Genomic DNA, 57,671 nt, shown 5'->3' on the forward strand with positions numbered 1-57,671 from the left:
ATAATACCATATTTTACCGTTTTTTCAAGCTCTATTTTCTATTCTTGACGATAACATCAAAGCACTTTGCGCTTTAACTTGCGCTTTATCATAAGCATCAACTTCATATAACTTTAAGCTTCTCATATTCCACCTAAACATAAAACAGGGACAAGAAACCTTGTCCCTGCTGTTAACTCGCTCACTTATAAGGCTGTGCATCACCTATACTTAACTAGAGTATACATCAATGATCTTATCTTTCAAGTAGCAAAATCACAAACTCAACTGATTTTACAAAAAATTCACATCAACGTATTCATCATCATCGTATATTGACTGTGTCTTTATGGTCATATTAAATATCTCCATGTAAAGAAAAACCCCAGAAACACAAGGTTTCCGGGGTTTGTGAATTCTTTTCGATTCTCCGAAGATTATCTCTTTGAGAACTGTGGGTATGGAGAAAAGCTTGAAATTTCGCCATTTGGGGAAGCATTTGCTTATTACCTGTTTCTTACCGGGAGCGACCCAGGGCTCCCGGTGACGACAGGATTGTTATCTGTTTCATTAAATCCTGCTTGTTATTCTTAATATGTTGAAGGAATCCTCATCATATCTTAACTGCATGTCTTTTTCTGTATTCTTCATTATCCTTCCTTGAGAGCTCTGCATCTACCTGTTTTAGCTCTTTTTCAATTTTATCTCTCCGGGATTCATCAGCAGTACGTAATTCCTGCTCTAGGCTGGTTTTTTTAGCTTTCAGCTTTTCTATCTCCCTGTCTACCTTATCTGTACTTAAAGTTGTAGTCTCGCTGGTTTCTGTTTCTTTCGGTGCCTCTGGTGTTTTTCCCGACTTTGGAGATCCAGATTTATGGTTTTCTGGCAAATCTGCCTTCTTATCATCCCCATTTTCCTTATCGGGTTTCATTGCATTTTTTGCATAATCCGATGGAATATACTCATCATAATTCTTAGGATATTCCGCACCTGTAACTGGTTTATCCGGCTTTTCGTCATCTTTCTGATTTTCAGGTTTCACATCATCGGCCTTTTGTGCCTTGATATATCTCTCCTGTTCAGGTAGCGTGTTCATACCAACTGCATTAACCTTCATAGCATTCACACCTCTCTTTCAAGTTTCTGTGATATTCTCATCCATTTTCAACTTATCGAATATTTGTACTTAAAACTCTCATAGAATATTTGATACTTTAGGTCTCAATACTTACATCGGATTAATGATTACGCTAATAACCCTTATGTAACGAAAGGTCAATTCTATGTATCAGAAGGACACCTTTTCTTAAGCATAACAGTTATCTTAAATATTTCTCCATCCTCCGTTATTCTCATAGTTCCATCATACCGCTCAGCTATATCAGCCACATTCTTAAGTCCTATTCCATGCCAAAAATCATCCGCGTCTCTTTCTGTATGTGTCGATTTATCAAAGCCGTTTTCACAAACTATAAGGACAACATTTTCCTTATCCACAGTTTTTATACTAACATATTTTGAATCATCTGCTGATTCTTCTGCAGCTTTTAAAGCATTATCCAAAATATTGGATAACACTATGGATAAATCGTAGACCGCTATTCCCCAGGACTCATCAAAGGAAAAAACTGATGAAAACAAAATCCCTTTTTCCTTTGCCTTCCTGTATTTATCGTTTATGACAACATCTGTAACAGGATTTCCTGTAAAATATCTCATTTCCACAGATTGAATGGTATCATCTATTTCCGAGATATATTGTTTCATATCTAAAATAAGTCCTTGTTCAGCAAGTCCCCTGATTGTGGTCAAATGATTGGCCATTTCATGGCGTGCCTTCCTGACTTGCTCGTAATATCGTTCGGTATCCTCCAACCTCCTTTGTATTGACTCCCTTTCGACGTTTCCGGCAAACACCATTTCACTCTTTTGTCGGTACTGGTTATATTTTTTCCAAATAATTACCGCACACAATTCCCCAAGGTACAAAAACAGTGCAATTGCCGGCAAAAGATACACCAGATAAGGATACATATCCAGCAATACAATGTCTCCTTCAGTAGTTTTAAATACTGCAATGCCGAGCATTATCCTTGTCAATATTATTCCGGCAATGTTCATTACGGACAGATAACAAAGCTCTGTAAAGCTCATTTTTTCATATTGCTGTATACTTTTTATGAAAGGCAATATTTCCCCAAAAAGCACAAGACAATATAATGCTTCTGCCACAAAGAAAAGAACCCCTATTGTTGATATAGGGCTAATATTTGAACCTCTTCCCGGTCCAGCACTCGTCATCACTCTTTTTATTAACTCATTCATAAATGAATTAACAAAAAACCATGAAAGATATCGTAGGTTGAGATACAAAACAAGTGTAAATATAGTTTCTTTTATATATTCTCTCTTGTACACAAACATAAAGGATAATGATATGCCTGATAAAATAATGATTTCAAAAGGCCATCCGTCCTCATTCATAAACCAGCGAGCTATTTCAATAAAGGAAATCAAAATAAAAAGCTTAATAGGTGTATTCAGATTATTAAATCTCGCTTTTAAAGAATTTGCATTATTTCCACAATCATTTTTATATTGCAAAGTTTTTAAAGGTATATTCCCTGCAAAGGAGGGTTTTATCAACGGTTCTGTACGAAAAGTTCCTATACGGATACTATCGGAACACAATGGTACAAATGTATTCCAAATCATAACAAAAAAGAACGCCCTGCATATAATTCCAGTGATTTGTGACGCTGCATACAATAGATTTACTTTGACATCCGCACTCAGCATATTTCACGCTCCAAAAAGTCTGCATAACCGTCCACAAAATGTCTGCACTTGTATTTGGACAAAGGAATGAGGTCACCGCTGATCATTCTGATATCTTTCCTTGTATAATCAGAAATGTATCTCATATTAACAATAAAGCTTCTATGCACCAATATAAAGGTCTCATCAAGCTTACCCTTGACATCCTCAAATTTTCCATATATCTCAACAACAGTGTTTACTAAATGAATGCTTAGTTTTCTTCCTATGCTTTCTATATAGACAATATCCGTTAAGTTAATTGTCTTCTTTGTACCGCTTGAATTCACTGTCAGAAATTTAAATTTCCGTTTTTCCACTGTTTGTGAAACAGCTTTCTGTACCTGCGCAAACACAAACTTAAATTGCTTTTCTTCTATTGGTTTAACAATGAATTGGAATGCTCTCACGCCAAACGCTTCCGGCATACGCTCAGGTAATCCAGTAACAAATATAATAAATGGTGTCTCAGAAGCTCCTCTGCCTTCTTCTATATGCTTTTTCTTCAGCTCTTCCGCTACTTTCATTCCATCAGGCGAGCATCTTAAATCTATATCTAAGTATAAAACATCCAGATTTCCGCCCTGCCTATAATATCCGAGAACTTCTTCACCGGTCTGAAAATGATTTATGATGCTATACTCATCGTCAGTCCTTATATATTGTTCGATAAGATCTCTTGTATTCTTTTCATCATCACATATTCCTATAACCATAGTTTTGTACCGATATTCGCCTAAACTGTTACGAAGTACTTATTGTAAAATGATTGGTCACCTTCACATTTCTTATATCGGCATAACAGTAAAGAAATTAAGGTGACCTCTGGTAGGTTTTATATTAAAGCTTACATATTTAAAAACCGCAGCCACCTGAATTAACAGATTACCGCGGTTCTATAATCGATATCATTTTTAAATATTCAATACTTCGTCAATTGATTTAAGTGGCCATGTCTAACATCCCAGATATTTTCAAACTTGGGTCTGAATCAACAACTCTTTCCAATTTTCAGGAAATCCCATTGTTCTCACATCCACTTTTTCATATTTATTTATTAAATCCTCTATTTTATTTACATAAAGATTCCAATGTGTATCTTTCTTTAATATATGTTTCATACAAAGCAAGACACCAAACATTCTATTATTTCTTATACCGGCTTGCGAATACTCTTTGTATAAAATAGGTGTCTTCGACAATTTTGCATTGTATAGCCTTCCATAATGCGCACATATATTGCGCACATAAGAAATGCTCTCCAACCAACTTTCCAAATATGTATATCCAACCCCAAAACTCTTAGCCACCGCTTTCTTATCGGGATTTTTCATATTCTTATAGAACTTTGAAAGTGTACCAAAACTAAACACCTCAACAAGCGCATATATAGGCAACTCGGCACCTTCATAATTTTCAATGAAATTCCTCACAAACGGAGCTTTTGAATTTCTGCCAATTTCCCCTTCTATATCATCAATAAAAGTTCTATGATATTCCGCATCTACAAAATTCGAAGGCTCTTTATAACCAAGAACACCATATTCACCTGCAAAATAGTTTGCCACTCTGCATCTAACATTTACTTCGATTTTTTCTATTTCCGCAAAAGTAATTTGTCTAAAATTTGCATTAAATAGATATAACTCAACAATCTGTTTAAATGTTACGCCTTCAAGATAATTCCCATTCTTGGGTTTTAAACCTAAGCTATAGGCCTTTATCAGCCTAAAGTATGATATATCATTTAATATACTTTTGGCGTACTCTTCATCATCAATTATCAAACCAAGTGATTTTAGGTTTTCAATTTGTTCATCTATCGTCATTGGCGGTTGATGCTGCTTAAGTTCACTCATTATTTTTCTCCCAAAAATTAAAAGACCCAACGTGGTCCGCATCGTTGAGAGGCGTGTTGGGTTCTGTCACTATCAGTATATTCCAAAGCTTATAAAATTACAATGAGAATCTCATCAAACGCAAATAATTAAGAATTAAGAATTAAGTTGTTAATAAAATAAATCAGATTTGAAGCAAATACGAATTTTGCTTCTTACCTGCTTATTACTTGCTTATTACCGTCTAATATTTCTTGATTTTCATACCATCCCACAGCGTTTCTGAGTAAAGAAAAACCCCAGAAACACAAGGTTTCCGGGGTTTGTGAATTCTTTTCGATTCTTCGAAGATTATCTCTTTGAGAACTGAGGAGCACGACGTGCGGACTTGAGACCGTACTTCTTTCTCTCTTTCATTCTCGGATCTCTTGTAAGAAGTCCTGCCTTCTTGAGAACTGGTCTGTACTCAGCATCCATCTCGCAAAGTGCTCTTGAGATACCGTGACGGATAGCACCAGCCTGACCTGTAGTACCACCACCACATACATTAACAAGGATGTCAAGCTTGCCTACGTTCTGTGTAAGAACGAGTGGCTGGTTAACGATGAGCTTCAGTGTATCAAGACCGAAATACTCATCAAGGCTTCTCTTGTTGATTGTGATCTTTCCTGTACCAGGCATGATATAAACTCTTGCAACAGAAGACTTTCTTCTACCTGTTCCGTAATTTCTGTTTGTTGCCATCTTGATATCCTCCCTTAGAATGTAAGCTCAACAGGCTTCTGTGCCTGGTGCTTGTGATCTGCGCCAGCGTATACGAAAAGCTTCTTATACATCTGTCTGCCTAATGGTCCGTGAGGGAGCATACCCTTAACTGCATACTCGATAACCTTCTCAGGCTTCTTAGCCTTGAGATCACGAAGAGATGTCTCACGCATTGAACCAACATACTTTGAATGTGTGCGATAAATCTTCTGCTCAAGCTTCTTACCTGTTACGGTGATCTTGTCAGCATTAACGATGATTACGTAATCTCCGCAATCAAGGAACGGTGTGTAGATTGGCTTGTTCTTTCCGCGAAGAACCTTAGCAACCTCTGATGCAAGACGTCCAAGTGTCTTACCCTCTGCATCTACTACATACCACTTTCTGTCCTGTGCAATAGTAGAAGCTGTAGCTACGTATGAATTCATAACAACCTCCTGTTATAAGGCTACTTACTCTGGTCTCTGTCCAAAACAGAACTTCTGTCGGCCGCCGCATCGGGTTAAATGCGAGGTTTCTTCTTAATTTAAGAAGACCTTCTTTCGGCGCAAGTGGTCCACTCTGAGACTGATTTCAGTATTTAATGTAGCCCGGGCCGATGCTTTCGACCCTGCTGTGAATAGTTAACTGCTCATCTTCGGGCGCAATACGCCTGTAAACAAACAGCAATACGTATTATATTTGCAATCTTTCGGACTGTCAATATAGTTGACAGCTTTTTGAATTATAAAATTAATATAAAACTGATTTTTAGTCCTTTTCCATAATTTCTATGATTTCTGCCAATGTCTCCGGCTCTTCATCAAGCAATTCCCTGACATCATCAAGGTCGCTCATGTCTTTGATTCCGAAAACCTTGCAGCCTGCGTCATATCCTGCATGGATGCCATTGGGAGCATCTTCCACTACGATGCACTCCTCCGGCTTAAGTCCGATTCTTTCGGCGCACTGAAGGTAGATGTCCGGTGCAGGTTTTCCGTGGGTTATCATTTCCCCGGAACAGATGTAGTCGAACTTTTCTGTGTAGCCGGTTTTATCAAGATAATGCATAACCACGGGCTTTAGTGAAGATGAGCCTAATGCTATTCTGTAGCCCTTCTGCATTAGCCAGTCAAACAGTTCGTCCAGACCGGGCTTCTTGGGGATATCATTATCGATAAAATACTGGTCGATGTACTTCTTTCTGTAGCCTCTTTCCTCCCAGTAGTCAAAGTCGGGATTAACTTCATTGAACATCTTTCCGATGTTCTCCATGGAGGCTCCGCGCATTTTGTTGATCATCTCGTCGGTCATTGTGTAGCCTCGCTCCTTTGATGCTACTTTCCAGAAATGGTGATATACCTTTTCCGTGTCGAACATGGTGCCATCCATGTCGAATATAAAGCCTTTGATGTTATCATATTTCATAGCTTTCCCCTTTTCAAACAAATGTCAGCCTTTTTCATGAGACTACACACATAGTTCTCATTAGAACGACAGTGAATGCAATTTATAAATCTCTACATCAATACTTGAGTTCTACCAGACACAATCCCTTGGCCGGCACCGTCGGGCCCGCCTTGGTTCTGTCTTTGGCTTCGAGAATGTTCATGATGTCCTCAGGTTCTCTCTTGCCGTTTCCCACTTGTAGCAGAGTGCCAACGATTATTCGTATCATATGATAGAGAAAACCGTTTCCTCTTATCCTAAAGGTGATAAGACTCGCATCTTCTTCCCGGACTTTTCTCGATGCATTAGACGAATTTACAGCTTCCTGAACACTTCCCGATGCATTGGCTGAGTTCTTGTCTTCATACGCCCCGCCTGGTGCATTGACTGAATTTATGTCTTCATGAACCTCGCTTGGCATATTGACTGAATTCGTATCTTCCAAGCTTTTTCTTCCCCTATCAGAAAAGATTTCAATGCTGTAAATCTCTCTTACCGCATCTCCTCCATGCTCAAAGACCTGGCTGTCGGGATTCACGAAGCTTGTAAAATCATGAACTCCAACAAGATATGTTGCGGCCTGACGCATTTTTTCGATGTTTAAGGCATAAGTGAAGTTATAGGCATAGAGTCTTCCTAAAGGGGAAGGTATAGGTGAGTTATCTACCTTATATTCGTAAACCTTTTCGTGAGGTTCAAATCTCGGATTAAACTCCGCCGGCACTTCCTCGGCTTTAACCACTCTTATATCTTCAGGCAGGAAACTGTTTATAGCTGAGGGGAAGTTCTCTGTCGGGATGGTGGAGTCTGTGTCAAATACGGCAACATTACCCATAGCATGCACTCCGCTGTCTGTGCGGCTTGCGCCTATAAGCTGAATGCTGTCGTCCTTCAGTGAATCTCCATCCCCTTGGGAATGCTTATCGGAGGCGAGAGAAGTGTCTGTGCCTGAACTCCGCTTCAGCAAATTGCTGATCCCCAAAGTGAGCATCCCCTGAATTGTTGGCTTGTCACCTTCCGGCTTTTCCTTCGTAGGATTCTGGATCTGCCAGCCTTTGTAGCCCGTCCCGTCATATGAAATTGTTAATTTGATACGTCGTTTCATGCTCTATTGAAAACCCACTCATACTAAACAAAAAGCCAATCCTTTCAAAGAGGATGCATCTTACTTATTCAGATACCGGTTATGATTAAACCAACTATCCCAGTCGTAGTCAAATAAACGGCAACATTTATTATCATACAAGCGGAACAAATCTCGAACCGACTGCTCCCGCAAAATACAAAAACATCAGGAAATATGCGATTCCGTCTCTTGCTTCATATTTCAAAGGTTTCATCTTGGTTCTGCCCTCGCCGCCGCGGTAGCATCTGGCTTCCATGGCCATGGCGAGATCATTGGCCCTTCTGAAGGCGCCGATGAAAAGCGGTACCAAAATTGGAACCATGGCTTTTGCACGCTGGATGATGTTTCCGGATTCAAAATCTGCGCCTCTTGCCTGCTGGGCTTTCATAATCTTATCGGTTTCTTCTATAAGAATAGGTATGAATCTGAGTGCAATGGACATCATCATTGAAATCTCATGCACCGGCACTCCGATTTTCTTGAAGGCTCTCAGTCCTTTCTCCATTCCGTCTGTCAGCTGGTTCGGGGTTGTTGTAAGGGTCATAAGTGATGAACCCATAACAAGAAGAATCAGTCTAATTCCCATTTTAAGGGCGATGGTCAGACCTTCCTTTGATATCTTCAGTATTCCAAGTTGGAAGATCGGTTCACCCGGTGTCAAAAACAGGTTGAAGCTCACCGAAATCAGAAGCAGGATCAGGATGTTCTTGAGTCCCTTTGTCATAAACTTTAAGGGAACATTGCTCAGCTTAATGAGAATGCCCAGAACAACAGCTGCCACCCCATACATCGTCCAGCTGTCCACCACAAATAGTGCAACCAGGAATACCAGCGTTCCCAGCAGCTTTACGCGGGGATCCAGTCTGTGGATTACAGAGTCAACAGGATAGTACTGTCCTAAAGTTATTTCTCTAATCATCAGTTTGCCTCCTTTCCGGAAGCATCGATTTTATTCGATTTAACCGATTTATTATATCGTTTCCACAAATCAATGATACAGTCCGCCATTTCCGACACTGTATCCGGGCGATCTTCAAAGCGAATGCCTACGTCCTTTAAGTCATGAATAAGATATGTCATCTGCGGAGCGCCCAGGCCCATGCTTTCCAGTTCTTGATATCTCTTAAATATTTCCTCAGGCGTTCCTGTCATCTTAAGCACACCGTGATCAAGAACGATAACCTGGTCTGTGTATCTCGCCACATCATCCATAGAGTGGGATACCAGAATTATGGTCATGCCAACCTTATCGTGAAGCTCCCTGATCTGCTTGAAAAGATCGTCTCTTCCGGCAGGATCAAGTCCCGCTGTGGGCTCATCCAGTATCAGCACTTCCGGATGCATGGCAAGAACTCCCGCTATGGCAACTCTTCTCTTCTGGCCGCCACTCAGTTCAAAGGGAGATTTTTTCCAGAATTTGCTGTCCAAACCTACCATTTTGAGGGCCTCTTCAGCTCTCTTTCTTGCTTCATCCTCGCTGAGGCCCTGGTTTTTCGGTCCGAACATAACATCTGTTATTACATCAACCTCAAAAAGCTGATACTCGGGGTACTGAAATACCAGACCGATCTTGAAGCGGAGCTGCTTCATATTGAAGTTGGTGTCATAGATGTTGATAAATCCTGTACCCTGGCCTGATTCAATCGAGTCATTGAGGGCGGTTCCCTTTAGGGTGTCAGCATTAGCCCCATCCTTCTCACCTTCATAACCGGAGTTTTTGTGGTTGTTTTTCACATTGGAATTAGACCCAGAGCCTTTATATACATTTTTAGAATTTTTTCCGGTTTTGATCAGATCAGCATTATCCCTGAAGTTTACCTCTATCACGCCCTCTGTGGCTTTCAAAAGCCCGTTTAAGTGCTGTGTTAATGTCGACTTGCCGGAACCTGTGTGGCCGATAAATCCAACTATTGATCCCCTCTGAACGTCAAATGACACGTCCTTCAGGGCATAGCTCTCCATGGCAGTTCCCTTCTGGTACACATGATCCAGGTGGCGAACTCTGATCACCGGGTCTGTTATATCAATATGAAGCGGCTTACGTTTTACGAAATTTGGCTCAAAATCCACCTGCTTGGGGAGGCATTTCTGTAAGCATTCAACCAGCTCTTCCCTGGTGAGGATCGAATCCGGCACCGGCATTCCTGCCTTCTGCAATTTCCAGGCAAGCTCGGTGACCTCAGGCACGTCCATGCGGATTGCCTTGAGCTCTTCAACGTTTTTAAACACTTCTTTCGGAGTGCCATCCATTACGATTTTGCCCTGATCCATCACGATGATTCTGTCGGCGTCCACCGTTTCTTCCATATAGTGGGTTATAAGTATGATGGTTACTCCCTGGGTTTTATTGAGTTCCTTGATGGTTCTGATGACTTCCGCGCGTCCCGTGGGGTCAAGCATGGCTGTAGGCTCATCAAGAACTATGGTTTTCGGAATCATTGCCATGGTGCCGGCAATTGCCACTCTTTGCTTTTGACCGCCGCTGAGTCTGTTGGGTGATTTCTTTCGATACGCAGTCATTCCCACCGCTTCGAGAGCAGTATTTACTCTGTTCCAGATTTCCTCTGTGGGAATTCCTATATTTTCAGGCCCGAATCCAACATCCTCTTCAACCACTGATGCAATTATCTGGTTGTCAGGATTCTGGAAAACCATTCCGGTTTCTTTTCTTATGTCCCAAAGATCCTGTTCGTTTCTGGTGTCTTTTGAGCTGACCAGAACAGTCCCCTCAGACGGCAGATTAAGTCCATTGATGAGTTTTGCCAATGTTGACTTGCCTGAACCGTTATGGCCGAGAACACACACAAAATCACCCGACTCGATGGAGACATTAACTCCGTCCAGGGCTCTGGTGCTTTCCACAACCTTGTCATTTTCGTCGGTTCGTATGTAGTTATAAACAAGATTAAGCGCTTCGATAATCTTCAATTTATTCACCTAAATTTGTCGACTGAAATCAGTCAACCATTTCTAAAATTATAGTTTTCAGCGAGTTTAGTATATTAAAAATAGGAATAAAATACAATGGCAGACCGTAAATGGCCTGCCATTAATACATCAGTTGATTTAAGTTAATCATTCTGGTTTTTAGTGAATCCAATGTCCGTCATCGGCTAACTGATAGCTTCCAAGTACGGTTGTGGCTCTTGCCATCTGGCCGTAGTCATTGTCCGAAGCATTTTTCTGAGGGTAGAAATAGTAGTACTGGTCGTTCTCGTATCCATCCTTTATCATTACCCAACCGGTTACCATCTTACCTTCTGCATCAAAGAAATAACTCTTTTCGCCTATGGTTACAAGATTGTTTCTGTACATCAGTCCATAATTCTCTCCTGTCTGAGGATTGAAGTAGTACCAGTTATTATTTATCTTTACCCAGCCGGTCTTCATGTCCCCGTTTTTAGAGAGATAATAGGTTCTGTAATCATCTTTATTGTAGAAGCCGGTAACCATCCTGCCTTCCGAATCAAACCGGTAGTAGGCATTCTTCCAGATAAGCCAGTCGTTGGCAACAAGCGTTCCCTGAGAGGTTTTGAAATACCAGTAATTTCCGTCTTTATACCAGCTTCCCGTTGTATATGTGCTGCCTGTTGCAGAATTGTATGAAGTACCACCGTTATTGATAGCTTCTGCGCTGTGTCCGGGTAATGTTGTCGTCTGGCCTGTTGATGAATCATATACAGTAAATACAGTACCGGAATTGTTATAATCATAAGCACCATTTTGTGCAGATGTCGAAAGATTACCAATTGATGTGCTGTATCCTGCCACTCCGGTATTTGCGTAATTATAATTAGATCCGGCGCTGGAATTTATTATGTAAGTTGAATCCGGATACTGACCTGTTCCGTCTGATACCTGATCCTGGAAAATGTTAATGAAATCCGATACTACCTTATCAGACTCTTTTCCACTGCTTTGCTGCACATTAGTATATGGAACTGTAGATACTTCAAAATAATATGCTGTAGCCTTAGTCATATACGGATAAAGATTGATACTGGTCTGATCAGTTATTATTGAAGCTATCTTTGTACTATCCCTGTACAGACTTACTTTATAATAACCCGAGGAAACAGATGGCGGTGTCCAGCTTGCTTTCCCCAATACATAGGAGCTCCATACCGGTGAAGTTGGAGCATCAAAGGTTCCCTTGATTCCGTTAAGGGAGAATATAACTCTGAGACCATAGTTTCCTTCCAGTCTTGCTGAAACAAATGATCCTCCATTGATATGTACGTTTGAACTATCATACATACCACTAAAGTAATAGTAAGTATAATTATCGTTTGTACGTTCTTTTTCGTTGGCAGTAAGATATATCTCAACATAAGGAGTCATGGAAACGCCATAGCTGCTGTCTCCGTACCATGAAACACTTTCTATATCATACTCACCATTCTCAGGTACTGAAAAATCACTTTCTGAGATTGATGGCAAACCTGCAGAAGAATTCTCATATTCGTAATGTCTGAGATAGTCCTCTACTTTTATTCTCACATTCGAAATTCTCTCATTACGATCCTTTGCAGATATCAAAAAAGCATAATTCATGATAAATATGGCTGCGATCAAGACCGCACATAAACTCTTCTTTACCATACTTTTATATTTCATACCCACTCCACTTAAATAGTAATTAACATTTTCTTTTCACACAATTACCTATACTAAGTATATCATCTAAATAAAGTCTAACTTATTACGTTTATTTAACAAAAAAAGGAACCGCCTTGTGGCGATTCCTTTTGGATTAATCAATCAGATTATACGAGCTCAAGGAGAACTTCCATAGCTGCGTCACCCTTTCTGAGACCAACCTTAACGATACGAGTATAACCACCGTTACGTGTAGCATACTTTGCACCGTACTCATCGAAAAGCTTTGCAGCAAGATCAACCTTCTTTGTGTTCTTCTTCTGTCCAGCCTTCTCCTTTGGAACCTCAGTTACAGGGTAAAGATAAGCAAGCATCTGACGACGAGCAGCAAGTCTTGAAGCCTTATCCTTCTTGATTGTCTTCTCTACTTCGTCATAAACTGTAACCTTCTTACCGTCTACAACTTCCTTAACGCGCTTTCCGTCAGCATCCTTACGAGCTACCTTAGCCTTAACAGTAACTTCCTCGAAGTTGTCCTTCTCCTTTACTGCAAGAGCGATAAGCTTCTCTGCCTGCTTACGTACTTCCTTGGCACGTGCCTCAGTTGTGAAAATTCTTCCATTATAGATAAGAGATGTTGTAAGAGCACGAAGCATAGCCTGTCTCTGTCTTGACTCTCTACCTAACTTTCTATATTTTGCCATTTTTAATTTCCTCCACCGTGCTTTTTAGTCTTACCGGTAAATTCATCTTAGCATCTGTGGCCTTTCACAGAATTCATACAATAAGAGAAGATCACTCTTCTCTTATTGTAAGACTAAGATTTAATTCCTTAAGTTTTTGCAATACTTCCTCAAGAGACTTACGACCAAGGTTTCTAACCTTCATCATATCCTCAGGAGTTTTTGAACAAAGCTCCTGAACAGTATTGATTCCTGCTCTCTTAAGGCAGTTATAGGAACGAACCGAAAGCTCAAGTTCGTCAATATTCATCTCGAGCACTTTTTCCTTCTCATCATCAGGCTTCTCAACCATAACCTCAGCTGTCTGAGCATCCTGAGAAAGCTCTACGAAGAATGATAAATGCTCTGAAAGGAACTTAGCTGCATCAGATACAGCATCGTCCGGACTCATTGTTCCGTTGGTAAATACGTCAAGTGTAAGCTTGTCGTAATCGGTCATATTGCCGACACGGGTATTGTTGATTGACATATTCACACGCTCAACAGGTGTATAGATAGCATCAACATCGATCACTCCTGTCGGAAGATCATTTGTCTTTGTTCTATCAGCACCTACATAGCCTCTGCCCGAAGTAACTGTAATTTCCATCTCAAAATTCGCAGTACCATCTGTGGTTGCAATCTTCTGATCCGGATTGAGAATCTCGATATCTTCAGCAAGCTTGATGTCAGATGCAGTAGCTACACCTTCACCATCAAAGTTAAGATATAAGATCTTCGGGTCATCGGAGGACGATGTGTTCTTAATTTCAAGACTCTTAAGGTTCATGATAACCTCAGTCAGGGTATCCTTGACACCGGGGATAGTATCACTTTCCTTATCGGCACCAATGATTTTAACCTGAGATACCGCAGTACCAGGTAATGCTGAAAGCATAATTCGTTTCAAAGCATTGCCCAGAGTTGTTCCGTAACCTCTTTCCAAAGGTTCGCAAACAAATCTGCCGTACTTCTTATCATCTGAAATCTCAACAATCTCAATGTTTGGTTTCTCAAAATCGAACATGCAATGCCTCCTTTATTGCAGGCTAATTATTTTGAATACAACTCGACGATAAGCATCTCGTTTACAGGAACATCGATTTCCTCTCTTGAAGGAAGCTGCTTAACAGTAGCCTTAAGATTTTCCTGATCTGCATCAAGCCAAGCCGGTACTAAACGACCGTTTGTAACCTCAAGGATGTCCTTGAATCTCTGAAGAGACTTCTTGTTCTCCTTAACAGCTACAACATCGCCTGCTGATACAAGGTATGAAGGTATATTTACAACCTTGCCATTAACAGTGATAAGTCTGTGTCCAACAACCTGACGTGCCTCACGACGAGTACGTGCAAGACCCATTCTGAAGATTACGTTATCAAGACGAGACTCAAGGAGAACCATAAGGTTTGTACCTGTCTGTCCCTTCATCTTGTTTGCCTTAGCATAGTAATTTCTGAAAGGCTTCTCAAGAACGCCATAGATGAACTTAGCCTTCTGCTTCTCACGGAGCTGAGTGCCATACTCTGACATCTTACGACGAGCATTTCTAAGCTGTCTGTTAGACTTCTTATCAATTCCTAAAAATACAGGGTCAAGTCCAAGTGACCTGCATCTTTTAAGTACGGGAGTTTTATCAACTGCCATAATTCTTTCTCCTTATTAATATCATGATAAATTACGTGATACGTCCTTTACATCCGTAGACTTCTTCGGACAGATCTGCCGCTATTTTATACATACTGCGGCCTATGTCTTTTAAGTTTTGCCTTAAGATAATCCAAAAAAAGATTATACTCTTCTGCGCTTTGGTGGACGGCATCCGTTGTGTGGAACCGGTGTTACATCCTTGATAGATGTTACCTCAAGACCATTAGCCTGAAGTGCACGAATAGCTGCCTCACGTCCTGATCCTGGTCCCTTTACGCTAACATCCACATACTTTAAGCCGTGTACTAAAGCTGCCTTAACAGCAGTTTCAGCAGCCATCTGAGCTGCATATGGAGTAGATTTTCTTGAACCTTTGAATCCAAGACCACCGGCACTTGCCCATGAAAGAGCGTTACCTTCTGCATCTGTCAGTGTAACGATAGTGTTGTTGAAAGATGCCTGAATATGTGCCTGTCCGCGTTCAACGTTTTTCTTTACGCGCTTCTTTGTTACTCTCTTACCTGAAGCCATATTAAAACTAACCTACTTTCCTTTACTAGTCTTCCTGTATTTAAAACATGAAGATCACAATAGTTACTTCTGATTTTCATCAGATTTGGATCATTTATGATCCGGACTTGCTTTTACCTACAAGCTGAAGTTAAATTACTTCTTCTTGTTAGCTACAGTCTTACGTGGTCCCTTACGTGTTCTGGCATTGGTCTTTGTCTTCTGACCTCTAACCGGAAGTCCCTTTCTGTGACGGATTCCGCGGAAGCAGCCAATCTCCTGAAGTCTCTTGATGTCAAGAGCAACTGCTCTTCTGAGATCACCTTCCACTGTCTGGTTCTCTGCAATATAGTTTGCGAGTACCTTTACTTCATCGTCAGTGAGATCCTTAACACGTGTGTCAGGGTTAACGCCTGTTGCCTTGAGAATCTTATCAGCTGAAGACTGTCCGATACCATAAATATATGTCAGACCAATCTCGATACGCTTCTCTCTAGGTAAATCGACACCTGCAATACGAGCCATTTTTGTTTCCTCCTGTTAAAATTAACCTTGTCTCTGCTTGTGCTTAGGGTTTTCGCAGATAATTCTGATAGAGCCTTTACGCTTAATGACTTTGCATTTCTCGCAGATAGGCTTTACTGATGATCTTACCTTCATAGTAATTCCCCTTTCTAATAACGAATTCGAACAAAGTTGCCGTATTATTCTAACAAAAGCCTCTTTAATTGTAAAGTGCTTTTTAAATTTAATTGTAAGAATTACTTATACAGCTTTATTTGTCTCTCCAGATGATCCTGCCCTTTGAAAGGTCATACGGTGATAACTCTATGGTTACCTTGTCACCCGGAAGAATTCTAATGTAATTCATACGAAGCTTTCCGGAAATATGTGCAAGTACCTGATGACCATTCTCAAGTTCAACCTGGAACATTGCATTCGGAAGTTTTTCAATTACTTTACCAGTAATCTCAATTACATCTGATTTTGACATTCAGTTCTCCTCTTCATTATTTAATAATTTCTTCTTATCAATTAACCAGACTTAGGATCTCAGGTCCATTCTCTGTAATAAGAATCGTATTTTCATAGTGGCATGAAAGGCTTCCGTCATCCGGAATAACCGACCAGCCATTCGGGCCTGTATGAACTTCCGGTGAACCCAGTGTGATCATGGGCTCTACTGCAAGTACCATACCTGCACATAACTTTGGTCCTTTTCTATGGAGATCATAGTTGGGAACCTCGGGATCCATATGTATCTCACTTCCGATGCCATGTCCGCAATAATCTGTAATGACTCCACACCCCTGTGATTCAACATAATTACCGATGGTGGAACAGATATCATTTAAATGATTTCCTTCCACCGCCTGCTCTGCACCCTTCCAGAATGCATCGTAGCAGACCTTCATAATTTTCTTCGCATCGTCGGAAACATTACCCACTGCCCAGGTTCTGGTTGCATCTGAATTGTAACCGTGAAAGCTTGTGCAGGTATCAATGGAAACAATGTCGCCTTCCTTAAGGATACGACGTCTGTCCGGAATGCCGTGAATTACTTCTTCATTAACGGAAATGCAGCAGCAGCCCGGGAAATCATAGAGACCCTTCATGCTTGGAAAGCCGCCTAATTTACGCATGATCTTTTCTGCATATTCATCAAGCTCTCCGGTGCTTATGCCGGGCTTTATCTTCTCTCCGACTCTGTTATGCATTTCGCCGAGAATCTTTCCGGCTTCTCTCATCAATTCTATTTCTCGTTTTGATTTGATTTCTATCATTTAATACTTCTTTCCGACTCAAACTTAGAAACTTATGATCTATAAAAAACATTATTTGTTCTCAAGAACCTTAACTACATCGTTAAATACTTCCTGAAGCTCTTTAGTACCGTCAACCTCACAGAAAACGCCTTCATTCTTATAATAAGAAATAAGTGGCTCAGTCTGCTTGTGGTAAACATTTAAACGATCCTGAACTGTCTCAGGTTTATCATCTGACCGGATGATAAGTTCGCTTCCGCACTTATCGCAAATGTTTTCCTTCTGAGGAGCTGCATATACTATATGATAGGTTGCGCCGCATTTCGGGCATGCTCTTCTTCCTGACATACGTGTGAGAATTGCTTCATCAGGTACATTTATATCCAGAGCAAAATCGATCTTGTCTCCCTTATCGGCAAGTGCCTTTGTAAGACTTTCTGCCTGAGGGATGGTACGTGGGAAGCCATCAAGTACATAGCCATCCTTGCAATCATCCTCGGCAATTCTGTCTAAAAGCATACCGATGGTTACTTCATCAGGAACCAGCTGTCCCTTATCCATATATGACTTAGCTTTCATACCGAGTTCAGTTCCGCCTTTAATGTTGGCTCTGAAAATGTCTCCGGTTGAAATATGAGGAATACCATACTTATCTGCGATTTTAATTGCCTGTGTGCCTTTGCCCGCACCGGGTGCTCCTAACATAACGATCTTCATATGAGGCCTCCATATAATGTTTTTCAATTTAAACACTTTTAGCCTCCCCGGAAAATAGTCCTGAGGAGGCTTTTGTTATGATCAGTCGTTTAAAAATCCCTTGTAATTTCTTACAACCATCTGTGATTCAATAGCCTTAAGTGTCTCAAGCACAACTCCGATTATGATGATAAGCGAAGTTCCCGCGAAAGATATACGACCTACATTGAATACTCCCGATACAAATATCGGAACTATAGCAACGATTGCAAGGCCGGTTGCACCGATAAAAATGATATATTTAAGAATATTATCAAGATAATCGCTTGTAGGCTTACCAGGACGAATTCCCGGAATAAAGCCTCCCTGCTTCTTCATATTATTTGCTACTTCCAAAGGATTGAAAGAAATGGAAGTGTAGAAATATGCGAAGAAATACAGAAGTGCAATATAAACTACCAAACCAATGCTGTAGATAGGCGCATCAGGATTACACCATGAACCGGAGTTAAGTCCCATAAGGATCTTGCCCCAGACTGTGCCGTAATCTACCTTTAATACCTGTCCTATAACAACAGGCATGGTCATAAGTGAACTTGCAAAGATAACCGGCATAACGCTGGCCGTATTTACCTTGAGAGGAATTGATGAAGACTGACCTCCCACAAGACCTCTGCCCTGTACTCTACGGCTGTACTGAACCGGAATCTTACGTTCAGCATCAGTCAAAACGACTGTAAAAGCTACAAGAGCAATGATGCATGCAGCAATAATGATAGCTGCTACAACCATTGTTGCAACATTTTTTCCCTGTATGAATCTAACATACAAAGTCTGAAAATCAGTAGGAATAGATGAAAGAATATTGAAAAGGAGAACCAGAGAGATACCATTACCGATTCCCTTGTCTGTTATCTGTTCACCAATCCACATGAGAAGTGCAGATCCTGTTGTCATTGTAATAACCGCAATTACAACGTCTGCAATCTTTCTCATCATGCTCGCATCAGCGTAACCGATGAGAAGCCCCTGTCCACCGAATCCTACAGCCATCGCAGTTGACTCAATAAGAGCAAGTCCGATAGTCACATATCTGGTGTACTCTGTGAGCTTCTTTCTTCCCTCTTCACCATCCTTCTGTAACTCCTCAAGTGCAGGAATTGCAACTGTAAGGAGCTGGATGATGATGGATGAAGTAATATACGGTGTGATTGACAATGCGAAGACTGACAGCTGCTCGAAAGAGCCACCAGTCATCGTATTAAACCAACCAAATGCATCATTATCAGCCATGCTTTTAAAAAGCTCGGCAAAATATCCTGAGTTTACACCCGGAATAGGAAGATTCGATCCAAACCTAATTACTACGAGCATAAGGAAAACGAATATAAGTCTATCTCTTAAATCCTTAACCTTAAATGCATTTAGTATTGATTTGAACATCAGATTACCTCACAGGTTCCGCCTAAAGCTTCGATCTTTTCCTTTGCTGATGCAGAGAAAGCTGTTAACTTAACATTGAGCTTCTTTGTAAGTTCACCATTTCCAAGAACCTTAACGCCATCGTTAACCTTCTTGATGATTCCCTTGTTAAGAAGAGCCTCAATTGTAACTTCCTCACCATCGTTGAACTTTGTCTCAAGAACAGAAAGGTTGATTCCTGTGATAACCTTAGAGTTAGGATCCTTGAATCCTCTCTTAGGAATACGTCTGAATAAAGGCATCTGACCACCTTCGAATCCTGGTCTTGGTGCTCCTGATCTTGCCTTCTGACCCTTATGGCCCTTACCGGCTGTCTTGCCATTTCCTGAACCATGGCCACGGCCACGTCTGAAGTTCTTTGACTGCTTAGCGCCGTCAGCCGGCTTTAAATTAGCTAACTCCATTGTATGCCTCCTTAGATTTCTTCAACTTTTACAAGATGGTTAACTCTCTGAATCATACCTCTTGTAGCGCCATTGTCCTGAAGCTCTACTGTCTGACGAATCTTACGAAGACCAAGAGCCTGAACGGTTGCTCTCTGCTTAGGGATAGCACCGATTGGAGACTTTACAAGTGTAATCTTTAACTTCTTATCTGCCATTACTTTACCCTCCCTGATCAACCTGTGATCTCAGCTACAGTTTTACCGCGAAGTGCAGCAAACTCCTCAGGTGTCTTCATTGAAGTAAGACCTGTGATTGTAGCAAGAACGACATTTGTCTTATTGTTTGAACCTAAAGACTTTGTACGGATATTTCTGATTCCAGCAAGCTCAAGAACTGAACGTGCAGGACCACCAGCGATGATACCGGTTCCTTCAGGTGCCTTCTTAAGAAGTACTGTTGCACTTCCAAACTTACCTACATAATCGTGTGGTACAGACTTCTCTTCTGTTACAGGAATTGTAACGATAGACTTGCAAGCAGCCTCACGTGCCTTACGGATAGCCTCAGGAACCTCAACTGCCTTACCGATACCACAACCTACATGGCCATTGCCATCACCAACTACTACGAGAGCTGAGAATCTAACGGTACGACCACCCTTTACAGTTTTCGCAACACGCTTGATGGCAACGACGTTGTCGTTTAATTCTAACTGATTTACATCAATTCTTTCACGCTTCATCTTGCTTGTTCTCCTCTCGATTAGAATTCAAGGCCGGCTTCTCTGGCAGCATCTGCAAGAGCCTGAACCTTACCGTGATAAAGGAAACCACCTCTGTCAAATACAACAGTCTTAATTCCCTTAGCCATAGCCTTCTCAGCAATTGCCTTACCAACATACTGAGCAGCCTCAATGTTATTTGTAATCTCTAACTTTGCATCCTTATCAAGTGTTGAAGCAGCGCAAAGAGTGTTGCCTGCAACATCATCGATAACCTGTGCATACATGTGCTTGTCAGATCTGAATACAGAAAGACGTGGTCTCTCTGGAGTACCAGATAAACGGTTTCTAAGTCTCTGGTGCTTCTTCTGGCGAAGTTCAGCCTTATTTCTCTTACTTACCATTTCACTTTCCTCCTAATTATTTCTTACCAGTCTTACCAACCTTACGTCTGATAACCTCATCAGCATACTTGATACCCTTGCCCTTATATGGCTCCGGTCCTCTCTTGCTGCGGATCTCAGCTGCGTACTGACCAACTTTCTCCTTGTCAATACCCTTTACGAAGATTGTGTTTGTACCCTCGAGAACTGTCTCAACGCCCTCAGGATCTTCCATAGTTACAGGATGAGAATAACCAAGTGTAAGTGTAAGTGTCTTACCCTGCTTAGCTGCTCTGTAACCAACACCGTTGATCTCGAGCTTCTTCTCAAATCCGTTAGTAACACCATCTACCATGTTCTGGAGAAGTGCTCTTGTAAGTCCGTGAAGGGACTTCTCTTTCTTATTATCATTAGGTCTCTTAACAACAACTTCACCGTCGTTCTTCTCAAGAGTAAGCTCTGTAGCGAATGCCTTCTCAAGAGTTCCCTTAGGTCCCTTAACAGTTACGAGGTTGTTGTCCTTGATCTCAACAGTAACGCCTGCTGGGATAACTACCGGTAATTTTCCGATACGTGACATACTATGTCTCCTCTCTCTTAAATTCTCTGTTATTAAACAGTTTTCAGATGTTTACAGTTACTTGCTTTGATGTTTTTGCTGTCAATATGGTTAATTACCATACGAATGCAAGAACTTCTCCGCCAACGCCCTTTGCTCTTGCTTCACGATCAGTCATGATGCCCTGATTTGTAGAAACAATTGCAATACCAAGTCCGCCAAGAACAGATGGCATATTCTCCTTGCCAGCGTATACACGAAGACCTGGCTTGGAAATTCTGCGAATGCCGCTGATGATCTTTTCGTTCTTTGTAGCGCCGTACTTAAGAGTTACCTTGATGTCCTTAAACTTACCGCCATCAACCAGCTCATACTTCTTGATGTAACCTTCATTTACAAGGATGTCAGCAATAGCTACTTTCATCTTTGATGATGGGATGGTTACTGTGTCATGCTTTGCAGTATTTGCGTTACGAATTCTTGTAAGCATATCTGCGATTGGATCACTCATACTCATTTTTACGGATATCCTTTCTCAAATAGTATAAAAATAATATTGTTATATATCCGGAATAAATCCGGACAAAGCAAATGCCACGTCTCCAGGTTGTTCTCACTCGGTCAGTCCATCCTATCATAAAGATATGATGCTTAACCAAATGGTACTGCATAAACAGTACTTCCTGTGGCGCAACATTTACATTATAACCATTTCTTTCCGGGTTTCAACCCGGTCTGGCGTATCTTTAAGAAATATTTTTGTATTTCTTTTAATACAATCCAGAAATTATCACCTTTGACAACATTTTGGAATCATCCAAAACATTGCCATCGGCTCTAAATTGAAGTTAAGGACTTACCAAGAAGCCTTCTTAACTCCTGGAATCTCACCCTTGTATGCTAACTCACGGAAGCAGATACGGCAGATGCCATACTTCTTGAGTACACTGTGTGGTCTTCCGCAGATCTTGCATCTTGTGTAAGCTCTTGTTGAGAACTTAGGTGCCTTCTGCTGCTTTAACTTCATTGATAACTTAGCCATATTTCCCTCCGATTACTTTGCGAACGGCATGTTGAAAAGTCTGAGAAGTTCTCTTGCCTCTTCGTCAGTCTTAGCTGTAGTTACGAAGATAACATCCATACCTCTAACCTTGTCAACCTTATCGAACTCGATCTCAGGGAAAATGAGCTGCTCCTTGAGTCCAAGTGCATAGTTTCCTCTGCCATCAAATGCATTAGGATTTACGCCTCTGAAGTCTCTAACTCGAGGAAGCGCAAGATTGATAAGTCTGTCAGCAAACTCATACATCTTCTCACCACGAAGAGTAACCTTGCATCCGATAGCCTGGCCCTCTCTGATCTTGAAGTTTGCAACTGACTTCTTTGCCTTAGTTGTTACAGCGTGCTGTCCTGTAATGATCTCAAGATCACGAACTGCGCTGTCGAGAACCTTGGAATTTTCCTTAGCTTCTCCAACTCCCATGTTGATAACGATCTTATCAAGCTTAGGAATCTCGTTTACATTCTTGTAACCGAACTTCTTAGCCATAGCATCCTTGATCTCGCTATTGTAAAGATCCTTTAATCTAGCCATTTTGAAATTCCTCCTTTCTCTTAGTCGATAACCTTACCAGTTTTCTTAGCAACTCTTACCTTCTTGCCGTCCTTGATCTCGAAGCCAACACGTGTAGGCTGTCCATCAACTACAAGCATAACATTAGAAGCGTCGATAGCTGCTTCCTTGTGAAGGATACCACCCTGAGGATTTCCCTGAGATGGCTTCTGGTGCTTGGTTACCATATTGCAGCCTTCAACGACTACCTTGTTGGTTGCGGGGTCGAAAGAAAGTACCTTGCCCTGCTTGCCATTGTCCTTACCGGCAATGATCTGTACCATATCGTCTTTCTTAATTCTACGCATCTGGTAACCTCCTTACAGTACTTCCGGAGCGAGTGAAACGATCTTCATGTAACCATGATCACGAAGCTCTCTAGCTACCGGTCCAAAAATACGAGTTCCCTTTGGTGTTCCATCGTCCTTGAGAATAACAGCTGCATTCTCATCAAACTTGATGTAGCTACCATCTTTACGGCGAATGTCATCTACTGTTCTAACAACAACAGCCTTAACAACATCACCCTTCTTTACCTGTCCGCCAGGGATTGCATCCTTAACAGATGCTACGATTATATCTCCGACTGCAGCATATCTTCTGGTTGAGCCACCCATAACGCGGATGCAAAGGAGTTCTCTTGCACCTGTGTTATCAGCAACTCTAAGTCTTGTTTCCTGCTGAATCATATAATGCTCCTTCCTTGCTCCTGATTACTTAGCCTTCTCGATGATCTCTGTCAGTCTCCATCTCTTGGTCTTTGACAGTGGTCTTGTAGCCATAACCTTAACTGTATCGCCTACACCAGCCTCGTTGTTCTCGTCATGAGCGTAGATCTTAACAGTTCTCTTAACGATCTTTCCGATTACCGGGTGCTTAACGTGATCTTCGATAGCGATAACGATGGTCTTGTCCATCTTTGCACTAACGACCTTACCGGTACGTGTCTTTCTAAGATTTCTCTCCATTGTTGTGCTCTCCTTTCTCACGCTTTAGCTTTCTCTGTGATAACTGTCTGAATACGCGCGATGTTCTTACGAACCTCTGTTATTCTTGCTGTATTATCAAGCTGATTTGTAGCGTTCTGGAATCTCAGGTTAAAGAGTTCCTTCTTGGCTGAAACAAGGTCAGCATTAAGCTGCTCTGTTGACTTTGCCTTTAACTCATCTAAGTAGGTTTTCTTCTTCATTAGTTATCACCGCCTTCCAGTTCGGCCTTGGAAACGATCTTGCAATTGCAAGGAAGCTTGTGTGACGCAAGTCTAAGAGCCTCTCTTGCAGTCTCCTCAGGTACGCCAGCGATTTCGAACATTACTCTACCTGGCTTAACTACTGCTACCCAATATTCTACAGCACCCTTTCCGGAACCCATTCTGACTCCGAGAGGCTTAGCTGTGATTGGCTTGTCAGGGAAGATCTTGATCCAAACCTGACCACCACGCTTAATGTATCTTGTAAGAGCAACTCTGGCTGCCTCGATCTGGTTTGATCTGATCCAGCAAGGCTCAGTAGCGATGATACCATACTCACCATAAGCAATCTTGTTGCCTCTGGTTGCTTTGCCCTTCATGTTTCCACGAATCTGCTTACGATACTTCGTTCTCTTTGGCATTAACATAATTACTTATCGCTCCCTTCCTTGTTTTTCTTGGCAGGAAGAACCTCTCCCTTGTAAACCCAAACCTTAACACCGAGCTTACCATAAGTTGTGTCTGCCTCTGCAAAACCATAGTCGATGTCAGCTCTTAAAGTCTGAAGAGGAATAGTTCCCTCAGAATAGAACTCACGACGAGCGATATCAGCACCGCCAAGACGTCCACCAACTGATGCCTTGATACCAAGAACACCAGACTTCATGGTTCTCTGCATAGCCTGCTTCATAGCTCTTCTGAAAGATACACGGTTCTCAAGTGACTGAGCGATGTTCTCTGCTACAAGCTGAGCATCACGGTCAGGTCTCTTGATCTCCTTGATATCGATGTTTACGTTCTTTGATGTAAGCTTCTGTACATCTTTTCTAACCTTCTCGATCTCTGCGCCGCCCTTACCGATTACGAATCCAGGCTTTGCTGTAAAGATAACTACACGAACCTTGTCGTTTGCAGCTCTCTCGATCTCGATCTTTGAAACACCTGCAGAATAAAGTCTCTTCTTCAGGAATTTTCTGATATTGTAGTCCTCAACAAGTGTATCGCCAAAGTTCTTCTTGTCAGCATACCACTTGGAATCCCAATCTTTAATAACGCCGACTCTTATGCCGTGCGGATTGACTTTCTGTCCCATTTATATGCCTCCTTTTACTTTCTCTCGTCCAAAACTACTGTAATGTGTGAGTTTCTCTTTAAAATTCTGTAAGCTCTGCCCTGTGCTCTTGGATGAATTCTCTTCATTGTAGGAGCTGCACCTGCATAGCACTCAGCAACATAAAGATTGTCTCTGTTCATGTTGTTGTTGTTCTCTGCATTAGCTGCAGCAGACTCAAGAAGCTTCTTTACTAATGTAGAAGCATATCTAGGGTTGTATGAAACAATACCGAGTGCTTCTTCAAGATTCTTGCCTCTGATGGCATCAAGAACGAAGCATGCCTTCTGAACTGATACTCTTGCATATGAAAGAGTAGCTGAAGGTCTCTTTACAGTATTTGCATTTCTCTCTCTCTTAATCTGAGATCTATGACCTTTTGACATTGTTGAAATGTCCTCCTTTCAAATATGCGTAAGTTTAAGCTCTCTTCTCGTTACCGCTGTGGCCGTGGAAAGTTCTTGTTACAACGAACTCACCAAGCTTGTGGCCAACCATGTCCTCTGTAACATATACAGGAACGTGCTTTCTTCCATCATGTACCGCAATCGTGTGACCAACAAAAGATGGGAAGATTGTGGAACGACGAGACCAAGTCTTGATAACTGACTTGTTTCCGGAAGCGTTCATTGCATCAACTGCCTTCTTAAGTGAAGCATCGATGAATGGTCCTTTTTTAATTGAACGTGCCATATTTTTCTCTCCTCCTCAATTATTTGATGGCTCTACCATCGCGTCTTCTGATAATAAGCTTATTAGAAGCCTTCTTCTTGTTACGTGTCTTAAGTCCAAGTGCTGGCTTGCCCCAAGGAGTGCAAGGACCCGGTCTTCCGACTGGAGCTCTTCCTTCTCCACCACCGTGCGGGTGATCGTTAGGGTTCATAACAGAACCACGAACTGTTGGACGCCATCCCATGTGTCTCTTTCTACCGGCCTTACCGATATTGATGAGGTTGTGATCTCCGTTACCTACAACACCGATTGTTGCACGGCACTCGATAGGAACCATTCTCATCTCGCCTGAAGGAAGTCTAAGTGTTGCATACTTTCCTTCTCTTGCCATAAGCTGTGCAGCATTTCCTGCTGAACGAACCATACGTGCGCCCTTACCAGGAAGGAGCTCGATAGCATGTACGTTTGTACCTACAGGGATCTTTGAAAGAGGAAGGCAGTTACCTACTCTTGCTTCAGCCTCAGGACCGCTCATAACCTTCATGCCGTCTGTAAGACCGTTAGGAGCAAGGATATATGCCTTTGTTCCATCAGCATAAGCGATAAGAGCGATGTTTGCTGTTCTGTTAGGATCATACTCGATTCCGATTACCTTAGCAGGGATACCATCCTTGCTGTTTCTCTTGAAATCGATGATTCTGTATTTCTGTCTGTTTCCGCCACCCTGATGACGAACAGTGATTTTACCCTGATTGTTTCTGCCGGCGTTCTCCTTAACCTTTGAAAGAAGTGATCTCTCAGGAGTCTTCTTTGTGATCTCGGAAAAGTCTGAACCGGTCATGTTTCTTCTCGAAGGTGTATAAGGTTTATATGTCTTTATACCCATGACTTGTTTTCTCCTTTTTTAATGTCACGTATAATAGAGAATTTTTCACGTGACTGTGTCTAATTGTTAATCCTTATCAAAGGCCCTTAAAAATCTCGATATCCTTTGAATCTTCTGTAAGTGTAACGATAGCCTTCTTTGTCTTGGCTGTCTTTCCGAACTTGAGGCCTCTTCTCTTTGTCTTGCCGTCAGCGTTCATTGTGTTAACAGCCTTAACCTTTGTTCCTTCGAACATCTTCTCAACGGCTTCCTTAACCTGAGTCTTTGTTACAAGTGGATTAACAAGGAATGTATACTTCTTGGATGCCATCTCACCCATTGACTTCTCAGTGATAACCGGGCGAAGAATAACGTCATAATACTTAATGTCTGCCATTATGCGTATACCTCCTGAATCTTCTCAACAGCTGCCTTTGTAGCAACTACTGTCTGGTACTTAAGAACGTCATAAACATTGAGCTCGTTTACGCCGGCTGTCTTAACGTCCTGGATATTTCTTGCTGAAAGAATAACATTCTTGTCATTTGAATCAAGAAGAACGAATGCCTTGTTTACCTTGAAGGCATCAAGCATAGCCTGGAAGTTCTTTGTCTTGATCTCTGCAAGCTTGATATCGTCAACAATGATAAGCTTGTTCTCAGCTACTGCGTTAGAAAGTGCAGACTTAAGAGCTGCTCTCTTTTCCTTCTTGTTCATTGTTGTTGTATAATCACGTGGTGTAGGTGCGAATACTACTCCGCCGCCCTTCCACTGCGGTGCTCTGATAGAACCCTGTCTTGCATGTCCTGTGCCCTTCTGTCTCCAAGGCTTTCTTCCGCCTCCTGAAACTTCAGAACGAGTTAATGCTTTCTGTGTACCCTGACGCTTGTTAGCAAGCTGAGCAACAACTGCGAGGTGAAGAAGGTGCTCGTTAACCTCAACTCCGAAAACGGAATCATTGAGATCCATCTTGCCAACTTCCTTACCCTGCATATCAAATACTGATACGTTAGCCATCTATATGTTCCTCCTTTCTTTCGTCTCAGGCCTTTACTGCTTCTTTAACAGTAATAAGTGCCTTCTTAGGTCCCGGTACAGCTCCCTTGATAAGAAGCAGGTTGTTCTCTACATCAACCTTAACGATTGTAAGGTTCTGTGTTGTAACCTTTACAGCGCCCATGTGTGAAGGCATTGCCTTACCAGGAAGTACTCTTGAAGGTGTTGCAGATGTACCGTTAGAACCCTGGTGACGGTGGAACTTGGAACCGTGACCCATAGGTCCTCTGTGCTGACCATACTTTCTGATAGCTGACTCGAATCCCTTACCCTTTGAAATAGCGGTAACGTCTACCTTGTCACCCTCAGCAAAGATGTCTGCCTTAATCTCATCTTTTACATTGTAGTTCTCAGCATCCTCAAATCTGAACTCTCTGAGGAATCTCTTGCAGGAAACGCCAGCCTTATCGAACTGACCCTTCTGAGGCTTGTTAACAAGCTTCTCTCTCTTGTCCTGGAAGCCTACCTGTACTGCTGCGTAACCGTCATTCTCTACTGTCTTAACCTGTGTTACAACACAAGGACCAGCCTGAAGTACAGTTACTGGAATCAACACGCCATCTTCGTTCCAGATCTGTGTCATTCCTACTTTTGTCGCTAAAATAGCTTTCTTCATTGTTTCTCCTTTCTACAGCGGAGTCCGATATCTCAGACTCATTCTAGAATCATTACTTGTTCTTCATTTTGATATCAACGTAAACGCCTGCAGGCATCTCGAGTCTCTGAAGAGCATCCATTGTCTTCTGGTTAGGACTGATTACGTCGATAAGTCTCTTGTGAGTTCTCTGCTCGAACTGCTCACGTGAATCCTTGTACTTATGTACAGCACGAAGGATAGTAACAACTTCCTTCTTTGTTGGAAGTGGTACCGGTCCGGAAACCTGTGAACCTGTCTTCTTGCAGTTCTCCACAATCTTTGCAGCTGATTCGTCCACAAGTGTGTGGTCGTAAGCCTTGAGTGTGATTCTCATTACTTGACTTGCCATAAAAAAAGTCGCCTCCTATCGGTTATTTGACGATAAGTCGGTGACTGTACATTAACTGCATGCGAAACAATCGTGAGATGAAAGTTTCCCTGCATCAAAATCCATTTGCTGTGTAATGGATTAAATTGTAGTACAGTGACCTGCCGTCAGTTTCTAAACTAGACATTCGCTCCATGAAGTTCTCTTATATGCCTTATACTTGGTTGCCGTATCAGCTCTCAGGCGGAACCCGCAGGTTCACTGGATCTTTTCAGATAATGCTGTACGGATCTTGGCTTTCGTCCATATAAGCAATCTTCATTTCATCGCTATCATGTCACAGCGAATACTAAGATAACACACGCTTTTCTATAATTCAAGCGGTAATTTCGAAAAAATGTATAAATTTTAATACATTTTCCACTGAGCCGTGCGTATCCCTATTAATGTACCGCCGGCAGGTTCACACCCTGCCGTGCGTGTCATATATTAACACCGGTGTTCTTTATTTGCAACAACTTTTTTAATCGAGTATGGAAAATACGCCCTACCCGATTCCGCGTGACGGTCTTATCACCAAAAAAGAAACCCGGCAGTGTAACCGGGTTTCTTCTTAAATAAACATTATCTTAATCTATGTCATCAATGTCAGGTGAAGTTGCTTCCAATACTGCAAAGCTTCCTTCGATGTTTTCCTTCAGTGTTCCGTCAGAATTTGTTGAAACCTTGTTGCCGTCTGAATCCTTAAGGTTCTTCTTGTTCTTCTGAACTGCACCGCTGGTTGAAACAACATAATCTTTTCCTTCAACGTTGCATACCATAAACTTGCTGTCGGACTCTGCGCACTGAAGCTTACCATTATAATAGAGGTAACCATCCTTTACGCCTGTAAATCCTCTTCCGTTTGTCTGAGCATAGAATGTTATGCGATCGCCATCAGCTTCTGTCATTGAGAATCTTCCTGTCTTTACAGAGCAGTCAGACTTACTTGAGCCACAGTAATAATAGTGTGTAGTATTATCTGTCTCAGTGCATCCAAGCTGCATTCCGTATACCGGATTTCCTTTTTCGTTGAACAGATACTTTTTGCCGTTTACTGAACATACCTGATATGCATTGCCATTGCCTGCTGCCACATATCCCGAATTCTTGAAATAGAAATATTCAACATCTCCGGTAGCCAGATCCTTATCAAAAGATCCTGAGCCTGATGTCTCAAGTGGACCAACCGTTGTGTACCAGGTTCCTGCAATCTGCTGTCCCTGCTTGAAGTTTCCGTCTGTCTTCTCTGCAAAGTACATATAACCGGCTATCTCAGGTGATGTATCCTTAACCTTGGCCCAGCCGAGCTGCATAACACCGTTCTCATCAAAGCCATACTTAACGCCGTTTATGGTCTTTACAGTTACATCTTCACTCTCAGCAAAATACTTCTGGGAATTACTTGTATTAAAGAAAAACCATGCATAGGATCCTGCAGAATAGTTTACATTATCCGAATAGGAAGATGCAAAATCATCCGGGATAGGAAGATACTTCCATCCTGTCACTGCGGCACCTGAGTTGGGATCGCAATAATACTTATATTCATCGATCCATCCGGTCTGCATAACACCGTTCTCATCAAAGTAATACTTATAACCGTTTACAGTCTGCCAGTTATCCTTACGTAAGGTTCCGTCCTGAGTAGCGTAATACCATATAACAGAGCCGCCATCATTGGCCTTTATCCAGGAATTTGTGACAACTGCTCCTGTATCCTGAACATATACCTGCTCGCCTTTTGAGTTTGTCGTCCATCCTGCTGCCATGACGTTAATGGCAGAAATCGCTGCCAATGCGCCTGTCATTAATGCAAGTTTTGCAATTTTTCTTCTTAACATATAACACCCTCCTGATGATTCTCCAAAAGCTGTCTCTTTAGGAGTCATCAATCTCCAAAAACTTGTCTACTTCACAAGTTATCTTTCCATGATTTAATAATAGCTTTCAGGGATGTTAATTGCAATTTCTATTCCATTAACAATCGGCGTGATTTAATTACGATTATCTTACATCAACAGGTTCCGGGAAGCGCATTTTTCAATGATTATTTCGTATTTCTGACCCACCTTCCGGAGCAGCCGCAGGGAAGTACCAGTCCGTTTTCAGTCACAGGAAGTCCTACTTCCTCCGAATGGATCTCTCCACCGAACCTGTTTTTGATTATAACTCCCAGCATATAACTCATGACCGCCGGCTGAAGTCCGGTGGTGTAGGAATTAATAAGGAAGAAAAGACTCTTATCGGTAAGGAGTTTTGAAGACAGCTCTATGAGCTGATATACTGCATCCTCTATCTTCCATATCTCGCCCTTGGGTCCTCTTCCGTAGGATGGCGGGTCCATAATGATGGCGTCATATTTATTGCCGCGGCGGATCTCTCTTTCAACGAACTTTGTACAGTCATCAACAAGCCATCTGATGGGGGCCTGTGAGAGTCCTGAGGCATCGGCATTCTCCTTTGCCCACTGGACCATACCCTTTGAGGCATCCACATGGGTAACATGTGCGCCTGCTGCTGCGGCTGCCAATGTTGCTCCCCCGGTGTAGGCAAAAAGGTTGAGTACCTTTACAGGCTCTTCCGATCCCTGAGCCTTACGTCTGTTGACTTCACCGAGGATCTCGTTGGAAAACCAGTCCCAGTTTGCGGCCTGCTCCGGGAAAAGTCCCGTATGCTTGAAGGCAAAGGGCTTTAAGTGGAAGGTTAATGTTCTGCTCTTTTCAGGCAGCTTTTCAAGATTCTCGTACACCGGGGCCACAGGTCTGTAGGTTTCTTTATTCTTCTCATCAAAAGTCGAAGGACGTGCCGCAGTTCCTCCCAATATATAAGAGATCTTCCACTGCTTCGGGAGGTCAAAGAACTCCCACTCTCCGCCGCCTCTTTCGGAACGATGATAATGTCCGTTCAGTTTCTTCCAGTTCGGATTTTTAAAAGGGGTCTGCCAGATTACCTGAGGATCCGGTCTCCGAAGGATATACTTACCCCATCTCTCCAGCTTATCTCCGGAACTTGTATCTATAACTTCATAATCTTTCCAATGATCCGCAATAAACATTATCATCTACCTCCACTGAATATCTTCCATATAAAAGGAGTTTTCCTGCTGAGCATTTTTTTCATCAGGTAAGCGGCCGAAACGCAAATGACCGGTGTGACAAAATATAGGAAAAGCCTCAAAGCCTGATCCTCCGCTTTATGGTAACCAACGTTCATGTACTCTAACATATATATACCGATTCTGGCAATCGGATAATGTATGGCATATAAAAAGAAGCTGTTCTTCATGAAATCCCTTGCCGTGGGAAGCCTGAGTGGCAGTATAAACCAGATTCCATAGCAGATAAGGAATCTACGGATCACATTTACCAGCACCTGTCCGCCTGAAGACAGGATGAGGACAAGCCAATGCTTAGGCCACCGGGATATCAGTACCCCCATCATCTTCGATATCTCACCACCGACATATAAATACTGAATAATCCCCATTTTATGAAAATCCACCGGTGCCATAACGAACATCTGCATCCCTACTGTGGTGAAAACCTGGGTGAGCCATGAAGCTGTGATCAAACCCAGTCCGCAGATCATCTTTCCTGTGCTCTGGGTCTCAAAGCTTTCTTTAAACCATCTTGCGGTAAGGGCTCCGAAAAAAAAGTAGTACAGGGCATCTTCATTTATCAATGGGAAGTCCACTCCGTTTACTACCAGAAGGGTATATAAAAGCATTGAACCAAAGGTCAGGATTCTGTTTCTCAACAGAATAAAGAACAGTGGTGCAAGTACCGTCAGCAATATAAGCTGAAAGACATACCAGAACACCGGATTGCAGCTGTATTCAGCCACAGCTCTGTGGAGCCTTGTCAGACTAAATCTTTCCTTCCCCAGAAGCACATATATTATATAGTAGAAAATATTCCATGCACCGTAGGGGATCACAAGTGACATGAAGCGTTTTTTCCATTTATTTCCTATATCCTTAAGGTCTTTGAGTCCCCTGAAAAACAGATAGCCGGAAACCAGGAAAAATCCCGGTACTGCTGCCTGTCCGACAGCATTGGACAAAAAATTCTCAACATGAGCCGGGATTCCCGTCAGGCCCGAAAGATCAATGTTGTTATAATCTGCCGACTGGATCATGGTGAGGAGTATAGTGTTATCATCAGCAAAATTCACCGAATGGATAAGCACTACAAGGATACTCATTATGAATGTATATATGTAAACTTTATTAGAAAAGTAGGTTTTTTCCAAGGTTTCTCCTCTATTAAAAAGGGTCGCCCGGGAATGGGCGACCCTTCATTACTACCGTTAAAGTAAACTCACGGATCATCTGATGCAGGAAAAATCAACATTAACCATCAGATCAGAGGGGAAGCTCCATCTGTTTATTTACACCTGCACGATGCTCTTTATATGCTGCAACCTTCTGATTGATTCTTGTTGAAGTGTCAAGAATCGTTGATATGGACATATCATGATTGAGGCTGTCAATGATAAGCGCGATATACTTTGCCATATCTACGCTGTGGTACCATGGCTTTGTGAGAAGCTCAGGCTGCTGATAAATAAGGTTTGTAGTATAAACACCATTTAAAGTGCCGCTTGCATAGGCCTGATCAAACTTGTTGAAGCCTGAAGTAAAGAGTCCGAAGGTACAGCATGCAAATACACGCCTTGCCTTTCTCTCTTTAAGCTCCTTGGCTGTATCGATCAATGATTCACCGGAGGAGATCATATCGTCTATGATGAATACATCCTTGCCTTCAACATTGGTTCCAAGGAACTCGTGGGCAACTATTGGATTACGTCCGTTGACTACCTGAGCGTAATCACGACGCTTATAGAACATACCCATGTCGATTCCCAGAACGTTAGCATAGTAGATAGCTCTGCTCATTCCGCCTTCATCCGGGGAAATGATCATCATATGATCCTTGTCGATGTCAAGATCATCTATACTGTTAAGTATGGATTTTATAAACTGGTAAGAGCAGGAAATGTTATCGAAGCTGTCTCTGGGGATAGCATTCATTACTCTTGGATCATGTGCATCGAAGGTCAGGAAGTTCTCAACTCCCATCTCATGGAGCTCCTGGAGCATGATAGCACAATCAAGGGACTCACGTCCGTTACGCTTATGCTGACGTGACTCATACATAAACGGCATGATAACATTGATCCTCTTTGCCTTTCCTGTAGTGGCAGCTATCACTCTCTTAAGATCAGCATAATGATCGTCCGGTGACATATGATTTATCTGACCGAAAAGACTGTAGGTCTGAGAAAAATTCATAACATCTACCATAAGGTAAAGGTCAACACCTCTGACAGTCTCCAAAACATTGGCTTTTCCCTCACCTGAGCCAAATCTTGAAACCTTTGACTTAACAATGTAACTATCCTTCTGATATCCGCTGAAAGCAATGGTTTCCTTATGCTCACTCTCACGCTGTGCACGCCATCTTGATAAGTAGCCATCAACAGCCCGTCCAAGCGGCATGATGGAATCAAGCGGCATAAGTGCAAGCGGTCCAACAGGAATACGCTCAATAAACTCTGAAGTTCTGGAATCTGGCATTTCTTTTCTCCTCCTAATGAGAACTGTCCCTTAACAAACCTTCAAAAACATGCAAACACCATCCATGTTAACACATGTCTTTAATATATGTCGGCAAATTATGGATTTTTATACATAATCTCACACATAAACATTAGATAAATTACTTCATGTATCGAAAGCTGTCAATACAGTCTTTGGTCATTACCGTACAGCGGAATGATCAAATAGTCGGAAATTATGCGGGAAGATACCCTTTCCGAGTACGAATCCCTTATGGTATTGAGGCTAAGATTGGTAGAAATGATGACAGATTTACGAAAAACCATGCGATGATTTAGTACATAAAACAGTTTTGAAGAAGTATAGCTGTTATTTAATTCTGTACCAAGATCATCTATGACCAGAAGGTCGCAATTAAGGATTGCTTCCTGCATATCCTGCTGTTCTTCATCATCACCCTTCATAGCTTTGGAAAAGCTGTCGAAAAGATCCGTGCTTGTCAGATATATCACTGAATGGAAGCTGTCCATAAGGGCTTTTGCCACACAGTTTATGAGGAAGGTCTTTCCGGTTCCGGTATTTCCCGTAAACATCAGGTTTCCATGATTTTTGTCGAAATCCTCCACCCACTGAAGAAGAAGCTTTCTGTTCTCCGCCATATATTCCCGGTTGGTTTTTCCGTCAGCAAGGATAGGAACTCTGTCGTCATATCTGTTAAGATCGAAATAGTCAAAATTCTGGGTTTTAACTATCTGATCTATATTGGACTGCTGATAGAGATATTTCATCTGCATCTCTATAAAACAGTGACACTTCTTACCGTTTATAAATCCTGTATCTTTACAATCCGGACATACATACTGCATTTCCAGATAGTCTGCCGGATATCCATGCTTTATCAGCACTTCCTTTTTTCTATTTGACGCATCGCTTATGAGAGATTTCAAAACAGCGATTTTTTCTTTCTGACCGTCTCTCATAAGATGAAAGGTCTTTATAGACTCCGAACGTACAAAATCTTCCAGAGTCTTAAGCTCCGGAAGTTTTTCGTACGCGGTACGGCGACGGATTTCAAGTTCTCTGTTGCTTTCCATCCGCCGATCGTCATAAACCCGCATTATTTTGTTGTACTGTACATTAGTTAGTGACATTCTTCATCCTGTTAAGTGTTCTTAAATTTACTATACTGTCGTAATCAACCTCTCGCTGTTCAAGATTGATAAACTTGTTGGCTTTTCCTGAGGATTTTGATGCAGCTCTCGAGGTCTGCTTCTTGTTCTTACTTTCCTCTATGGATTTTACAAGTTCTGTTGCCTGGGCTACCGTTGCAACCCCCTGCTCATGCCAGTTCATGGCAACAGCCTGCATATACTGATATGTAGTCTTTTTGGCACTTGCACAGTACTCAATAAGAAATTCTATAACATCTGAAGACATCTTCAGCTCTTTATACATAAACTTCAAAGCTCCAACCTGGCGAACACTCGGCAGTGAAGGAAGCATCTGTCTCGCAAAATATAAGATGCTGTTGAACTCTTCATCAGTCTCTACATCATCAACCGTGCCCTGAAGAGTCTCTATCTTTTCTTCTGCTTCCAAAAAATCTTCCTCGGTTATGGCAGCCTTTTTAACTTTCCTTCTTCTTACAATTCTATGCTCTGCCTCTTCCTCCATGTCCTGATCCTGAATGGATCCTGAAGAACTTTCAAATACCCCCTGCTTTTCCCAATATCTCAACGCACGCTCAATATCCTTATCGGTGAGATTCAGAGCATCTGCAGCCTGCTCCTTTGAGAACTGCTCTCCTCTGTGTCTAAGCATAAACAAATAAACTTTTATGTAATCTCCGTTTGCAGTTCCAAGATACTTATCCAGAAAATCATCCGATATGCATGTTACATGAACTGCAAGATTATCTACTATACTCGTGCCCATCTCATTAACCCCCAAATGTAAATGAAGAGTATTATGGATCTGATAATGCAGCCATCTTCCCTACTGCCCGGCTGCGATCTCACGTTTCTCCCCTTCGGTGAACTGATATTAGCATACTAAAATTAGTGCTTCAATAAGCCTAGTCCACAACTTTATCCACCAAAATTGTCCACATTGGTGTGGATAATGTGCACTACCAAAAAGTCAAGCATCCACTAATTTTTTTATTTTGTTTATAACCTCATTGTGATGTGCAAAATTAGGGCCTCTTCAAATGTCAATCCCCATAAAAGATGTATTTATTAAATACAATCAAGGGATAATCGGGGGTTATCCACATTTTGGCGGTGGATTTCCGTGTTTTTGTGTGGAATAAAAATTATTTTCATTTTTAAGTCATCTTATTTGGGCTTTCGAATGGTCATTTTTATATTAAATTTTAAGCATTTTTACCATTTTATAATTGATTTTGATGTAATTTTGGTTGATTTTGACCATTTTGTGGAATTATTTATTATTTTTATAAGTCGATTGATTTTTACTTTTGTTAGAAAGTTATTTTCATATCAATTTAATAGATTTTATAAGTGCCTATATGTTTCGACCGAACAGTGAAAGAGCCCCGGGGACAGCAAGACCAGCAGGGACGGTTCTCGCCGGAGAGAACCGTCCCCGATGGTATGGAAAAAGACCCGCGCCGGTATCGGCGCAGGTCTTCATTAATATACTATCACTTCTCTATAACAGCACCCGGCAGTTTCAGGAGGTCTTCTCCAACCTCATAGATATTGCCGGCACCCATGGTTATGAGCACATCTCCTTCCTTAACTCTTTCAAGGAGGAATTTCTCGATGTCTTCAAATTCAGGGATGTAATAAACATTGGTGTTCTGCTCAAGCATATGCTTTCTGAGATCATCAGAACTTATACCTATGGTATTCTTCTCTCTTGCGGCGTAGATGTCAGCAAGCACTATCTCATCCGCCTGGCTGAGGGCTCCGGCAAAATCATCAAGAAGTGCCGCTGTCCTGCTGTAGGTGTGAGGCTGGAAGGCAATCCAGAGCTTTCTGTGAGGATATTTCTTTGCTGCCTCTATGGTTGCGGCTATCTCCTGAGGATGATGGGCATAGTCATCGATTATTGTGAAACCGTTGACTGTTCCCTTTTTCTGGAAACGGCGGTCTGTACCTGTGAAGCGCTTAAGACCTCTTAAGATGGCATCCATTTCGATACCAAGCTCACGGCATACAGCTATGGCAGCCATGGAATTGTAGATATTGTGCTCTCCAGTAACCCCGAGTTCCACCTTTGCGATCTCTTCTCCCTTATAGAATAAGGTATAGGTAGGATGGGCAAGCTTGTCATAGCTTATGAAATTGGCTGTGTAATCAGAACTCTTGTCATGTCCGTAGGTGATGATTTTACACTTAAGTCCCTCGGTAAAATAATCAAAATGTTTAATGTCAGAATTTATGACCAGAAGTCCGTCCTCGGGAAGCTTTTCCGCAAAGAGCCTGAAGCTGTGTCTTATATCATCGATATCCTTGAAGAAGTCGAGGTGGTCGGCTTCAACATTGAGAATGATCTCAATAGTCGGGAAGAAGGAAAGGAATGAATTTGTATATTCACAAGCCTCAACAACGAAGGTATCCTGTCCTCCGACTCTGATGTTGCCTCCTATATCCTTGAGGATGCCGCCTACAGTAACTGTAGGATCCACATCTGCCTCCAGAAGAATATCAGTGATCATGGAAGTGGTGGTGGTTTTACCGTGGGTTCCCGAGACATTGATAGCCTGCTTGAAATTACGCATGAGCTCACCGAGAAGCTGGGCTCTTGTGAGCATGGGTATGCCTGCCTCTACGGCTGCCGCAAACTCAGGATTGTCCGGATGAATGGCTGCTGTATAAACCACAACATCGATATCCTTTGTTATGTTCTCAGCCTTCTGGGGATAATTTACTACAGCGCCTTCTGACACAAGCTTCTTTGTAAGCTCTGATTCCTTGCTGTCAGATCCGGAAATAGTAAAATGTCTTGAAAGCAGGATCTCCGCGAGACCGCTCATGGAGATACCGCCTATTCCTATAAAGTGTACATGTACAGGTTTGTCAAATTTTATCTGATACATTTAAATACCTTCTTATCTTAAGCGCAAACGGGCGATGCCTGTTACGCTGTCATATGTGTCCGATTTAACTCAGAGATTATATCATCGTGCCAATGTTTGTGCAAGTGAGGCTGATACCAGACCGGTGAGCATCCACTTAATAATAAAGAAAAAGCTTAGTCTTAACGCGAGTGGAACAGAGCCTGCCGAACATTTACAGCATTGGTGCCGGACCTTCCTGGTTTAAATATCAATCATCATTCTGTGGGATTTGCAGTCTGGTACCAATGCGGCTTTCCATGGAGGACTCATTCAAATGCTCTTTCCGCACTGTATTCACCACCCTGTCCACCTCATCCCTAAGGTTCCGGGCGCTGAGGAGCACCGCTCCCGCTCCCCAGGTTATGACCTGGACCACCTTGTCGGAGGTTGCAACGGTAACCGAATACTGCTTCTTAAGCTCATGAGTCTCTTCTTCAATATATTCGTCGGCGGTCATGGCTTCTCTTGTAAATACCACATAGATATTGTGATACCTGGTCTGTTCCACCTGATGACCCTGTACCCGGTAAGCATCGAAAACGACTATTACTTCTTTTCCGGTGTAGCCGGCATAGTTTGACAGTATATCCTGAAGCTTGCCTCTCGCGGCATCAAGATTGGACTTTGCGAGTTCATTGAGCTCGTCCCAGGCAAATATGATGTTGTAGCCGTCCACCAGAAGATATTCCTTTTTCTTTTCCGGAGTCTTCTGGTCTCTACGGTTTGCTGCCTTGTTTTCTTCCTTTTCCTTGGCTCTTATGGTACGGGCGCTTGAGATATTTACTTCCTTAGCACGGTTTTTGATGGGGCCGAAGGTCCTGATAAATATATCCTCAAGCTCCTGATCCCCGATGTAGTGTCCACCGGTTTTGTACTTCCCGCTGTCAGCCTTTGCCTCCGCACTTCTCTGAAGCTTCGCAACATCCGCCTCGAAATCTCTCTTCTCAACTTCACCCTCCAGCTTCAAAGGTGACTCCACATGCATGTAGCTTTCCACCTGGTCGAAGGGCACTATGAAACCGGAACCGTGGGCACAGAATACAGATGAACTTGGGTTCAGAATGTCTTCCTCCGGGTTATAACCTCTCTTCTCTATAACTTCTTCCGCATTATGGCACCTGTCATAGCCGCTGAACCGGAGGAACAGATGGCCTCTTCCTTTGGTATAGACCATTACCTCCTTATGATAATCCCTCATGGCCGAAACAGGAGCCGTACCTGTGATAGTTGAGGTTTCACCGTTTATCTCAGGTGGATCGAAATGCCCATTCATATTGGAGAGATCCGTCATGGCTCTGCCCACATACTCCTGAGGAAGTTCCAGCGTAAAGGCATAGTAGGGTTCCAGAAGAACATTGACCGCCTTCATAAGTCCCTGTCTCACTGCTCTGTAGGTAGCCTCTCTGAAATCACCGCCTTCTGTGTGCTTAAGGTGAGCCTTTCCTGCAACCAGTGTGAATCTGATGTCTGTTACGGGACTTCCGGTAAGCACTCCCACATGTTCCTTTTCCCGAAGATGAGTCAGCACAAGTCTCTGCCAGTTGATGGCAAGGTCATCCGTTTTGCAATCGGACCTGAACCTGAGTCCGCTTCCTCTGGGGAGAGGCTCAATCAGGATATGAGCTTCGGCATAATGTCTCAGCGGCTCAAAGTGTCCCACACCCTCCACAGCATCGTCTATGGTCTCAAGGTAAAGTATCCGGCTTTCTCCGAACTGAAGCTCTACTCCCAGACGTTCCTTCACAACTCTTTTAATGATTTCTATCTGCACTTCGCCCATGAGATGGACGTGTATTTCTTTCAGGTTTTTATCCCAGCTGATATGAAGCTCCGGAAATTCATCCGCCAGCGTATCAAGCTTTCTGTATAATTCAAGGTCATCAACATCCGGGGATTCCACCTTATAGTCCAGCACCGGCTTTAGCGATGGATCCTTTCCTTTGGGTTCGCAGCCCACAGAATCCCCGGTCTTAAGCCCTGAGATTCCGAGGAGTGTGCAGACCATGCCTGCCTCCGCGGTGTCAGCATTAACATACTTCTCACCACTGTAGATACGGATCTCCGAAACCTTCTCTCCGGGCAGGAGTTCGTCTCTTACTTTAATCTCTCCTCCGGTAATCTTTATATAGGTAAGTCTTCGGTCGGAGTCATCCTTTGCGATCTTGAAAACTTTGCCGCCAAGGACGCTTGGATACATGGGAATCTCCGTAAATGTATGGATACCTTCGAGAAATTCCTTCACTCCGAAGTTCTTAAGGGCGGAACCGAAATATACGGGAAACAGCTTTCTGTCCCAGATAAGGTTTCTCACATCCTTTGGATCAAGCTCGCCTTTTTCGAGATACTTCTCCATGATCCGGTCATCGCACATGGCAATGTTTTCCTTCAGCTCCTCCGACATGGAATACTTTCCGGCCTCGGTAAAATCCACCGCGGCCGCTCCGAAATGCTTTTTGAGATCCTCAAAAAGCCTATCCTTGTCGGTTCCCGGCTGGTCCATTTTGTTCACAAAGATAAAGACCGGAACGCCGTATCTTTGAAGGAGCTTCCACAGGGTCTCGGTATGCCCCTGGACTCCGTCGGCTCCGTTAACTACAAGAATTGCATAGTCAAGGACAGAAAGAGTCTTCTCCATTTCCGCCGAAAAATCCACATGCCCCGGGGTATCCAGAAGGGATACCGTTATGTCCCGGAGGTCAAAGGTTGCCATCTTGGAAAAGATGGTGATGCCTCTTTCCTTTTCCATGTGGTCGGTATCGAGGTAAGCATTACCGTTATCAACCCGTCCGAGGTTTCTGATCTTTCCGGTCTCGAAAAGGATACTTTCGGACAATGTTGTCTTTCCGGCATCTACATGAGCCAGAATTCCTATTACCAGATGTTTTTTTTGCTGTTTCTCCAAAAGCTGATCCTCCGTAACGACCTGTTTCTACTATTGTTATATATTCTTTTCGATCTGTTCTGTCCAGTTCTTTATCTCCCGGACTATCTCCGCAGGAGTCTTGCCCTTCTCATCGATGATGACATCCGCATACTTCTCGTAGAGCGGTGCCCTCTCATTGAATAAATCCCTGAGGGTGAAACCTTCCGGCATAGCGACTCCGCGGTCCGTAACATCCCCGATCCTCTGCTCCATATCTTCATAGGAAATCTTGAGATATACTATCTTGCTTATTTCCTTAAGATGCTCCATGGCTTCCGCTTCATAGCATATGGAGCCGCCGGGGGCAATGATGGTATTTTCAACTTCTATGGAGGAGGCTATATCACCTTCCACCTTCAGAAATCCATCCTGGCCTTCTTCTGCGATGATGTCTTTCAATTTCTTTCCGGTTTTCTCCTGGATCATAATGTCTACGTCCAGAAATCCCATGGCTGCCAGCTTTGCAAGCATTACCCCTATGGTGGATTTGCCGCAGGAGGGCATTCCGATCATGGTAATATTCATTGTTGAGATATCTCCTCTTTATTCAAATTCCTGGTCGATTTCGCGATAGCAGACATGTAACTACAGCCTACGCAAAGCGAATTAAATGGCTGGAGTTCCCAACTGCATTTATGTAAGTTCGCATGACGAGTTTCGGCTTTATCGCGAATAAAAGCCCTGCACCCGGGGTACAGGACTTTTCAAATATCAAAGCTGTTCAGCAAATAATGTAAGCGCAGGTACCAGCTGTTTCTTTCTGGAAACGACTCCCGGAAGAACTACTGACCAGGAATCGTCTGATTTATCGTTCTTATTCTTACCCTGTCTTCTTTCCGGTGTATAGCCGAAGGCATTCTCCACAAGCTGTCCTGCTCCCGTGCCAACCGCAAGAAGATCTGTGCTCTTGTCAAGGATATTGGTGAGCATGATGAAGCTCATATCAAGCTTTTCAACCTTGAGAGCGTTATAAGCAAACTCTTCAAGTCCGTCCTTGAACTGCTCAAGCTCTTCCTTGTTAAGACTTGTAACCTGGCTTACGCCAAACTCAATCTTGCCGGCAGAGAAGTGCTTGAAATCCTGATAGAATATCTCCTGAATGGTCTTGCCCTTCAGGTTGGATCCTGCAGAGAACATAGAGAAGGCATACTTCTCAATGTCAACTCCGGCAATCTTTGCAAGCTCTCTTCCTGTCTGTTCGTCAAGCGGAGTGCAGGTAGGTGATCTGAAAAGGAGAGTATCGGAAATGATTGCCGACATAAGAAGACCTGCAGTCTGCTTGTCGATTTCAATGTTATTCTCCTTATACATCTGAGTGATGATGGTTGAACAGCATCCCAGAGGCTGGTTTCTGAAATAAACCGGTGTCATGGTCTGAACCGTTGCGATCTTGTGGTGGTCGATGATCTCCAGAATGTCTGCCGCCTCGATGCCTTCAACAGCCTGTCCCGGTTCATTGTGGTCAACAAGGATAACCTGCTTTCCGCGATTTCCGAGGAGGTTTCTGCGGGATACCATACCGAGATAATTTCCGTCCTTTGAAAGGATAGGGAAGTCACGATGTCTCTTGGAAGCCATGATCTCTCTCAGCTCATCCACGAAATCATCTTCGGTAAAGGTTATCAGATTGTCTTTTGTCATAAAGTAGCTTATGGGCATTGACTGGTTGATAAGTCTTGCCGCGGTATAGGCATCATAGCTTGTTACCATGATGATCATGCCGTTTGCTTCGGCCAGGCTCTTTATGGTGGGGGAAACATTGGCACCCTCACAGATGATGATACAGTCTGCACCGTTGTCCATGGCGGAAAGCTGGTTCTCCGCACGGTTTCCGAGAATAACGATATCATGCTTTTCTATATAGTAGGACATCATCTCAGGGTTTGCGGCTGCGATGATAACCTTGCCCTTTTCACAGCATCTTGATACATCACCGGTTACTGTGGTTGCTTCCAGGGTGTCTTCTATATTGGAAAACTTGGTGTGGGCTTTTGAGATAATGTGGCTGTCGTAGACATTGAAATAAGATTTCGCGATGTCTCCGATGGTTATGACACCTTCAAGGGAATTCCTGGAGGTGACTACGGGAAGGGTTACGACATTCCCCTCGTTCATCATGGTCCAGGCCTTTTTCAGAGACATATCTCTGGTTACGCCCGGAGTCTTGCGATACTCAATATCTGTGACCTGTGTCTTTACGTTTGTTATAAGTCTGGGTTTCTCAACCTTAAAGTGATCAAGGACAAACTGAGTCTCTCTTGAGGGTTCACCTGCCCTGCAGGGAATATACTTCTCCGTATTTGTGATCTTGTTCTTTAATCTTGCATAAGCAATGGCTGCACAGATGGAATCCGTGTCAGGGTTCCTGTGACCCGTAACCAGAACTTCACGTTCTGTATTATGTGGAATATTGCTCTTTCCCTTAGTCATGTATCCTCCCGATTTATTGATTCACTATAATTCAAAATAATTTTGTTATCTTTTACATATACAAATTATAAAAACAATGTTGTATACAGGATTTTTTAATAATTGTTCATAAATTATTCATAAATCAATACTATATTTTAGTCATAAACATGAAGTTTGTCTTCGATGTTTCTGAACGTTGATTTTTTTCCAAATTAGATTTTTCATAATTACCCCGGTTAGGCGAATACCTGCCGGGGTCTCCTCATTTAAAAAACAAGTTTACTTTTTAAACATACTTCAAAGCTTTAATTCTGCAGCTTTTAAGAAATCCCTGACTAACCGGTACATTATAAAAATGTTTTTATCAAACCATCGCCAAAAAGGCAATGGTTTGACATAAACTTATGTGATTGTACTTAACATTAGCCAAAGACAGGTACCGGAGCATCCGGAAATGTTTCCCCAACGGTAGGCTCGTTATAAACCGCCGCTGTTGTCGTCTCCTGAAGATTTTCAAGTGACTCCTGAAGTTCTCTTATCAAGCTTGAGTCTGAACCAGCCCAGGATTCCTCTTCCTCAGTATATTCTGAATAAGTAGGAAGTTTTCTTGCTCTCTTAATGGCATTTTGCAATTCTTTTGCGTACATGGATGCTTCTTCATATGTATTGCAATACTGAAGTCTCTTTATAGTTTCTGTTATAAGCTCTTCCGTATATTCATCCCTGTACTCAAGCTCTTCAAGCTCTGTGAGGGCACTAATGAATGACTCTTTATTGATGCGCTTTTCTTCTTCGGATCTTTCATTCACAGCTTCACTTTCGGCTCTCTTTTGTTCTCTGCTGGATTCCTCTTCACTTTGCTGCAAAGCACGGTCTATAACCTGGGCCCAGCTTTCCTCTATCTCATCAAAATATGGCTTTCTGGTTTCCAGTCTTCCCAGAAGATCTGCACGTTTTTCATTATCTTCGATAGAATCCACCAAGGGTTTAGCTTCCTCATAATATTTACGTGCTGTAAGTGCATCCTCAACGGTATTGACCACAAGCTTCTCATAGTTTTCTACCAATGCCGATGCCTCTTCATAAATCCTCAGCTGTTCCTTTTCGTGAAGTGCCTGCTGTGCTCTCACTTCCGCCGTTGTAGAAACATAATCTGTAATTCCATATTCATTTGTTTTCAGATCTACAGTTGCCGGTTGTGTCCAGTCTGCAGGTTCCAATCCTTCATGAAGAACATTCATGGCATTTTGCCAGATTCGTCCCGCATAGGTGGAACCGTATACTCCCGGCATAGCCCTTGGAGTGTCATAACCCACCCAGACTGCCATGGTGTAGTATCTCGTGTATCCACAGAACCAGGTATCCTTTGATTCATTGGTGGTACCGGTCTTTCCGGCAGCTATCTGACCGTTGTCGAGTTGAAGTCCGTATCCTGTTCCGAAAGGCTCATTAATGGTACCCTTCAGTATGTCAGTCATCATCCACGCTGTATCTTCTCTGTATACCTTTGTTCCCGTGGATTTATAATCCTTTGTAAGGTCTCCGTCTTTTTCATGGACTATCTTAAGAATACAGGTGTTGTCATTGTACTGACCCATATTTGCAAGGGTACTGTATCCCTTCGCCATATCCACAACTCTCACACCATAGGTGAAGCCGCCGATGGAAACCGCCTTTGTTGTACCATCTATCCAGCTCATCTGCATGAAATGCATATTTGAAAGATAGCTTATACCAAACTTTGTCCCGATGTCTTCAAGGATCTGCCATGCTACGGTATTAAGGGATCTGTTCAGGGCTTCCCTCAGGGTAAGAACGCCTCTGTAACTGCCGCCTGAGTTGGAAGGACCATTCTCTATCCTGTGATCATCTATAAAAGTAGCCGGACTGTACTCACCGGAATCAAGAGCAGGAGCATAGTCAAGTAGTGGTTTAATTGCAGATCCGGGCTGACGTGCACTCAGATAAGCTCTGTTAAACTTATCCTCCGATCCCCTTCCTCCTACAACAGCCACCACATATCCGGTTCTGTTATCAACCACAGCTGCTGCACCCTGGAGTGCGTACTTTCCGTTGGTCTGGAGCTCCGTAAAGCTTGAAAGCTTTTCATCAAGCTCAGTCTGAACCTTTGCCTGGATATCAGGATTTAATGAGGTATAGATATCGTAACCTCCGGATCTTATGAGATTTGTGTAGTACTCATAAGACTCTCCGTATTTTTTCTCGTATTCCTCCTGCTGCTCCTCGCTGTCCCACATATATTCGAATTCGAAGTGGTTGATATCCATAAGTGTAAGAGCCGCACAATGAAGAGCATAGGATGTGAGATAGTCTTCATCTGTCTGCTTTTGAGGATCCGCGGTTACATCGAGGGAAGAAGCAACATAGGCTTTATACTCTTCCCCGGTTATATATCCCTGTTCCTTCATGGAATTAAGAACCTGATTTCTCTTTTCGAGACAGGCCTCGGGATGTCCTATAGGCTCATATATGGAAGGAGCATTTGAGATTCCTGCCAGGGTCGCTGCCTCTACGACATTCAGATCCTTTGCTGATTTTCCAAAATAGTAGCGGCTTGCGGCCTCGACACCATAACAGCTGTTGCCATAAAAGTTTGTGTTGCAGTAAAACTCCATGATATCAGCCTTGGTGTACATTTTTTCCAGTTCCTGAGCCAGGAGAATCTCAACAAACTTTCTGGTGAAGGTTCTTTCGGAAGTAAGATATGTATTTTTGACCACCTGCTGGGTAATGGTGGAACCACCCTGGGTTATGACACCCTTATTGCGGACAAGCTCTATGGCAGCTCTCAGAACCGCGCTCCAGTCCACACCATGATGAATCTTGAAGCTTCTGTCCTCATGTGCAATGTAGGCATTCTGAAGATTTATGGAAATGTCGTTGATTTCCACATATTCGAAATGGCCTGCATTAACTATACCGAGGAGCTTTCCGTTGGTGTCAAACACCTGGGTATCCGAAAGCCGGGTCATATCTGTCACATCCACCGATGCCAGCTTGTCATAGGCAGTAACCTTAAGTGATTCATACTCCGGCAGAATCACTAAAAAATACGCAGAAAGGCCTGCTATCGCCAAAATGACGAGCAGACCTACAAACATGCGCTTAAATATTTTCTTTATAAGATGTCTTCTGCGAGGTTTCCGTCTCTTTGATGGAGCGGAAACCTCAGCCTTTTTTTCAGTGTTTTGTTCGTTATTATTCATTTGACTTATTTACTTGGCGTAATCAACAGCTCTTGACTCGCGAATGATATTAACCTTGATAACACCAGGATACTGCATCTGATCCTGGATCTGCTTAGCCATATCATGTGCCATGATAGTCATATCATCATCAGATACCTGATCGGGAACAACCATGATACGGACTTCTCTTCCGGCCTGAACCGCAAAGGACTTTTCAACTCCCTTGTATGAATTGGTTATATCCTCAAGTTCCTTAAGTCTGTTGGTATACGTCTCAAGTGACTTACGTCTTGCACCCGGTCTTGCTGCAGAAATAGCATCGGCAGCAGCAACTACACAGGCAATGAGTGATGTAGGCTCTGTACCGCCGTGGTGTGATGCCACAGTGTTAATGACGATTTCCGGCTCATGATGCTTCTTGCAAAGCTCTACACCAAGCTGTACGTGTGTGCCTTCCACATCGTGGTCAATGGCTTTTCCGATATCATGAAGAAGGCCTGCTCTCTTTGCCATACGTACATCGAGTCCAAGCTCCTCTGCAAGAAGTCCTGATATCTGGGCAACTTCCACTGAATGTCTGAGAGCATTCTGTCCGTAAGATGTTCTGAACTTCATACGGCCAAGAAGCTTAACAAGTTCGGGATGGATGCCATGAACACCAACTTCAAGTATTGCGGCATCTCCTTCCTCTTTGATAGTCTCATCAACTTCCTTCTGAGCTTTTTCTACTACTTCTTCAATTCTTGCGGGATGGATACGTCCATCTACGATAAGCTTCTCAAGAGCTATCCTTGCAACTTCACGACGGATAGGATCAAAACCTGAAAGAACAACTGCTTCCGGTGTATCATCTACGATGAGTTCAACACCTGTAAGCTGTTCCAGTGTGCGGATATTTCTTCCTTCACGGCCAATGATACGGCCCTTCATTTCATCATTTGGAAGCTGTACAACGGATACTGTTGACTCAGTAACCTGATCTGCAGCGCATCTCTGTATCGCATCAACGATGTAATTGCGTGCATTCTTCTCGGCATCTTCCTTTGCCTGATTGTCCATCTCGCGGATCATCATGGCATAATCATGCTTGGTATCCTCTTCAAGGGATTTCAGAAGTTCTGTCTTGGCCTGATCTCTTGTGAGACCGGAAATTCTTTCAAGCTCGGTAACCTTCTGGTTATGAAGTTCTTCTACTTCTGTTTCTCTTTTGCTGATCTTATCCTGACGCTTCTGGAGCTCCTGCTCTTTCTGCTCAAGGCTTGCAGCTTTCTTCTCGGAAGCTTCGTCTCTCTTCAGCATTCTGTGCTCGAGATCCGATACTTCTTTACGTCTGTCCTTGATTTCCTTATCAAGGTCGTTTTTTGCCTTTAACGCCTCTTCTTTTGTTTCGAGGAGGGCTTCTCTCTTTTTATTCTCGGCTGTTCTTATAGCATCATCTATGATCTCTCTGGACTTCTGTTCAGCGGATCCGACGGTTTTCTCATAGTCGGACTTTGCCTTGTTCTGTCCGGCTACGAACATAGCTATGCCTGTAATGGCAGCAACAACCAAAAGAATAGCAATTCCTAATGGGGACACTTTGTGTACCTCCTTCACTATTTTGTTGTTAATGTACAAACAGATATGTGAAAAGGTAAAAGGTTTTGTAGATTTTTACCCTGTCAAATTCTATTTATATATAAAATTATATTGTTTTCAATATAAACATTAACTTAACTACTATATTTTATATAAAATAGAAGTCACTGTCAAATAGACAATTAGTATAACGGACGGACAGAGCCGGAGGGCATCCATTTTGAAGTGCGGTTTTTCGGTCGAAAAATCAAAGCAGGCCACTACGAGCTGGTGGGCATCCATCTAAAAACGAGTCGCTTCGACGGAAAAATATAAAATCGTACCCCTAAGAGGCTCTAGACCCTCGCCAATGTCAGAGATTTTCTCTTATGAAAACTCTGACTTGGCGAGGGGGGCTAAGGAAAAGGGATCAAGAGCCTCTAAGGGGTCCGATTTTTATTTTTCTCGTCTCAGCTCAACGTTTTTAGATGGATGCCCACCAACTCTACGTGGCCTGCTTTGATTTTTCTCTGCCTGAGTTAGCGATCAAAATGGATACCCTCCGGCTCTGTCCTGGTTTTGATCCTATTTTTTCTTTTTTTCTGTTTCTTTTGAGTTTTCGACACATTCCAGTGTTCTGTAGAGGAGACGATAGAGGGTGCCGGCTTCTTCTTTAGTGAGTTTTATGCAGCTGCCCATTTCTTTGGGGACTTCAAGGGCTTCTTCTCTAAGCTGAACTCCTTTTTCTGTGATAGTCACGTCAAGGGATCTTTCGTCTTCGGGACAGCGTTCTCTTTTTATAAGGCCTTTTGCCTCGAGGCGTTTAAGAAGGGGGGTCAGGGTGCCGGAATCGAGGTATAAACATTCGCCCAGCTCCTTTACGTTGACTCTTTTCTTTTCCCATAGAACCATCATGGCTATATACTGGGTGTATGTTAGATCTATTTTCTCCAAAAAAGGCGTATATCTCCGGACCAGTTCTTTTGCGCAGACATAGAGCGGAAAGCAAAGCTGGTTTTCTATTTTCAGAGATTCATATTTATCTGACATTTTAACCTCCGGATAAATGTTTAAAAATAAAACTCTGCCATAGTGGCCTGTAAATCATTTTCCTTATTTTAACATAAAACCGACAAATTCTAAAAAACGTATTAAATTCAGAGGATTGCGGCAACCTTTTCCTCAACCTGAGCCATATCCATGGTAGGCTCGAAACGGTCCACAACATTACCATCTCTGTCGATCAGGAACTTTGTGAAATTCCACTTTATATCAGGTGTGCTTTCATAGTCAGGATGCTGTTTTGCGATAAAATCCTTCATGAAGTCTGCCGTTTTTCCTTCACCAAGTCCCTTGAATCCCTGCTGTGACTTGAGATACTTAAAGAGCTCTGTCTCATTTTCCCCGTTTACATCTATCTTTGCAAACATAGGGAACTTAACACCAAATCTGCTTGAACAGAACTTTGCTATCTCCTGCTCGGTTCCCGGTGCCTGATGTCCAAACTGATCACAAGGGAAGTCCAGTATAACAAGTCCCTTATCCATATACTTTTCATACATGGACTGAAGCTGCTCATAATGTGGTGTAAATCCACACTCGGTAGCTGTATTCACAATAAGCATTACCTTACCCTTGTACTCCTCAAGTGTTGTTTCATTCTTTTCCTTATCAAGAACTTTGATTTCATAAATTTCAGCCATAATTATCTCCTTTCAGTTCTTAACTAACAATTCGGTTTATCGAATAAAAATCTACATAGCATCTATATATCCGCAGGCTGCCAATGCTGCCACCGCACCGTCTGAGGCTGCGGTTGTAAGCTGTCTCACCGTTTTGGTACGGCAGTCTCCGGCAGTGAAAATACCTTCTGTTCCGGTTTTCAGGTCTTCACCGGCCTTTATATAGCCTTTTTCGTCAAGCTCTGCCACATTTTCAAATGCAGTATTGTCGGGAGCCTGACCTATGGCAACGAATAATCCGGATACTTCTATGGTTCTTGTATCGCCTGTGGTTTTATTTGTAACTTCGATTGATACAAGACCGGCGGCATCCTCATTAAGTTTTGTAATAGTACTGTCCAGAACGAATTCTACGTTGTCTTTTGCTTTTAAACGCTCTACTTCTTTCTGATCTGCGCGGAATTGGTCTCTTCTGTGGATCACATATACCTTCTCACAGTAATTGGAAAGAAACTGTGCATCCTCAAGGGCAGTGTTACCGCCGCCGTTTACAGCTACCACCTTATTTCTATAGAACATTCCGTCGCAGGTTGCGCAGTATGAAACACCTTTTCCTACCAATGTTTTCTCATTGGAAAGTCCAAGAGGACGGTTTTTTGCACCTGTAGCAAGTATCACTGCTTTGCACTCATACTCGTTTTGCGAAGTGGTTACTTTCTTAATGTCTCCGGCATTGATAATGCCGGTTACTTTTTCGAATTTTATGTCTGCACCCAGATCTTTTGCCTGATTATAAAGTCCTGTTGCAAAATCAAATCCTGAGATATGTGCTATTCCCGGATAGTTTTCGATGTCCGGAGTGTTGATTATCTGTCCACCATAGGATGAGGCTTCAAGCACCAGTGCACTTTTTCCGGCTCTTACGGTATAGATCGCAGCGGAAAGGCCAGCTGTGCCGGCGCCGATTATTACTACATCTACCATAACATTTTCCTCTCAATATATTACTTAAGAAGCTCAAGTACCTGCTCTTTAGGAACAAAACCTACAGACTGCTTATAAATCTCACCGTTTTTAAAAACAATGAGTGTCGGGATGGATCTGATTCCGTATCTGTCAAGAAGCTCCGGATTTTCATCGGCATCTACACTCATAACCTTGAAGCCGTCTGCGGAATCAGCAATCTCACTTATGATCGGAGCGAGCATCTTGCATGGTCCGCACCAGCTTGCCCAAAAATCCACCAGTACCGGAACATCACTCTTAAGTACCTTCTCATCAAAATCTGTTGTATTAATTGCCTGTGCTGCCATATTGTTACCTCCGTTATATTTTAAAATTTTGTTATTTGTCATTTGACTTGATTAAATTGTACGCAATTTATAATAGATTGTCAACAATTTAATTCTAAAATTTAGTTTATAATTTTGGGGCGGCAAAACCTGAATCAGCGTGCAGCACGTGTTTTCGAAATACAAAAAATCAGGGAATTGCCGATTAAGGCGTTTCCCTGATATGATCAATAATCTTCTTCTATTGAAAGTGCATTTCTGACTGTGGAATAAGAAAATCCCTTTCGCATAAGTGAAGCGTAAAGCTTCCTTTTCTGTTCTGCATCCAATGCAGAAGGGTCTTTGCACTTTTTATATATGGCAGCTTTAACTGCTCTCATCTCAGCGCCTTCTGACAGCTCATCATCTTTGAATTCGGCCATTGCTTCCTTTATATCTTTTTGATTCACACCTCTCTGATAAAGCTTCTGTTCAATTTCCCTAAGGGACTTTGAACCTGAATAGTGTTTTATCAGCTGCTTTGCAAATCTTAAGTCATTGATATAATCGTATTTTTTCAGGAAATCCATGGTCTCTTCTATGATCTCTTCGCTGTATCTTCCTGATTTAACCAGTTTTTCTCTGAGTTTTGATTCTGGTTTAGCAGCCTGTTCCAAAAGGTAGAGACTCCGTTCCTTACATCGGTTTAAAAGTTTGTCATGTTCGGACATCTTGTCAGGATCAAGGTTATATCCAGACACTTCCCCGCCATGCTCTTTTAATAAATCGTCTATTGTTTTCACTGTAACATCTCATCTGTATAAGCTTTTTTGACTGTTATATATACTTGCAAAATCAAATGCCGGCCAAGGGTCGGCATTTCTTATCAAAGCAACCGCCCTTAGCATAGCAGCGAGAAAATATCTCAGTATTGTAATATTCAGTCTTTTTATGCTTCATCGTCAGACTCTGAAGCTGCCAGTGCAGCTTCCGCCTCGGCAAATTCATCCTTTGGAAGTCCGTACTTCTCACGAACCTTGCCTTCAACCTCTGCCATGATCCTCGGATTTGCCTTAAGATATTCCTTGGCATTCTCACGGCCCTGTCCTATCTTCTCACCGTTATAGGCAAACCATGCACCTGACTTTTCAACGATATTTTCTTCAACCGCAAGGTCAAGTACATCTCCTGACTTTGAGATACCTTCGCCAAACATGATGTCGAACTCGCACTGTTTGAAAGGAGGAGCAATCTTGTTCTTAACAACCTTTACTCTTACGCGGTTTCCTGCCGCATCACCGTTCTGCTTCAGGGTCTCAACTCTTCTTATATCAAGTCTTACAGATGCATAAAACTTAAGAGCACGTCCTCCTGTGGTGGTCTCAGGACTTCCGAACATAACTCCGACCTTCTCACGGAGCTGGTTAATAAAGATAAGTATGCAGTTTGATTTTGCAATGATGGAAGTAAGCTTACGTAATGCCTGAGACATGAGTCTTGCCTGAAGTCCCACATGGGAATCACCCATCTCTCCGTCTATCTCAGCCTTTGGTACAAGTGCTGCTACAGAGTCGATTACAAGGATGTCCATGGCGCCTGATCTTACCATGGTCTCTGCAATCTCAAGTGCCTGTTCACCTGAATCAGGCTGTGATATGTAAAGGTTGTCAATATCTACTCCGATATCCTGGGCATACTTTGGATCCAGTGCATGCTCTGCATCGATAAATCCGGCTATTCCGCCTCTCTTCTGAACTTCAGATACTGCATGAAGTGCAAGGGTTGTTTTACCTGATGATTCAGGTCCGTAGATTTCTATGATTCTTCCTTTAGGGAATCCTCCGGCTCCGAGAGCTATATCAAGAGAAAGTGAACCTGTGGGTACAGTTTCTACATTGAGGCTGGCTGCGGAATCTCCGAGCTTCATAATGGAGCCTTTTCCGAAATTCTTCTCTATCTGTGTTAAAGCAACGTCCAGTGCTTTTAATTTTTCTTCGCGGTCCTGGTTAAAATTAACCGGGGTTTTTGTGGTCTTTGCCATGTTTGTCCTCCGTAAAACATATGTTTTGTGTTATTTTGTATTTTAATCTTATTTAGATTCGATGTCAAGGAGTATAACACAAGGTTTTGCTCAATAATATACTCTAAATTCAGACTAGGTTTAGTTTACTCTAGGCTGTGAGCAAAAAAATGCAAGGGACGTGTGACGGCCCACGAGATTGAAAGGACACCCCCGCGGATATGTCCGCCCAGAATGCACAGGTATGTGCATTCTGATCGGACATATCCGCGGGGGTGTTCTTTCAACTCGCAAGCCTAGTCACCCATCCCTTGCATTTTTTTGCAATTTACTTTACTAATTCCCTAATGCTTCCCGGAAATTATTATAAAATCCACCAGAGATGATTCTCAAAGAGAGAATCATCCCGGTGGATTCATGGAAATATTATTTCGCTTTTTAAGCAATCACACAAATCCTTTGAGCGCGGCCTGGTAGTTTAGGACGGCGGCGGAGGCGTTGATCATGGCCATGTTGGCCTGGGCTTCGGAGACAATGTACTGAACAAGGGCGCCCTGGTACTCGCCGTTTCCGACTGTTCCTACGGCGTAGCTTCTTTCGGCCTGACCCTTTTGTCTTGCGGCAAGGGCATAGCCTGCCTGGGCGGCATTGTTTTCGGAAGCTGCCCTTATAACGGTGTTGTAGAGGTCAGACATAGAGACATTAAGGTTTTCACGGGCTTCGTTTCGACTGATATCTGTCTCTGTGTATCCTGTGATGTTTTTGTCCACTGTGCCCTGAGCTGTACCGTATTTAACATTATGCAGGCGGGCCTCGGCAATATCGTTATCGAGATTTCTGGTAAAGATGTAGTTTTCATCATATGCGGGCATGGCACCGATAGAAACATTGGCACAATTTGAAGAATCCCAGCCAAGGATCAGGGCCATCTTATCTCTTATGCTCCGCATATTATCCCTGTTTTTGTTAAGGTTGATCATGGCGGATTTGAGATCTGCTTCAGCTTTTTTTACCTGGAGATCCGTGGCCATACCTACTGCCCATGATCTTTGGGTGGAATCATAAATCGTCTGGTACATGTCCACCTGTTTCTGATACATTTGTTCAAGCTCGGCAAGTGACTGATATCCTATAAATGCCGCATTCATGCCGGTAACAATTGAAACCTTGCTGCCATGCATGGACATTTTTATCCTGTTCACAGTACTTGTAAGGCCGCTTTCTGCGCTTGATTTTGCCACGTGAAGGGTATCTGTGGAGCCACTGCTGTTGATCATGGCGCTGATCATCTTTATGGACGCTTCATAAGCTTCCTTTTCGGCTTCATTATCCGTGCTGTTTTTTGCATCTTTCAGATCCGAAATCATGGCGTTTAAGTCTTCTATGGTACTGCTCAGACTGTCCACTATGGTATTCATATCAACAGCGATATTGTCTATGGCCGCATACTGCTGCTGTGCTATGATACTTCTGTACTCAACCAGGTTTTCGATCTCGTCATAATCGATGACATCATCCTGAAGTCTTGCCCAGGTAACATCGTCCATGCCATTTGGGCGTTCCTGTGAGTCAACGCCGGTGAGACTTTGCTGCTTAGTGTAGGGATCATACACAGGCGTCAGAGTTCTGGTACCGGGCATGGGGTTTGATGCCAATGCTGCATTGCAGGACATTACAGCCAATGTCAATGTAACGCCTGCTGCAGTTCTCAAAATATTCCTTTTCATAGTAATCTCCATGCGACGTTCATAAAGATTTCCGGGGGAAACCTATTTCTTCAAATACAAAATCTTTATCTAAAGTCCGGATTTTTATGATGCCGAATTTGTTCCTGTTCCTGCAAGCCCGTCTCTATATGAAATATATGTAAAGTACGCTGACTGAAGTGCATACTTCTTAAGCTCAGTGTTTAACTTTGAGGATTCCAGATTAAACTGTGCACTCTCAAGCTCCCTTAAGCTTGCGGATCCCGTTTGATAACTTCTTGTGACCTGATTCAGGGTCTCTGTAAGATTCAGCTCATCCAGCTGCTGCTTTAAAAGTTCATTCTGGGCTGTTAAAAGTGCATTGTAAACAGAAGTCATGTCTGACTGCACCTGGTTTTTGTCACTGTTCAGAGTAAGTTGAGCACTGCTTGTTGTACTTTCTGATTCTGCAAGTGCCAGCTTCTTTTCATCTATGGCAAGGACGTAGCTGTTTCCGTATGCCTTTGTGATATCTTCCTGAAGGTTTATGGAATTGATCATTTCGTCCGTAACCTCAGGTACCGCACAAATAACCGGCTCCGCATCATATTTCCAGCCAAGGTTTACAAGTACTGTCTGCTTGTTTTTTATCCGGTCGGATAATGCTTTCTGAAGTGCTGTCTCGTCATCCTTCAGAGTCTTTTCTGCCTTCAGAACATCAAGCTCTGTTCCAGTACCAACCTGAAGCTTACGCTGTGCCTGCTCTAAAAGATTCCTGTCATTATTTACTGTGATCTCAGAGAGTTTTGCACTAAGCTCCGATGTATATATACCGATTATTTTCTGCTTTATGGCTTCGGCAGTTTGCACTTCTGTTTTCTGATAACCCTTTGTCACTACTTCTCTGTCTGAGTTCTGGATGGTTGTATCAACGCTTGCAAGTGACGTTTTTCTTGTGAGTTCCGCAGAAGCATCCTGTGCGTCACTTATTCCCAAAGAGTTCTCATAGGTAGTTTCGATATTATCGATAACATCGTCATATGTAAGGTCATAGGTTCCGCCGTCATCATTGTCCCTGTAGTTTATCCAAAGAGAAGAAACTGTGGGATTGTACTCATGCACAAGATCCCTTATCTCATCCCATGTAAGTACATTGTCACGGAGGGACGCCCACTCTTCCGCAGATCTTTCTCTTTCATAGGAGGTCTGCTTGGGGGCTTTGTCAACTGTAGCCCCCGTTGCTGCCAATGCTGTCACAGCGGATCCTGCAAATGTCTCTGCCAGCATTACTCCCGCCATAACAATAGCCAGTTTTTTTCCACTAATTCTCATTTAATATCTCCTGAATTTTTATCAATCCGGGAAGCCTTCAGTGAAATCTGCTTTCTCTTCCAGTTTCTCTTCAAAATCATCTTCACCTGTTGGATCATCGTCAGGTGTGCCGTAACGTTCCCATTCCTCTGCGGCCTTCTTCTGGTAATACTCCGCAGGATTCTTACCTTCCATGTATCCGGCGCTCGGAACATCCATATCTACATTCTTTTTCTTCTTATCCATTACGGTGTAGTAAATAGGAAGTACCAGTAGGGCCAGTATGGTAGAGGCCGTAAGTCCGCCTATATCTACTATTGCAAGACCTCTCATCATTTCACCGTTATCACCGATACCTAAAGCCATAGGTATCATGGAAAGAACGGTGGTGAGGGTTGTCATAAGGATAGGTCGGAGTCTGGTTGCACCGGCTTCTATAAGGGCACGGCGCCTCGGCATACCCATTCTGTACTGGTTTACGGTATCTACATAAAGGATACCGTTATTAACAACCGTACCAACCAGCATCATAAATCCAAGAAGTGATACCATGGAGATAGATGCATCCGTCAGCCACAAAAGTGCAAAGGAACCGATAAGTGCCAAAGGAAGCGTGGTCATGACCATGAATGAAAATCTCATGGACTCAAACTGCGAAGCCATTACTACCCAGATGAGGAATACAGCGATAACCAGCGCTACACCAAAGGATGCGAACTCTTCCTGCTGTGACTGATCGGAAGAATTCAGACCCGTGGTTATACCATTTACGAGATACTTCTTGATCACTTCATTATTGATGCTCATTCGGGACATCTGATCCGCCTTAGTGGTGTAATCAGCCGTTATGGTTGCAATATACTTCTTGTTTTCTCTCGAAATAGAGGCAGGTGAATCCTCAAATACCACCTCACTGATGTCCTTAAGCTGTACCTGGGAGCCGGAAGGGGTTGTAAGGAATACATCCTTGATCTTTTCTACATCATCAAACTCATCCTTAGGATACTCTACGGTA

63 protein-coding genes and 1 pseudogene (1 of these 64 running past the window's edge) are annotated in these 57,671 nt (G+C 42.7%); all 64 read right to left on the minus strand.

The window, feature by feature from the left end; all coding sequences use genetic code 11:
- Positions 1–592: 592 nt before the first annotated feature.
- Positions 593–1,096, minus strand: coding sequence for a hypothetical protein (locus BLV86_RS04700; RefSeq protein WP_090815307.1), 504 nt, complete (start codon positions 1,094–1,096; stop codon positions 593–595).
- Positions 1,097–1,260: 164 nt separating this feature from the next.
- A complete protein-coding gene (locus tag BLV86_RS04705; RefSeq protein ID WP_090815308.1) occupies positions 1,261–2,778 on the minus strand; it encodes a sensor histidine kinase in 1,518 nt (505 codons plus the stop codon).
- Entirely contained in the window at positions 2,772–3,512 is a 741-nt protein-coding gene (locus BLV86_RS04710; protein ID WP_090815309.1) for a LytR/AlgR family response regulator transcription factor, read from the minus strand. Before BLV86_RS04710 ends, BLV86_RS04705 begins: the two co-directional genes overlap by 7 nt.
- Positions 3,513–3,770: 258 nt before the next feature.
- Complete coding sequence (locus BLV86_RS04715) at positions 3,771–4,655, minus strand: Abi family protein (RefSeq protein WP_207647467.1); 885 nt, start codon at positions 4,653–4,655, stop codon at positions 3,771–3,773.
- Positions 4,656–4,985: 330 nt separating this feature from the next.
- The gene (rpsI, locus tag BLV86_RS04720; RefSeq protein WP_031552195.1) at positions 4,986–5,378 is read right to left on the minus strand and encodes a 30S ribosomal protein S9; all 393 of its coding nucleotides are present in this window, start codon (positions 5,376–5,378) and stop codon (positions 4,986–4,988) included.
- Between the two features lie 14 nt (positions 5,379–5,392).
- Complete coding sequence (gene rplM, locus BLV86_RS04725; RefSeq protein WP_031552192.1) at positions 5,393–5,827, minus strand: 50S ribosomal protein L13; 435 nt, start codon at positions 5,825–5,827, stop codon at positions 5,393–5,395.
- Between the two features lie 322 nt (positions 5,828–6,149).
- Positions 6,150–6,806, minus strand: a complete 657-nt coding sequence (locus BLV86_RS04730; RefSeq protein ID WP_090815311.1) for an HAD family hydrolase — start codon at positions 6,804–6,806, stop codon at positions 6,150–6,152.
- Positions 6,807–6,903: 97 nt separating this feature from the next.
- The gene (locus BLV86_RS04735) at positions 6,904–7,932 is read right to left on the minus strand and encodes a tRNA pseudouridine synthase A (RefSeq protein ID WP_090815312.1); all 1,029 of its coding nucleotides are present in this window, start codon (positions 7,930–7,932) and stop codon (positions 6,904–6,906) included.
- A 133-nt stretch (positions 7,933–8,065) separates the two neighbouring features.
- Positions 8,066–8,872, minus strand: a complete 807-nt coding sequence (locus BLV86_RS04740) for an energy-coupling factor transporter transmembrane component T family protein (RefSeq protein WP_090815313.1) — start codon at positions 8,870–8,872, stop codon at positions 8,066–8,068.
- Positions 8,872–10,023 carry an energy-coupling factor transporter ATPase gene (locus BLV86_RS18735; protein ID WP_442950756.1) on the minus strand — a complete coding sequence of 384 codons (1,152 nt, stop codon included), beginning with the start codon at positions 10,021–10,023 and terminating at the stop codon, positions 8,872–8,874. The genes BLV86_RS04740 and BLV86_RS18735 overlap by 1 nt, the downstream gene beginning before the upstream one ends.
- A 21-nt stretch (positions 10,024–10,044) precedes the next feature.
- A pseudogene (locus BLV86_RS18740) lies at positions 10,045–10,881 on the minus strand (energy-coupling factor transporter ATPase); the annotation flags it as partial.
- Positions 10,882–11,040: 159 nt separating this feature from the next.
- Positions 11,041–12,570: a PspC-like choline-binding domain-containing protein gene (locus BLV86_RS04750; RefSeq protein WP_090815315.1), complete on the minus strand. Its 1,530-nt coding sequence runs from the start codon at positions 12,568–12,570 to the stop codon at positions 11,041–11,043.
- Between the two features lie 149 nt (positions 12,571–12,719).
- Positions 12,720–13,256 (minus strand): bL17 family ribosomal protein, encoded by a 537-nt coding sequence (locus BLV86_RS18605; protein WP_031552170.1) that lies wholly within the window; start codon positions 13,254–13,256, stop codon positions 12,720–12,722.
- A 91-nt stretch (positions 13,257–13,347) separates the two neighbouring features.
- Positions 13,348–14,301, minus strand: coding sequence for a DNA-directed RNA polymerase subunit alpha (locus BLV86_RS04760; RefSeq protein ID WP_090815316.1), 954 nt, complete (start codon positions 14,299–14,301; stop codon positions 13,348–13,350).
- Positions 14,302–14,327: 26 nt separating this feature from the next.
- Complete coding sequence (rpsD, locus tag BLV86_RS04765; RefSeq protein ID WP_029199679.1) at positions 14,328–14,921, minus strand: 30S ribosomal protein S4; 594 nt, start codon at positions 14,919–14,921, stop codon at positions 14,328–14,330.
- 144 nt (positions 14,922–15,065) lie between these two features.
- Positions 15,066–15,455, minus strand: coding sequence for a 30S ribosomal protein S11 (gene rpsK / locus BLV86_RS04770; RefSeq protein ID WP_029199680.1), 390 nt, complete (start codon positions 15,453–15,455; stop codon positions 15,066–15,068).
- Positions 15,456–15,590: 135 nt separating this feature from the next.
- Entirely contained in the window at positions 15,591–15,959 is a 369-nt protein-coding gene (rpsM, locus tag BLV86_RS04775) for a 30S ribosomal protein S13 (RefSeq protein ID WP_029199681.1), read from the minus strand.
- 21 nt (positions 15,960–15,980) lie between these two features.
- Entirely contained in the window at positions 15,981–16,094 is a 114-nt protein-coding gene (rpmJ, locus tag BLV86_RS04780; RefSeq protein WP_003022746.1) for a 50S ribosomal protein L36, read from the minus strand.
- A 115-nt stretch (positions 16,095–16,209) separates the two neighbouring features.
- Positions 16,210–16,428 (minus strand): translation initiation factor IF-1, encoded by a 219-nt coding sequence (gene infA / locus BLV86_RS04785; protein ID WP_007157657.1) that lies wholly within the window; start codon positions 16,426–16,428, stop codon positions 16,210–16,212.
- A gap of 37 nt (positions 16,429–16,465) precedes the next feature.
- A complete protein-coding gene (map, locus tag BLV86_RS04790) occupies positions 16,466–17,218 on the minus strand; it encodes a type I methionyl aminopeptidase (protein WP_031552158.1) in 753 nt (250 codons plus the stop codon).
- A gap of 51 nt (positions 17,219–17,269) precedes the next feature.
- Positions 17,270–17,917 carry an adenylate kinase gene (locus BLV86_RS04795; protein WP_031552155.1) on the minus strand — a complete coding sequence of 216 codons (648 nt, stop codon included), beginning with the start codon at positions 17,915–17,917 and terminating at the stop codon, positions 17,270–17,272.
- A gap of 81 nt (positions 17,918–17,998) precedes the next feature.
- Positions 17,999–19,339, minus strand: a complete 1,341-nt coding sequence (secY, locus tag BLV86_RS04800; protein ID WP_031552153.1) for a preprotein translocase subunit SecY — start codon at positions 19,337–19,339, stop codon at positions 17,999–18,001.
- Complete coding sequence (gene rplO / locus BLV86_RS04805) at positions 19,339–19,782, minus strand: 50S ribosomal protein L15 (RefSeq protein ID WP_031552150.1); 444 nt, start codon at positions 19,780–19,782, stop codon at positions 19,339–19,341. Before rplO ends, secY begins: the two co-directional genes overlap by 1 nt.
- An 11-nt stretch (positions 19,783–19,793) precedes the next feature.
- A complete protein-coding gene (gene rpmD / locus BLV86_RS04810; RefSeq protein ID WP_029199686.1) occupies positions 19,794–19,979 on the minus strand; it encodes a 50S ribosomal protein L30 in 186 nt (61 codons plus the stop codon).
- A gap of 17 nt (positions 19,980–19,996) precedes the next feature.
- Entirely contained in the window at positions 19,997–20,506 is a 510-nt protein-coding gene (gene rpsE, locus BLV86_RS04815) for a 30S ribosomal protein S5 (RefSeq protein WP_031552147.1), read from the minus strand.
- Positions 20,507–20,526: 20 nt separating this feature from the next.
- Positions 20,527–20,889 (minus strand): 50S ribosomal protein L18, encoded by a 363-nt coding sequence (rplR, locus tag BLV86_RS04820; protein WP_029199688.1) that lies wholly within the window; start codon positions 20,887–20,889, stop codon positions 20,527–20,529.
- Positions 20,890–20,905: 16 nt separating this feature from the next.
- Positions 20,906–21,448: a 50S ribosomal protein L6 gene (rplF, locus tag BLV86_RS04825; protein WP_090815317.1), complete on the minus strand. Its 543-nt coding sequence runs from the start codon at positions 21,446–21,448 to the stop codon at positions 20,906–20,908.
- A 94-nt stretch (positions 21,449–21,542) separates the two neighbouring features.
- On the minus strand, positions 21,543–21,944 hold the full coding sequence (gene rpsH, locus BLV86_RS04830; RefSeq protein WP_029199690.1) for a 30S ribosomal protein S8: 402 nt from the start codon (positions 21,942–21,944) through the stop codon (positions 21,543–21,545).
- A gap of 339 nt (positions 21,945–22,283) precedes the next feature.
- Positions 22,284–22,469 (minus strand): type Z 30S ribosomal protein S14, encoded by a 186-nt coding sequence (locus tag BLV86_RS04835; protein WP_029199691.1) that lies wholly within the window; start codon positions 22,467–22,469, stop codon positions 22,284–22,286.
- Between the two features lie 12 nt (positions 22,470–22,481).
- Positions 22,482–23,021 (minus strand): 50S ribosomal protein L5, encoded by a 540-nt coding sequence (rplE, locus tag BLV86_RS04840; RefSeq protein WP_029199692.1) that lies wholly within the window; start codon positions 23,019–23,021, stop codon positions 22,482–22,484.
- Between the two features lie 20 nt (positions 23,022–23,041).
- On the minus strand, positions 23,042–23,347 hold the full coding sequence (rplX, locus tag BLV86_RS04845) for a 50S ribosomal protein L24 (protein ID WP_029199693.1): 306 nt from the start codon (positions 23,345–23,347) through the stop codon (positions 23,042–23,044).
- A 12-nt stretch (positions 23,348–23,359) separates the two neighbouring features.
- Complete coding sequence (gene rplN, locus BLV86_RS04850; protein ID WP_029199694.1) at positions 23,360–23,728, minus strand: 50S ribosomal protein L14; 369 nt, start codon at positions 23,726–23,728, stop codon at positions 23,360–23,362.
- Between the two features lie 24 nt (positions 23,729–23,752).
- Positions 23,753–24,007, minus strand: coding sequence for a 30S ribosomal protein S17 (gene rpsQ / locus BLV86_RS04855; protein WP_029199695.1), 255 nt, complete (start codon positions 24,005–24,007; stop codon positions 23,753–23,755).
- Positions 24,008–24,024: 17 nt separating this feature from the next.
- Positions 24,025–24,228, minus strand: coding sequence for a 50S ribosomal protein L29 (rpmC, locus tag BLV86_RS04860; protein ID WP_029199696.1), 204 nt, complete (start codon positions 24,226–24,228; stop codon positions 24,025–24,027).
- Positions 24,228–24,656, minus strand: a complete 429-nt coding sequence (gene rplP, locus BLV86_RS04865; protein ID WP_031552135.1) for a 50S ribosomal protein L16 — start codon at positions 24,654–24,656, stop codon at positions 24,228–24,230. Before rplP ends, rpmC begins: the two co-directional genes overlap by 1 nt.
- Before the next feature lie 2 nt (positions 24,657–24,658).
- Positions 24,659–25,321 carry a 30S ribosomal protein S3 gene (rpsC, locus tag BLV86_RS04870; protein WP_029199698.1) on the minus strand — a complete coding sequence of 221 codons (663 nt, stop codon included), beginning with the start codon at positions 25,319–25,321 and terminating at the stop codon, positions 24,659–24,661.
- A gap of 14 nt (positions 25,322–25,335) precedes the next feature.
- Entirely contained in the window at positions 25,336–25,725 is a 390-nt protein-coding gene (gene rplV, locus BLV86_RS04875) for a 50S ribosomal protein L22 (protein WP_029199699.1), read from the minus strand.
- 34 nt (positions 25,726–25,759) lie between these two features.
- Positions 25,760–26,032 carry a 30S ribosomal protein S19 gene (rpsS, locus tag BLV86_RS04880; protein WP_029199700.1) on the minus strand — a complete coding sequence of 91 codons (273 nt, stop codon included), beginning with the start codon at positions 26,030–26,032 and terminating at the stop codon, positions 25,760–25,762.
- Between the two features lie 19 nt (positions 26,033–26,051).
- Entirely contained in the window at positions 26,052–26,897 is an 846-nt protein-coding gene (gene rplB / locus BLV86_RS04885; protein WP_031552133.1) for a 50S ribosomal protein L2, read from the minus strand.
- Positions 26,898–26,973: 76 nt separating this feature from the next.
- Positions 26,974–27,273 carry a 50S ribosomal protein L23 gene (gene rplW / locus BLV86_RS04890; protein ID WP_031552130.1) on the minus strand — a complete coding sequence of 100 codons (300 nt, stop codon included), beginning with the start codon at positions 27,271–27,273 and terminating at the stop codon, positions 26,974–26,976.
- Entirely contained in the window at positions 27,273–27,893 is a 621-nt protein-coding gene (rplD, locus tag BLV86_RS04895; protein WP_029199703.1) for a 50S ribosomal protein L4, read from the minus strand. Before rplD ends, rplW begins: the two co-directional genes overlap by 1 nt.
- 25 nt (positions 27,894–27,918) lie before the next feature.
- Positions 27,919–28,548: a 50S ribosomal protein L3 gene (gene rplC / locus BLV86_RS04900; RefSeq protein WP_031552127.1), complete on the minus strand. Its 630-nt coding sequence runs from the start codon at positions 28,546–28,548 to the stop codon at positions 27,919–27,921.
- A gap of 52 nt (positions 28,549–28,600) precedes the next feature.
- Positions 28,601–28,918: a 30S ribosomal protein S10 gene (gene rpsJ / locus BLV86_RS04905; RefSeq protein WP_029199705.1), complete on the minus strand. Its 318-nt coding sequence runs from the start codon at positions 28,916–28,918 to the stop codon at positions 28,601–28,603.
- A gap of 608 nt (positions 28,919–29,526) precedes the next feature.
- Positions 29,527–30,780 carry a PspC-like choline-binding domain-containing protein gene (locus BLV86_RS04910; protein ID WP_090815318.1) on the minus strand — a complete coding sequence of 418 codons (1,254 nt, stop codon included), beginning with the start codon at positions 30,778–30,780 and terminating at the stop codon, positions 29,527–29,529.
- Between the two features lie 206 nt (positions 30,781–30,986).
- Entirely contained in the window at positions 30,987–31,994 is a 1,008-nt protein-coding gene (locus BLV86_RS04915; RefSeq protein WP_031552118.1) for a class I SAM-dependent methyltransferase, read from the minus strand.
- Between the two features lie 2 nt (positions 31,995–31,996).
- Positions 31,997–33,190, minus strand: a complete 1,194-nt coding sequence (locus tag BLV86_RS04920; RefSeq protein WP_090815319.1) for an acyltransferase family protein — start codon at positions 33,188–33,190, stop codon at positions 31,997–31,999.
- A gap of 112 nt (positions 33,191–33,302) precedes the next feature.
- Positions 33,303–34,517 carry a ribose-phosphate pyrophosphokinase gene (locus BLV86_RS04925; RefSeq protein WP_090815320.1) on the minus strand — a complete coding sequence of 405 codons (1,215 nt, stop codon included), beginning with the start codon at positions 34,515–34,517 and terminating at the stop codon, positions 33,303–33,305.
- Between the two features lie 164 nt (positions 34,518–34,681).
- Complete coding sequence (locus BLV86_RS04930; protein WP_090815321.1) at positions 34,682–35,650, minus strand: ATP-binding protein; 969 nt, start codon at positions 35,648–35,650, stop codon at positions 34,682–34,684.
- Complete coding sequence (locus tag BLV86_RS04935; protein ID WP_090815322.1) at positions 35,637–36,434, minus strand: DnaD domain-containing protein; 798 nt, start codon at positions 36,432–36,434, stop codon at positions 35,637–35,639. Before BLV86_RS04935 ends, BLV86_RS04930 begins: the two co-directional genes overlap by 14 nt.
- A 730-nt stretch (positions 36,435–37,164) precedes the next feature.
- On the minus strand, positions 37,165–38,565 hold the full coding sequence (murC, locus tag BLV86_RS04940; protein ID WP_031552103.1) for a UDP-N-acetylmuramate--L-alanine ligase: 1,401 nt from the start codon (positions 38,563–38,565) through the stop codon (positions 37,165–37,167).
- 229 nt (positions 38,566–38,794) lie between these two features.
- Positions 38,795–41,488: a translation factor GTPase family protein gene (locus tag BLV86_RS04945; protein ID WP_090815323.1), complete on the minus strand. Its 2,694-nt coding sequence runs from the start codon at positions 41,486–41,488 to the stop codon at positions 38,795–38,797.
- 36 nt (positions 41,489–41,524) lie between these two features.
- The gene (locus tag BLV86_RS04950) at positions 41,525–42,034 is read right to left on the minus strand and encodes a shikimate kinase (RefSeq protein WP_031552093.1); all 510 of its coding nucleotides are present in this window, start codon (positions 42,032–42,034) and stop codon (positions 41,525–41,527) included.
- A 186-nt stretch (positions 42,035–42,220) separates the two neighbouring features.
- Entirely contained in the window at positions 42,221–43,918 is a 1,698-nt protein-coding gene (locus BLV86_RS04955) for a putative manganese-dependent inorganic diphosphatase (RefSeq protein WP_031552090.1), read from the minus strand.
- 425 nt (positions 43,919–44,343) lie between these two features.
- Positions 44,344–47,148: a transglycosylase domain-containing protein gene (locus BLV86_RS04960; RefSeq protein WP_049962380.1), complete on the minus strand. Its 2,805-nt coding sequence runs from the start codon at positions 47,146–47,148 to the stop codon at positions 44,344–44,346.
- 9 nt (positions 47,149–47,157) lie between these two features.
- Complete coding sequence (gene rny / locus BLV86_RS04965; RefSeq protein ID WP_031552085.1) at positions 47,158–48,708, minus strand: ribonuclease Y; 1,551 nt, start codon at positions 48,706–48,708, stop codon at positions 47,158–47,160.
- A gap of 564 nt (positions 48,709–49,272) precedes the next feature.
- Positions 49,273–49,737 (minus strand): MarR family winged helix-turn-helix transcriptional regulator, encoded by a 465-nt coding sequence (locus tag BLV86_RS04970; RefSeq protein WP_090815324.1) that lies wholly within the window; start codon positions 49,735–49,737, stop codon positions 49,273–49,275.
- A gap of 107 nt (positions 49,738–49,844) precedes the next feature.
- Positions 49,845–50,390: a glutathione peroxidase gene (locus BLV86_RS04975; protein WP_090815325.1), complete on the minus strand. Its 546-nt coding sequence runs from the start codon at positions 50,388–50,390 to the stop codon at positions 49,845–49,847.
- Positions 50,391–50,441: 51 nt separating this feature from the next.
- A complete protein-coding gene (locus BLV86_RS04980) occupies positions 50,442–51,353 on the minus strand; it encodes an NAD(P)/FAD-dependent oxidoreductase (protein WP_090815326.1) in 912 nt (303 codons plus the stop codon).
- 20 nt (positions 51,354–51,373) lie between these two features.
- Positions 51,374–51,682 carry a thioredoxin gene (gene trxA, locus BLV86_RS04985; RefSeq protein WP_090815327.1) on the minus strand — a complete coding sequence of 103 codons (309 nt, stop codon included), beginning with the start codon at positions 51,680–51,682 and terminating at the stop codon, positions 51,374–51,376.
- 206 nt (positions 51,683–51,888) lie between these two features.
- Entirely contained in the window at positions 51,889–52,443 is a 555-nt protein-coding gene (locus tag BLV86_RS04990) for a regulatory protein RecX (protein ID WP_081828128.1), read from the minus strand.
- Between the two features lie 146 nt (positions 52,444–52,589).
- Positions 52,590–53,681: a recombinase RecA gene (gene recA / locus BLV86_RS04995; protein ID WP_090815328.1), complete on the minus strand. Its 1,092-nt coding sequence runs from the start codon at positions 53,679–53,681 to the stop codon at positions 52,590–52,592.
- Positions 53,682–54,106: 425 nt separating this feature from the next.
- The gene (locus BLV86_RS05000) at positions 54,107–55,387 is read right to left on the minus strand and encodes a TolC family protein (protein WP_090815329.1); all 1,281 of its coding nucleotides are present in this window, start codon (positions 55,385–55,387) and stop codon (positions 54,107–54,109) included.
- Positions 55,388–55,471: 84 nt separating this feature from the next.
- The gene (locus BLV86_RS05005) at positions 55,472–56,677 is read right to left on the minus strand and encodes a TolC family protein (RefSeq protein WP_090815330.1); all 1,206 of its coding nucleotides are present in this window, start codon (positions 56,675–56,677) and stop codon (positions 55,472–55,474) included.
- 21 nt (positions 56,678–56,698) lie between these two features.
- Positions 56,699–57,671: the 3' end of an efflux RND transporter permease subunit gene (locus tag BLV86_RS05010; RefSeq protein WP_090815331.1), read on the minus strand. It continues 2,243 nt past the right edge of the window; 973 of the gene's 3,216 nt are visible here — the last part of the coding sequence; its start codon lies off the right edge, out of view — the gene reads right to left on this strand; it ends in the stop codon at positions 56,699–56,701.

It is taken from the genome of Oribacterium sp. KHPX15 (assembly GCF_900107835.1).
Taxonomy (GTDB): Bacteria; Bacillota; Clostridia; order Lachnospirales; family Lachnospiraceae; genus Oribacterium.

What these genes read in the sequence shown, in the direction of transcription:
- rplB (WP_031552133.1), bottom strand. Translation starts at nt 26,897, where the DNA reads ATGGGTATAAAGACATATAAACCTTATACACCTTCGAGAAGAAACATG.
- murC (WP_031552103.1), bottom strand. Translation starts at nt 38,565, where the DNA reads ATGTATCAGATAAAATTTGACAAACCTGTACATGTACACTTTATAGGA.
- rpmC (WP_029199696.1), bottom strand. Translation starts at nt 24,228, where the DNA reads ATGAAGAAGAAAACCTACTTAGATGAGTTAAAGGCAAAGTCAACAGAG.
- rplF (WP_090815317.1), bottom strand. Translation starts at nt 21,448, where the DNA reads ATGTCACGTATCGGAAAATTACCGGTAGTTATCCCAGCAGGCGTTACT.
- BLV86_RS04700 (WP_090815307.1), bottom strand. Translation starts at nt 1,096, where the DNA reads ATGAAGGTTAATGCAGTTGGTATGAACACGCTACCTGAACAGGAGAGA.
- recA (WP_090815328.1), bottom strand. Translation starts at nt 53,681, where the DNA reads ATGGCAAAGACCACAAAAACCCCGGTTAATTTTAACCAGGACCGCGAA.
- BLV86_RS18605 (WP_031552170.1), bottom strand. Translation starts at nt 13,256, where the DNA reads ATGGCAAAATATAGAAAGTTAGGTAGAGAGTCAAGACAGAGACAGGCT.
- BLV86_RS04935 (WP_090815322.1), bottom strand. Translation starts at nt 36,434, where the DNA reads ATGGGCACGAGTATAGTAGATAATCTTGCAGTTCATGTAACATGCATA.
- BLV86_RS04735 (WP_090815312.1), bottom strand. Translation starts at nt 7,932, where the DNA reads ATGAAACGACGTATCAAATTAACAATTTCATATGACGGGACGGGCTAC.
- rplN (WP_029199694.1), bottom strand. Translation starts at nt 23,728, where the DNA reads ATGATTCAGCAGGAAACAAGACTTAGAGTTGCTGATAACACAGGTGCA.
- BLV86_RS04930 (WP_090815321.1), bottom strand. Translation starts at nt 35,650, where the DNA reads ATGTCACTAACTAATGTACAGTACAACAAAATAATGCGGGTTTATGAC.
- BLV86_RS04730 (WP_090815311.1), bottom strand. Translation starts at nt 6,806, where the DNA reads ATGAAATATGATAACATCAAAGGCTTTATATTCGACATGGATGGCACC.
- BLV86_RS04835 (WP_029199691.1), bottom strand. Translation starts at nt 22,469, where the DNA reads ATGGCTAAGTTATCAATGAAGTTAAAGCAGCAGAAGGCACCTAAGTTC.
- BLV86_RS04960 (WP_049962380.1), bottom strand. Translation starts at nt 47,148, where the DNA reads ATGAATAATAACGAACAAAACACTGAAAAAAAGGCTGAGGTTTCCGCT.
- BLV86_RS04925 (WP_090815320.1), bottom strand. Translation starts at nt 34,517, where the DNA reads ATGCCAGATTCCAGAACTTCAGAGTTTATTGAGCGTATTCCTGTTGGA.
- rplD (WP_029199703.1), bottom strand. Translation starts at nt 27,893, where the DNA reads ATGGCTAACGTATCAGTATTTGATATGCAGGGTAAGGAAGTTGGCAAG.
- rplR (WP_029199688.1), bottom strand. Translation starts at nt 20,889, where the DNA reads ATGGTAAGTAAGAGAAATAAGGCTGAACTTCGCCAGAAGAAGCACCAG.
- map (WP_031552158.1), bottom strand. Translation starts at nt 17,218, where the DNA reads ATGATAGAAATCAAATCAAAACGAGAAATAGAATTGATGAGAGAAGCC.
- BLV86_RS04740 (WP_090815313.1), bottom strand. Translation starts at nt 8,872, where the DNA reads ATGATTAGAGAAATAACTTTAGGACAGTACTATCCTGTTGACTCTGTA.
- BLV86_RS04970 (WP_090815324.1), bottom strand. Translation starts at nt 49,737, where the DNA reads ATGTCAGATAAATATGAATCTCTGAAAATAGAAAACCAGCTTTGCTTT.
- rplO (WP_031552150.1), bottom strand. Translation starts at nt 19,782, where the DNA reads ATGGAGTTAGCTAATTTAAAGCCGGCTGACGGCGCTAAGCAGTCAAAG.
- rpsE (WP_031552147.1), bottom strand. Translation starts at nt 20,506, where the DNA reads ATGAAGCGTGAAAGAATTGATGTAAATCAGTTAGAATTAAACGACAAC.
- rpsM (WP_029199681.1), bottom strand. Translation starts at nt 15,959, where the DNA reads ATGGCTCGTATTGCAGGTGTCGATTTACCTAGAGAGAAGCGTATCGAG.
- rpsI (WP_031552195.1), bottom strand. Translation starts at nt 5,378, where the DNA reads ATGGCAACAAACAGAAATTACGGAACAGGTAGAAGAAAGTCTTCTGTT.
- rplM (WP_031552192.1), bottom strand. Translation starts at nt 5,827, where the DNA reads ATGAATTCATACGTAGCTACAGCTTCTACTATTGCACAGGACAGAAAG.
- rplX (WP_029199693.1), bottom strand. Translation starts at nt 23,347, where the DNA reads ATGCGTAGAATTAAGAAAGACGATATGGTACAGATCATTGCCGGTAAG.
- infA (WP_007157657.1), bottom strand. Translation starts at nt 16,428, where the DNA reads ATGTCAAAATCAGATGTAATTGAGATTACTGGTAAAGTAATTGAAAAA.
- rpsD (WP_029199679.1), bottom strand. Translation starts at nt 14,921, where the DNA reads ATGGCAGTTGATAAAACTCCCGTACTTAAAAGATGCAGGTCACTTGGA.
- rpsK (WP_029199680.1), bottom strand. Translation starts at nt 15,455, where the DNA reads ATGGCTTCAGGTAAGAGAGTAACAAAGAAGCGCGTAAAGAAAAACGTT.
- BLV86_RS04705 (WP_090815308.1), bottom strand. Translation starts at nt 2,778, where the DNA reads ATGCTGAGTGCGGATGTCAAAGTAAATCTATTGTATGCAGCGTCACAA.
- rplV (WP_029199699.1), bottom strand. Translation starts at nt 25,725, where the DNA reads ATGTCAAAAGGTCATAGATCTCAGATTAAGAGAGAGAGAAATGCAAAT.
- BLV86_RS04910 (WP_090815318.1), bottom strand. Translation starts at nt 30,780, where the DNA reads ATGTTAAGAAGAAAAATTGCAAAACTTGCATTAATGACAGGCGCATTG.
- BLV86_RS04915 (WP_031552118.1), bottom strand. Translation starts at nt 31,994, where the DNA reads ATGTTTATTGCGGATCATTGGAAAGATTATGAAGTTATAGATACAAGT.
- rpsS (WP_029199700.1), bottom strand. Translation starts at nt 26,032, where the DNA reads ATGGCACGTTCAATTAAAAAAGGACCATTCATCGATGCTTCACTTAAG.
- BLV86_RS04750 (WP_090815315.1), bottom strand. Translation starts at nt 12,570, where the DNA reads ATGAAATATAAAAGTATGGTAAAGAAGAGTTTATGTGCGGTCTTGATC.
- secY (WP_031552153.1), bottom strand. Translation starts at nt 19,339, where the DNA reads ATGTTCAAATCAATACTAAATGCATTTAAGGTTAAGGATTTAAGAGAT.
- rpsC (WP_029199698.1), bottom strand. Translation starts at nt 25,321, where the DNA reads ATGGGACAGAAAGTCAATCCGCACGGCATAAGAGTCGGCGTTATTAAA.
- BLV86_RS04950 (WP_031552093.1), bottom strand. Translation starts at nt 42,034, where the DNA reads ATGAATATTACCATGATCGGAATGCCCTCCTGCGGCAAATCCACCATA.
- rplE (WP_029199692.1), bottom strand. Translation starts at nt 23,021, where the DNA reads ATGGCTAGATTAAAGGATCTTTACAATAGCGAGATCAAGGATGCTATG.
- rplC (WP_031552127.1), bottom strand. Translation starts at nt 28,548, where the DNA reads ATGAAGAAAGCTATTTTAGCGACAAAAGTAGGAATGACACAGATCTGG.
- BLV86_RS04980 (WP_090815326.1), bottom strand. Translation starts at nt 51,353, where the DNA reads ATGGTAGATGTAGTAATAATCGGCGCCGGCACAGCTGGCCTTTCCGCT.
- BLV86_RS04760 (WP_090815316.1), bottom strand. Translation starts at nt 14,301, where the DNA reads ATGTTCGATTTTGAGAAACCAAACATTGAGATTGTTGAGATTTCAGAT.
- rpmJ (WP_003022746.1), bottom strand. Translation starts at nt 16,094, where the DNA reads ATGAAGGTAAGATCATCAGTAAAGCCTATCTGCGAGAAATGCAAAGTC.
- BLV86_RS04710 (WP_090815309.1), bottom strand. Translation starts at nt 3,512, where the DNA reads ATGGTTATAGGAATATGTGATGATGAAAAGAATACAAGAGATCTTATC.
- rpsJ (WP_029199705.1), bottom strand. Translation starts at nt 28,918, where the DNA reads ATGGCAAGTCAAGTAATGAGAATCACACTCAAGGCTTACGACCACACA.
- rpsH (WP_029199690.1), bottom strand. Translation starts at nt 21,944, where the DNA reads ATGAGTATGAGTGATCCAATCGCAGATATGCTTACAAGAATTCGTAAC.
- trxA (WP_090815327.1), bottom strand. Translation starts at nt 51,682, where the DNA reads ATGGCAGCACAGGCAATTAATACAACAGATTTTGATGAGAAGGTACTT.
- rpmD (WP_029199686.1), bottom strand. Translation starts at nt 19,979, where the DNA reads ATGGCAGATAAGAAGTTAAAGATTACACTTGTAAAGTCTCCAATCGGT.
- BLV86_RS05005 (WP_090815330.1), bottom strand. Translation starts at nt 56,677, where the DNA reads ATGAGAATTAGTGGAAAAAAACTGGCTATTGTTATGGCGGGAGTAATG.
- BLV86_RS04795 (WP_031552155.1), bottom strand. Translation starts at nt 17,917, where the DNA reads ATGAAGATCGTTATGTTAGGAGCACCCGGTGCGGGCAAAGGCACACAG.
- BLV86_RS05000 (WP_090815329.1), bottom strand. Translation starts at nt 55,387, where the DNA reads ATGAAAAGGAATATTTTGAGAACTGCAGCAGGCGTTACATTGACATTG.
- rplP (WP_031552135.1), bottom strand. Translation starts at nt 24,656, where the DNA reads ATGTTAATGCCAAAGAGAACGAAGTATCGTAAGCAGATTCGTGGAAAC.
- rpsQ (WP_029199695.1), bottom strand. Translation starts at nt 24,007, where the DNA reads ATGGAGAGAAATCTTAGAAAGACACGTACCGGTAAGGTCGTTAGTGCA.
- rplW (WP_031552130.1), bottom strand. Translation starts at nt 27,273, where the DNA reads ATGGCAGACATTAAGTATTATGACGTTATTCTTCGCCCGGTTATCACT.
- BLV86_RS04715 (WP_207647467.1), bottom strand. Translation starts at nt 4,655, where the DNA reads ATGAGTGAACTTAAGCAGCATCAACCGCCAATGACGATAGATGAACAA.
- BLV86_RS04975 (WP_090815325.1), bottom strand. Translation starts at nt 50,390, where the DNA reads ATGGCTGAAATTTATGAAATCAAAGTTCTTGATAAGGAAAAGAATGAA.